Here is a 57,671-nt window from a genome sequence, read left to right on the forward strand (position 1 = left end):
CTGCCAATACGATCATCTCTATCTTTTCAAAACAATAAGTTAGCCAGAAAAAAGAGGATTTAGCGCACCTTAGACACACTAAAATATCTTAGTTTTCAGTTTGTTGGCTTTTCTTTTCAGCGACCTGCGTATCCAATCGGAATCGAATGTCAGCTTAACCGTTTCAGCTTGCGCGATTCTTGTCACCGATCAAACAAGCAGCCGGAATGCTGGCTCGCTCATCAGACAACAAAAAACGCCTTTAGTTTTCCTGACGTTTAACCTGCTGCCACGCCGCTTCCATTTGCTCCAGCGTCGCCTCTGCCGTGGTTAGCCCTTGCTGGGTGATAATATTTTCTACCTGGCGAAAACGTCGCTCAAACTTCCGGTTGGCCGCTTGTAGAGCATTTTCAGCCTTGTGCCCCAGATGGCGAGACAGATTCACCGTTGCGAACAGCAAGTCGCCGATTTCCTCTTCAAGTTTATGCTCATCCACCACCGCCTGCTGCGCTTCGTGCATCACCTCATCGATTTCCTCGTAAACTTTATCGAGTACCGGGCCCAGCGTGTGCCAGTCAAAACCAACCGATGCGCAACGTTTCTGTATCTTGTGCGCCTTCATCAAGGCGGGTAATGCATTGGGAATATCGTCCAGCACCGAATGCAGCGCTTTTTCGGCACGCTCACCGGCCTTTAACTGTTCCCAACGGGCGGCCACCGCATTGGCATCGGCTGCATCCGTTTCACCAAAAATATGTGGATGGCGACGCTCCAGCTTATCGCCGATCGCGTTGCAAATATCGTTGAAGTCAAACATCCCTTGTTCCTGCCCCATTTGGGCATAAAACACCACCTGGAACAGCAGATCACCCAACTCATCGCGCAGGTCTGCGTAGTCCTGACGCTCAATCGCATCGAGCACTTCATAGGTTTCTTCCAGCGTGTACGGCGCAATGGTGGCAAAGGTTTGCTGGCGATCCCACGGGCAACCGTGGTTAGGGTCGCGCAGCGTTTTCATAATAGTCAGCAAACGCTGCAACTCTATAGAATCTGTCATGTAAAAATCTCTGACGAAAGAAAAGAAGGGAACACGTTTATCCCCCATCGCGTTTGATGTTGGGGCATGCCCAAGCCATGCTGACAGAGCCGGCTTACATCCCCATCGCTTAGCCGATGAAGCGACGAGAGACGAACGGTGCGTCTTGAAGACGCAGAACTCCCAATGGATTTCATGTTGCACCGAGGCGATAACAATGCCCGCCAGTCACTGAGTTAACTCAATGACTGGCGAGCGTATTCACGGTACAGCTTGAAAAACGCAGGAGATTCAACTGCCATGCAAACGTTTAGCATCAATCACATCCGGCAACTGATTCAATTTGGCGATCACTCGCCCTAGCACCTGCTGGTTGTAGATTTCGATATCCATATCGATGGTTGCCATCTGCTTTTTGGTATCGCTCCTGCTGGCGACGCCCAACACGTTGACTTTTTCGTTGGCGAGTATGGTGGTGATATCACGTAACAGGCCGCTGCGATCGTTCGCCATCACGCGTACCACCAGCGAATAGCCGCTGGAATAGCTTTCCCCCCACACGGCGTCAACAATGCGTTCCGGCGCGTGTGATTGCAGCTCGGTCAATTGATCGCAATCCGCTCGGTGAATCGAGATGCCGCGCCCCTGCGTGATGAAACCAATAATGTCATCGCCTGGGATCGGCTGGCAGCAGCGGGCAATATGGTGCATCAGATTACCGACGCCTTCCACGACCACCCGCCCGTCATCTTTACGTCGCGTTGTTTGTGGTGTTTTTTGCTGTTTTAACTGGCGCAGCGCTTCACGGTCTTGCTCCTCCGCGCTTGGCTTGTTGAACTTGCTTTGCAGGAAGTTAACCATCTGATTGAGGCGAATATCACCGCCGCCAATCGCTGCCAGCACTTCATCCAGCGAGTTCATGTTGTAGCGCGGAACCAGCAGTTTTTCCGCTTCTTTTAGGCTGATGCCCAAGTGCTCGAGTTCATTGTCGAGCATCTGGCGGCCAGCCAGAATGTTTTTGTCACGATCCTGTTTACGGAACCAGTTGTGGATCTTCGAACGGCCACGACTGGTAGTAATGTAGCCCAGGTTGGGGTTAAGCCAGTCGCGGCTTGGGTTTGGCTGTTTTTGGGTGATGATTTCTATCTGATCGCCCATTTGTAACTGGTAGGTGAACGGGACGATGCGCCCGCCAATCTTGGCACCGATGCAGCGATGGCCCACGTCGCTGTGAATGTGATAAGCGAAATCCAGCGGCGTTGAACCGGCAGGCAGATCTATTACGTCGCCCTTCGGTGTAAACACGTACACCCGGTCGTCAAATACCTGGCTGCGAACTTCATCGAGCATTTCACCAGAATCCGCCATCTCCTCCTGCCAGGCAATCAGCTTACGCAACCAGGCAATACGCTCCTCATAGCCGGAACGTACGGTTGCGATGGCACCCTCTTTATACTTCCAGTGCGCAGCAACGCCCAGCTCGGCATCTTCATGCATCTGGCGAGTACGGATCTGGATCTCGACCGTTTTGCCACGCGGCCCTAATACCACCGTGTGGATCGATTGATAACCGTTCGGCTTGGGGTTGGCGACGTAATCGTCGAACTCATCAGGCAGGTGACGAAAATGGGTATGCACAATGCCGAGTGCGGCATAGCAATCTTGCAAACGTTCAGCGACGATACGCACCGCGCGCACGTCAAACAATTCATCGAACGCCAAGGTCTTTTTCTGCATTTTGCGCCAGATGCTGTAGATATGTTTTGGTCGGCCGTAAATGTCGACCTTAATGCCCTCATCAGCCATTGCCTTGCGCAATGACGAGACAAAATCATCAATAAACTGTTCACGGTCAATACGCCGCTCGTGCAGCAGCTTGGCAATGCGCTTGTATTCATCCGGGTGCAGGTAACGGAAGCAAAAATCTTCCAGCTCCCACTTCAACTGACCAATCCCCAGCCGGTTGGCCAACGGTGCGTAAATATTGGAGCACTCTTTAGCCGCCAGCACTCGTTCATCTTCCGGCGCGTCTTTGACTTCACGCAGGTGAGCAATACGCTCTGCGAGTTTGATCACCACGCAGCGGAAATCTTCGACCATCGCCAGCAACATCCGGCGAACGTTGTCCACCTGCTCGGAACCCATCGAGTCATTTTGCGTGGCTTTCAGTTGGCGAATGGCATCCATGTCGCGCACACCGTGTACCAACGCGACAATACCTTGACCGAAAGCGTCGGTCAGTGTGTCTTCCGGCACGATACCGGCATCAACCAGCGGGAACAGCAGCGCAGCACGCATGCTGTCGTTGTCCATACTGAGAGTAGAGAGGATTTCCACCATCTCCAAGCCGCGCCACAATAAGATTGGCGCGTCGGGATGGTTCTGCGTTTGTTGTTCACAGTAGCGCCAGGTTGCGGCTAAACGCTCACATGACTGCGGGTTAGGTAGCCCAAGGCTTTCAATCCACTCATCGAGTGCAAATTCACCCGCCGTGTTCAAATGTGCACTTCTTACCGCAACCATACCTTCTCCCTACTTTGCAGCGACCCTTGACGCGTTGTGATTGTTCCACCACGTCATTGATTCAAGATGCCCCGTATGCGGGAAACGCTCCAACATTCGCACACGCGCAAGACGATAACCGGCAGCCAACAGCACGATGCTCTTACCTGCCTGAAGAGGATGGCGAAACACGCCCCCCGCTTCGATGCCAACGTTACCTCGGTGGCATCACTCCAATCGCATCGGCATGAACAGACTCCCGCACCACGAACACCCGATGCTGCACGCGCCTGTCACGCAATGTCTACCTCAAGCGACTCATGGATAAAAGACGCATTTCTCAGCAAAATCTTATGTGCATTATATTGCCCATTCGCTAGCAGTGTGGCAACACCTTCAATCCACCACTCGCGTGTTAACGCGGCCGGCCAGCAGTAAAAAGGAAGTTTACTCTGCAGTAGAATAGATCCCCTATCCATGATTGGGTTGTATAACCTGCCATTCAAGGGTGCAGATGCTCTTTAGCGGATTTACCGTGCTATTACTCGCATGAGGTCACACTAACAGATAGCGACATCTAGCCGCCGATCTTTCATCCCCTCCCACCTATCGTTTGAGGTTGGTTTTCCGCCCATTCGACACACGCCTTACCATTGTCACGCCCGTTTTTTCATGGAAGAACGGAACAACTCACATCACAGACTTATTTTTGTCAACGTTAGCGGGTCGTCACGCGGCGTTTGAGAGAGTAGAATCGCGGCATAAAATTGTCGATTGCCGGTTCATTACGCTAGGATTAGCGCAATTCTCCCATATTGGAATCCCATGACCAAATACAGCCTGCGCGCGCGCATGATGATACTGATTCTGGCTCCGACCTTATTGATCGGTTTGCTGCTGAGTACCTTCTTCGTGGTGCACCGTTATAATGAATTACAAGAGCAGCTGGTGGATGCCGGAACCAGCATTATAGAGCCCTTGGCCGTTGCCAGCGAATACGGTATGACTTTCCGCAGCCGCGAGTCGGTTCGTCAATTGGTCAGCCTGTTACATCGCCGCCATTCAGACATTGTACGCTCCATCACGGTGTTTGATGCGCAGAATAATCTGTTTGTCACATCCAATTATCATCACAATTTCGGCCAGTTGCAGTTGCCGAAAGGTGTGCCAATGCCCACCGAACTGATGCTGACTCGCCGAGGTGACTCGCTGATTTTGCGCACGCCAATCCTCTCGGAGAGCCAATATCCCGACGAAAGCGCTGAACCGGCCACTCAACCCGACCATAACCTCGGTTATGTCGCCATCGAGTTGGATCTACAGTCGGTACGCTTACAGCAATATAAAGAAGTGTTCGTTTCTACGCTGTTACTATTGATGTGCATGTGTATCGCTATTTTGTTTGCCTATCGTCTGATGCGCGACGTCACCGGCCCAATACGAAACATGGTCAACACCGTCGATCGCATCCGTCGAGGCCAACTTGATAGCCGCGTCGAAGGCTTTATGCTCGGCGAGCTGCATATGCTAAAAAACGGCATCAATTCGATGGCGATGTCGCTGACTGCCTATCATGAAGAAATGCAGCAAAATATCGATCAGGCCACCTCCGATCTGCGTGAAACGCTGGAGCAGATGGAAATTCAGAACGTCGAACTGGATCTGGCCAAGAAGCGCGCGCAGGAAGCCGCACGTATCAAATCTGAATTCCTCGCCAACATGTCGCACGAACTGCGTACCCCACTTAACGGCGTCATTGGCTTCACACGCCAGATGTTAAAAACCGATTTGAGTGCGACACAAACCGACTACCTGCAAACCATTGAACGATCGGCAAATAATCTGCTAACCATCATTAACGATGTCTTGGACTTCTCCAAACTGGAAGCAGGTAAACTGGTGCTGGAACACATTCCTTTCGCACTGCGCGAAACGCTGGATGAAGTGATTGTGTTACTGGCGCCCAGTGCCCATGAAAAAGGGCTGGAGCTGACGCTCGATGTGCACAATGAGGTGCCAGAGCAGGTCATCGGCGATTCGCTACGCTTGCAACAGGTGATCACTAACCTGCTGGGTAACGCCGTGAAATTTACTGAAACCGGCAACATCGATATCCGTGTGGAATTGCGTAATCAATTGGAGCGACAGGTTGAACTGGAGGTGCAAATCCACGATACCGGCATTGGCATTTCCGAACGCCAGCAATCACAGCTGTTCCAAGCGTTCCGCCAAGCCGATGCAAGTATTTCACGCCGTCATGGCGGCACGGGATTAGGGCTGGTGATTACGCAAAAGCTGGTGAAGGAAATGGGCGGTGACATCTGCTTCCACAGCCAGTTGAACCGTGGTTCAACCTTCTGGTTCCACATTACGCTCGATCTGAATGAGGGCATGTTGTCGCTACCACCAAGCCTGCCGGATCTGCGTGGCAAAAAACTGGCCTACATCGAAGCTAACCCAACCGCGGCACAGGCGACGCTGAATATGCTCAGCGCGACGCAATTAGTGGTCACCCATTCGCCAACGATCGGCCAACTGCAAAAGAATGAGTATGATTTTCTGCTGGTCGGGGTGCCGATTCCGTTCCGCGATAATATTGGTCAAGGACAGCACAAAGAGAAACTGCTGGAATCGCTGAAACTGGCCAAGCGGGTCATTCTAGCGTTACCGTGCCAATCGCAGATTGATGCCGAACAGCTTAAACAGCTCGGTGCTATCGGCTGCCTGACCAAACCCATCACCAGTAACCGCCTGTATCCGCTGTTGCGAATGGAAACCCCACATCAACAGAGCACGTTGCCGGAACGCAAGCGCCTGCCACTGACCGTGATGGCGGTGGATGATAACCCGGCCAATTTAAAACTGATCGGCACATTGTTAAAAGAGCAAGTGGAGCAAGCGTTACTTTGTGAAAGCGGTGAAGAAGCCATTTCACTGGCGCGCGATAATGTACTCGACCTGATCTTGATGGATATTCAGATGCCAAATATTGACGGCATCCGCACCAGCGAGCTCATCCGGCAAATGCCACACCACAATTCAACCCCGATCGTGGCGGTAACGGCGCATGCCGTCAGTGGCGAGCGTGAACATCTGTTGCAAGCCGGCATGGACGATTATCTGGCAAAACCGATCGACGAAGCGATGCTAACCCGCGTACTGTCGCGCTATCATGGCGGTCTCAGTGAACCAGAGCCGGTCTTGCCACGGCCGGCGGGCGATCCACAACTGTCGCTGGATTGGTCGCTCGCACTGCGGCAAGCGGCCAATAAAGAAGATCTGGCTCGCGATTTATTGCAAATGCTGCTCGATTTCCTGCCGCAGGTCACTGAACGGGTACAAGCCTTGCTGGATGGCGCTCAGGACGACACCATCATTGATATTATTCATAAATTGCATGGGAGTTGTAGCTACAGCGGCGTACCGCGCCTGAAGCAACTGTGTTTTTATCTGGAACAGCAGTTACGCTTGGGCATCAATAGCCACGATCTCGAACCTGAATGGTTGGAATTGCTGGACGAGATCGCGCTAACCAGCCAGGCAGCACAGGCGCATTTAGCCTCGGCGGCGGATTGATCGCTATCGAATCGTTGTGCTGGATGGATCGGCAACCAACAACTTGCCACTCACCAAGCGCATCAAAATGAACAGGGGCATAGCAGGATGCTACGCCCCAACGAAGAACGGGCTCAACCGAGGCGGACTAAAATTACCCTCGATGAGATTACCCCTAGGTTACTGCATCAAAAGATACAGCGATGCATCACCACGTTGAATATTCAATGCCAGCACCGAAGGTTTGCTATCAAGGATCTTACGCAGTTCACCCAGATTCTGAATAGGCTGCTGGTTGACGCCGAGGATCACATCACCTTTCTTCAATCCGATACGCGCTGCGGCACTGCCCGCTTTCACGCTATCCACTTTAACACCTTTCTGCTTACCAACCTGGGTATTACTCAGTTCAGCGCCTTCAATACCGGTGTAAATGTTACCGGACTCAACCTGCATCTGTTTACTTTGCTCCAGCGTCACATCCACCGTAACCGGTTTACCGTCGCGGATCAGGCCTAGCACCATTTTACTGCCGACCGGCAGCGTACCAATCTCCGCGCGGAATGATGCGAAGCTTGAAATCGCTTTACCGTTTAACGTGACGATCACATCACCGGCCTTGATGCCCGCTTTCGCTGCGGCTGACTTAGGCATAACCTGGCTGACAAATGCGCCGCGCTGAGCGTCCACCTTCATCGCTTTAGCCAATTCAGAGTTCAGTTCGGTGCCCATAATACCCAGTTCACCGCGTTTCACCTGGCCGAACTCAACCATTTGCGCGGTCAAGTTTTTCACCATATTGCTTGGAATAGCAAAACCAATACCGATATTGCCACCGTCTGGCGCCAGGATGGCGGTATTAATACCGATCAGCTCACCGTTCAAATTGACCAGTGCGCCACCGGAGTTGCCCCGGTTAATCGCGGCATCCGTCTGAATAAAGTTTTCGTAGTTTTCGATGTTTAAGCCACTGCGCCCCAACGCCGACACAATGCCTGAAGTCGCGGTTTCACCCAGACCATACGGGTTACCGATCGCCACCGTGTAATCGCCGACGCGCAGCGCATTAGAATCCGCCATTTTAATTGCGGTGAGATTTTTGAAATCTTTCAATTGGATCAACGCAATATCAGAACGCGGATCCTTACCGATCATTTTAGCCTCAAAACGTCGGCCATCACTCAGCTTCACTTGGATCTTGCTGGCGTTATCCACTACGTGATTATTGGTGACCACATAACCTTTTGCTGCGTCAATGATGACACCGGCACCCAACGCTTGGAATTTCTGTTTGGCACCGGGAGCACCCGCCCCACCTTGGCACATTGGCGAGCCCAGGAACGGTGAACCATCCTGACAGAATGGCGAATCCTCACCAAAGAACTGTTGGAATTGCTGCGGCATACGCGGCGTATTAACGCTCGTGCTTCCTTCAACGTTAATGCTCACCACTGACGGCATCACTTTCTCCAGCATCGGTGCCAGACTCGGCAACTGCTGGGAAGGTGCGCTTGCTGACGCGGTTTCTGCGGCGCTGGCCGTCATCGGCCCCATCGCCAAGCCAACACTGAATGCCAAGGCGCTTAAAACTAATGTGGTTTTTTTCATTGCTGTGTCTCTTCAACGTCGTTCAGAAAGTTTTGCTGTGCTTAATGAGAACCTATTATTATCGTGAAGTTCCAAGCCAAGTTTGGGGCAATGGTAAACAAATATTGTTCATCTTTACAAAACTAAAAAATAGCGACCTTCCCATGCGGAAATATGAAAATAACGATATATTGATTAATCTATTCCGCGGCCATTAAGCGCCGATATTCGTCATAGGCATAAAGATCGGTCATGCCGCTAATATAATCTTGTAATAAACGTGCGCGGAAATAATACTCGCGGATCGCTTGCTGCTCTGGTGATAAATGCTGTAAGCCATCGACCGCCTCTTGGTAGGCTAAGCGGTGTTTGATCGACAATTTATGGAATAGACGCGTTTCAATCGGGTAACTGCGGTGGTTATCCTCCTGCACCAATTGGCTAAAATCCGCTAACGGCATCGCCAACAATGGGCTGTAGATATCCAGTAGCCCGCTGATTACGCGATAGCCTTGCAGTTCAAGCTGTTCCACTTCGGGATGATTAAAGACATGTTTGAACGCAACGTTCTTGAAGATCTTGAGCAACTGGAATGCGGGGCTGGAATCCTCCAGCAGTGCCTGATTAAAGCTCCCCTGAAACACCGCATCAAGATTATCAATAAAACGTTGTGCCGCATGCGGCACCAGCCGCCCCACGGTATAGACCCGTAAATACATAAAGAATTGATCTTCAGCGCTGCGCCATGCACCAACGCTATCGATTTTACGAAACGCACTGGCAACGGTTTTATCAAACAAATCGCCAGGCTTAACATCGCCCCACTCTTGGGTTAAATGTTGATACAGTTGTTCAACGGTAAAAATATTTTTTTCTACCGCATCTTCAAGGTCGGCGACACAATAAGAGATATCGTCGGCCGCTTCCATAATATACGTCAGTGGGAAACGATCAAACTCCCCCATATTCAATTCACGCCGCAAACGATCGACAAAGGCTTCCTCCGCCATATAAAAACCGGGCTTCTTCATCAGATAACTATGACTGGCGGGAATATCGCTGGCCCAATAGGCCGGACGGGTATATTTCAAAATACAGCCAACCTGCGCATAGGTCAGATTCAGTTTCAACAGCGTATAAACCAATCGGATAGCCTGCGCATTACCTTCAAAATGACTGAGGTCATGACGAATACGACTGCGCAAGCGATTAAGATCGCTTTCACCTTCATGCAAACGCAATACGCTGACCTGGCAGCGATCGTGGCTGCTCGGTTCAATGCCGCAACTGGCGGGATCCAAACGCTGACCAAACCAGTCATTGATCGCTGATTCACCAAAATGGCCGAAAGGCGGGTTACCGATGTCATGCATCAAGCAGGCCATTTCGACAATACTTTCAAACGGATCGAGTAAGCGAGTCAGACCAAGCTGATCGATGCGTTTCCCCTGCTTAAAACGGTTAAGGATCTCTTTGGCAATATGGCGCCCGACCTGCTGCACTTCCATCGAATGCGTTAATCGACTGCGCACGGCAGCATTGCGTTCCAACGGAAAAACTTGCGTTTTTTGTTGCAACCGGCGGATCGCCGCTGAATTAACGATTCGCCCGCGATCGCTCTCAAACTGCCGAATAATGTCGTATTCTTCCTCTGCTTTGATCGGCTGGCCAAACGGCCGCTGAAAGCTGATTTTTTGTTTAAAGTCGATCCCGGACATGGTTCTCTCCACGCTTGGCGCATCAGCCCCCGTGATAACAATTCTCAGCGCTGGATGCAATGGATTATCTCTCTTTCAGAGCCATGATAGACTATGCCGCAACTCCCCCCTATCAGCGAGATTATTTATGAAAGTAGGCATCATTGGCGCGATGGAGCAAGAAGTCACCCTGCTGCGCGATCAAATTGAAAACCGCCAAACGATTCAACGCGCAGGCTGCGAGATTTACACCGGCCAAATCAACGGCGTTGACGTAGCTCTGCTGAAATCTGGCATTGGCAAAGTTGCCGCGGCGCTGGGCACCACTCTGCTGCTGGAGCATTGCCAGCCTGACGTCGTGATCAATACCGGTTCCGCTGGCGGCCTGGCAGCAACGTTGAAGGTCGGCGATATTGTGGTGTCTGAAGAGGTTCGCTATCACGATGCCGACGTTACCGCCTTTGGTTACGCGCCGGGCCAAATGGCCGGTTGCCCTGCGGCATTTGTGGCTGACGATGCGCTGATCGCCCTGGCGGAAAACTGTATCACGCAGTTGGATCTCAATGCGGTGCGCGGCCTGATTTGCAGCGGTGACGCATTTATCAATGGCGCAGAGCCACTGGCGCGTATCCGCGCGACCTTCCCGAATGTGGCGGCGGTAGAAATGGAAGCGGCGGCCATCGGCCATGTTTGCCATCAATTCGCTACGCCATTCGTGGTGGTGCGCGCCATCTCTGACGTCGCCGACAGCGAATCACACATGAGCTTCGACGAATTCCTAGTGGTCGCAGCCAAACAGTCTTCGCTGATGGTCAATGCCATGCTGCAAACGTTGGCTAAGCGCGGTTAATGTGAAGCAGTGCTTTTCCTCTCTGTTGTGGTTACTGGCATTAACACTGACGTTGCCCGCCGCGGCAGCGCAGCGCGTGATCAGTTTAGCGCCCAATACCACGGAACTGGCCTACGCCGCCGGTATGGGCGACGTGCTGCTTGCAGCCAGCGCCTTTTCAGATTATCCCCCAGAGGCCAAAAAGCTTGAACAGGTGGCCTCCTGGCAAGGGATCAATTTGGAGCGGATTCTGGCGTTAAAACCGGATCTGATTCTGGCATGGCGCGGCGGCAATCCACAGCGAGTGTTGGATCAACTCGCCTCATTTGGCATTCCAATTTTCTATGCCGATGCGAAAAATATCGATGAGATCGCTCAATCACTGGACGATCTGGCCCGATATAGCCCGCATCCCCAACAGGCACATCAGGCGGCACAGCAAATTCGTCAGCACGCCGCCCGGTTGAAAAGCCACTATGCCAGCAATCAATCGCGCCGCGTGCTGATACAATTTGGCACACAGCCGCTGTTCACCACTTCCGGTGCAACACTGCAAAGCCAAGTGCTTACCCTATGTGGTGCAGAAAATATCTTTGCCGACAGCCGGGTGCCATGGCCGCAAATCAGCCGTGAACACGTATTAATACGCCACCCGCAAGCCATTGTCATCAGCGGCGGAGAGGCAGAAATCGCCAGTGTGAAAGCGTTTTGGTCGCCGCAATTGCAGGTGCCAGTGATCGCGTTGAATGAAGATTGGTTCAATCGTGCCGGGCCGCGCATTATATTGGCAGCACAACAGCTATGCAGCCAATTGGCGGAGATACCCTGATGCTGGTTTTCTGGTTGGACATTTTGGGCACTGCGGTGTTCGCTATTTCCGGCGTACTGCTGGCTGGCAAACTGCGCATGGATCCGTTTGGCGTACTGGTATTAGGCGTCGTCACCGCCATCGGTGGCGGTACCATCCGTGACATGGCGCTGGCTAACGGGCCAGTGTTCTGGGTGAAAGATCCTACCGATCTGGTGGTGGCGATGATTACCTGTGTGCTGACGTTACTGTTAGTACGTCAGCCACGGCGGTTGCCGAAATGGATCTTACCGGTATTAGATGCCGTGGGGCTCGCGGTGTTTGTCGGTATCGGCGTTAACAAAGCTTTTGATGCGGGTAGCGGGCCATTAGTGGCAATTTGCATGGGGGTGATCACTGGCGTTGGCGGCGGTATTATTCGTGACGTGTTAGCGCGCGAGATCCCGATGATTCTGCGCACGGAGATTTATGCGACAGCCTGCATTATCGGCGGTATCGTCCACGCCACCGCCTATTACAGCTTTGGTATGCCGCTCCAGCAGGCAATGATGTTGGGGATGACGATTACGTTGGCGATCCGGTTAGCAGCGATTCGCTGGCATCTCAAGCTACCGGCGTTTATCCTCGAACAGTAATCAGCGTGCTTGCAGCCATTAAAAAACCCGCCAACCGATAACAGTAGGCGGGTTTTTACACAATACGCAATTAAATGCTGAATGAGGAACCACAGCCGCAGGTGGTTTTGGCATTTGGGTTGGTCACCACAAAGCGTGAACCCTCTAACCCTTCGGTATAATCTACCGAACCGCCGACCAGGTATTGCAAACTCATCGGATCAACCACCAGCGCAACGCCCTGTTTCTCGATGGTCATATCGCCTTCGTTGATTTTATCGTCGAAAGTGAAGCCGTATTGAAACCCGCTGCAGCCGCCACCGGTAATGTAAACCCGCAACTTCAGGTTCGGGTTTTCTTCGTCAGCAATCAGGAATTTTACCTTTTTTGCTGCTGCCTCGGTAAATTGCAGGGGCAGTGCTGTTTCATCACTCATACTCTTTACTCCCAACATTGTTCAGTATCACATTACTACAATGGCAATCTGATTAATGCTCATGATTATCTAATACCTGAGTGTTGCGTTCAAGTATTCACCGCATTTGTTGCATCTTCTTTACCAGTTTTGTCTGCCGCCGCTTTCGTTTGCTGTGCGTCTTGCTTGGCTAACGTACGGGCCAACAATGAAGAATACAAGGGCTTACCGCCGAGGAACTGCGCCACGAGTGTGGCACCCAGACAGGTGATAATCATTGGCAAAATGAGCTGATAATTATCGGTCATTTCCAATACCAATACGATACCGGTTAGCGGCGCACGCACCGTGGCGGCAAACAATGCCCCCATGCCAGCGATTGCGAAAGTTCCCGGTTCAATACCGTATTGTGGAAACAGATAGCCACTGGCCAGCCCAAAGGCGGTGCCAAATAGCGTCCCCAGTGCAAGCATCGGCGCAAAAATCCCCCCTGGGGCGCCAGAGCCAAAACACAGTAGGGTGGTCACAATACGTGCAATAAAAATGAACATCAGCATGCCAACGGAGTAATTACCGGCGGCCGCGATGGGGATCAAACCAAAGCCGCCCCCTGCGGCTTCAGGCTGAATCAAGCCAAGAATACCGCACAGCCCACCCAATAACGCGCCGATAATCAAAATGTTTCGCATCTGGCCGCCGTGAATACGCGCAAACATATCTTGAGTACGGAAAATTAACCGGTTGAACATGACGCCGACGCCACCAAATACGGCACCGAGCACCAGATACAACCACAGCGTATTGGTCGGTGCGGAAGACAATTTACCGACCTCGATCACTGAATGTTCACCATTAAAAATCTGAAATACCACCGTCGACATAATGACGCCGATAAACACCGCTTTTATCGAGATCAGGTTATAGCGGAACTGCGGGCGCATCTCTTCGATAATGAACAGAATGCCCGCCAGCGGCGCATTAAACGCCGCCGACAACCCGGCCGCGGCCCCGGTCGCCAAGAGCGAATGACGCGCCTCCGCGCCGCGCAAGCGAAAAATGTCTAATACCATTCGCCCGACGTTACCGCCCATTTGTACGGTCGGCCCTTCGCGCCCCAAGACCATGCCGGCACCCAACGTTCCCATGCCACCGATAAATTTGACCGGAATAACCCGCCACCAGCGCACTGGCCGCAGTTCCTCTAGCGCGCCCTCAATTTCAGGAATGCCCGATCCCCCCGCTTCCGGCGCGAATCGGCGTACCAAATAATAGCCCAGTACCGCCAGCGCAGCAGAAAACACAAAGGCTAACGGCCACACCAAGAGGCTATCATCGGCAACATAAGCCAGAGCAGAAAAACGTTGTTGCTGTACCCAATCCACCGCTTTTTCAAACGCCACGCCCAACAAACCAGCCAGCGTGCCGACCAAGGCCGCCATCAACAATATAGCAACCGGCGTTTTATCACGACGCATAAACTGACGTACCGCATCATTGCGCTTGAGGCGCGGCGTATGCACTAACGGGGACTGTTGTTTTAAATCAGTCATAATGGGTTATTCATTATTAGTCAGATAAGTAATACAAATAGCGAAGTGGGCTATTCTAACGCAGTCCCCGCCTCACCGCCCCCAAAAAGAGGTATCTGGCGGCGATCGTTTCATAACGGCGCGCACTTCTCTAGAATAGCCGGTCAAAACCTTTCAATGAATTTCCAGGAGCCGATTTATGAGCTTACACAGCAAGTCCGAAAGTTTGTATGCCCAGGCGCAACAGTTGATCCCAGGCGGGGTTAACTCTCCGGTACGTGCCTTCACCGGCGTAGGCGGTGTACCGCTATTTATCGAACGTGCTGACGGCGCTTACCTGTATGATGCAGATGGCAAAGCCTATATCGATTACGTCGGTTCTTGGGGGCCAATGGTTCTGGGCCACAATCACCCGGCCATCCGCAACGCGGTTATCGAAGCCGCCGAACGTGGCCTGAGCTTCGGTGCCCCCACAGAAATGGAAGTGAAAATGGCGGCGCTGGTGACAGAACTGGTGCCAACCATGGATATGGTGCGTATGGTGAATTCTGGCACCGAAGCCACGATGAGCGCGATCCGGCTGGCTCGTGGCTATACCCAGCGCGATAAAATCATTAAGTTCGAAGGGTGCTATCACGGGCATGCCGACTGCTTGTTAGTAAAAGCCGGCTCCGGCGCGTTGACGCTCGGCCAACCGAATTCACCGGGTGTACCGGCAGACTTCGCTAAGCATACCCTCACCTGCACCTATAACGATCTGGCTTCCGTACGCAGTGCGTTCGAGCAATATCCATCAGAAATCGCCTGTATTATCGTTGAGCCGGTCGCGGGCAACATGAATTGTATTCCGCCACTGCCTGAGTTCCTGCCTGGCCTGCGCGCACTGTGTGATGAGTTCGGCGCATTGCTGATTATCGACGAAGTCATGACCGGTTTTCGCGTCGCACTGGCGGGGGCACAAGCGTATTACCACGTAGAGCCCGATCTGACCTGTTTGGGCAAGATTATCGGCGGCGGCATGCCGGTAGGCGCATTTGGTGGTCGTCGCGAAGTGATGGCAGCGTTAGCACCAACCGGTCCGGTTTATCAGGCTGGAACCTTGTCCGGTAACCCTATCGCTATGGCGGCGGGCTTTGCTTGCTTAAGTGAAGTGGCCCAACCCGGCGTCCATCAAACGCTGACCGAACTGACCGCCATGCTGGCGGAAGGCTTGCAGCACGCTGCCAAGGAAGAAAATATTGCGCTAGTGGTCAACAACGTTGGCGGCATGTTTGGTCTGTTCTTCACCGAGGCAGAATCCGTCACCTGTTACCAGGACGTCATGCAGTGTGATGTTGAACGCTTCAAGCGTTTCTTCCACCTGATGTTGGAAGAAGGCGTTTATCTGGCACCGTCGGCTTTCGAGGCGGGCTTTATGTCGGTCGCGCACAGCAAGGAAGATATCCAACGCACTATCGATGCAGCACGCCGTTGTTTCGCTAAGCTGTAACCGTTAAACGGATAAAATAAACCGAGCGGTGCGGGTGATTTCAGCCGTGAGCAACGCGTCATAATATGAATGCGTTGCCAACCCTGAGCCGATCTCACCCACTCACCTCGTAGGGTACCGCGCCCGCGGTTAGCGTGAGTCGAACGGGCACCTATTTGCTTACATCAACGTGCCATAAATGGTGAGCAATGCCACCACCACCACCACGATCATGGTGACCTTACGCGCCAGTGAAACCGCCGCTCGCGGCGTTTGGATCGGATCATTATGCGGCTCGCGAGCCAAAGAAAATTGAGCCAGACGCGTGAGTACCTGATATTGCGACGTATGGCTATCCCCCAACGAAGCAAACCATGCCGGGAGCGCTTTTTCTCCGTGGCCAATCAATGCATAAGCCACTCCCACCAGCCGTACCGGGATCCAATCAAGCCAGTGCAATAAATTATCAATACCAGACTGAGAACGTTCTAGCGGTGTATTGTGGCGAGCCAACCACGTTTGATAAGCACGGAGGAAGGCATACCCTACCAGTGCAATCGGCCCATAAGGCCCGCACACCACCAACCAAAACAGCGGCGCCAGATAATAGCGATAGTTAATCCATAACAACGCATTCTGTAATTCACGTAAGCGCTCAACTTGACTGCAATCAACCGGCAAACCATGAATCAATGCCAATTCATCGGCCATCAGATCGCTCGCATGCGCATCGCCCTGCCGTGCTGCTTTTAAATAAGCCCGATAGTGTTTACGCTTAATGCCAGCGCCGATACATAACAAACCGACAGCAATCCACAGCACCAATACTACGACGCCAAACAAAACCCCTTGCGCCAGCCATAAAATACCCCAGACGATCGCCATCCAGCCCAGCGCCAAAACCAGTGTTTGCAGCAACGAGAAACGGTGAAGCCGTTCGAACACGACCTCAAGACGATGATCCAACTGCCAATGCTCGCCTAATTTGAACAAGCGTTCCCATGCCAGAACCAATAACAGCGTAAACAACGTCATTAACTTTGCCCCTCTCTTGGTATCACGACGCCCGGCTAAAAGCCTAGGCGATAGGGTGCTGCGCCACACGCACCAGATAATTTTTAGCAAAAAATGGATAATACCTGATTCAAATTTCAGTAACCGTGGCCTACGCTGTAGGTGGTACTTATCTTTGCAACAGAGTAGCATGTTTCAACTACTTCCTTAGTTCCCTTTTCGGAGTCATCTATGCCGACACGTCGCTATAATGCAGACAGCCGCCGCGCCGAGCTTCTTGAACGAATTGAACACGATATCCCTTACACCGTCGCTCAGGCGCTACAGGAAGACTTGGGCGGTGAAATTAATGCTGAACGTGATATTACGGCACAGTTACTTCCGGCGGATACTCAAGCCTATGCCACCGTCATCACCCGTGAAGCCGGTGTATTTTGTGGACAGCGTTGGTTAAATGAAGTCTTCATTCAGTTAGGCAACCAGATCCAGGTGGAATGGCAAGTAGCCGATGGTGATCTTGTGGTGCCCAATCAACCATTGTGTCATCTGAGCGGTTCGGCGCGTATCCTGCTGACCGGTGAGCGCACGGCACTCAATTTCGTGCAAACGTTGTCCGGTGTTGCCAGCGAAGTTCATCGCTATGTCGCGCTGTTGGAAGGCACGCAAACCCGCCTGCTCGACACGCGAAAAACGTTACCCGGTTTACGCACCGCACTAAAATATGCGGTCTTGTGCGGTGGCGGTTGCAACCATCGCCTGGGTCTGTCCGACGCATTTCTGATTAAGGAAAACCACATTATCGCTTCCGGCTCAATCAAAAATGCGGTGGAAAAGGCCTTCTGGCTGCATGCTGACGTGCCGGTGGAAGTTGAAGTCGAATCGCTGGACGAATTGCAGCAGGCGCTGGATGCCGGTGCCGATATTGTGATGCTGGATAACTTCAGCGTGGACATGATGCGTCAGGCGGTAGCGCTCACCCAAGGACGCGCTCAACTGGAGGTGTCAGGCAACGTCACCCACGAAACACTGCGCGAATATGCAGAAACTGGCGTGGACTACATTTCGGTTGGCGCATTGACCAAACACGTCACAGCGCTCGACTTGTCCATGCGCTTTAAATAATCGCCGTATTTATCGCCTTCCTTGCCTTTCAGGAAGGCGTTAGCCAAATCCTACTATTGCGAAGCATGCCGCATCTCTCCGCAACGCGACTGCAATAACGCGCGTTGTTATGAAAACGCTACGCAATTCAGCCAACTCCCGCTCGCCAATTTTTCTCGCCCGCTTTACCGTTGCCACCTCACTCACAGGGAGGAAGCAACATATGGACACACAACGTGGTTTTACCTTGATCGAGCTGATGGTGGTGATCGCTATCATCGCCATACTCAGCGCCATTGGCATTCCCGCCTATCAACGCTATATCCAAAAAGCAGCCATGACTGACATGCTGCAAGCGATGACGCCTTATAAAATGGCCGTCGAACTCTGCGTGTTAGATAACGGCGGCCCAAGCGGGTGTAACGCTGGCAGTAAAGGTATTCCTGAGGGCACAACCTCACGCTATGTCAGTAGCATCAGCGTTGCCCTAGGTGTGATTAGCCTTACCGGGAGCCAAACGCTGCAAGGACTCACCGTCGCACTCACACCAACGCAGGATAGCTCCGGTTTATCACGTTGGACACGCTCATGCACCAGTGACAACAAGGCGCTACAGGAAACCTGCCAAGAAGTCTTCCGCTTTGACGATGTGGCGGAGTAATCGCTATGACCATGGAAATCAGTGATGAGATCCATGCTTTGTGCCAGCGCTATCAGGCGCTGGCGCTCAGCCAGGATGATGAACGGTTAACCATTGCCTTAAATGGCGAAGCCTCCACGTTATTGTTGCAAGCGCTACGTTTTGCCACCGGCAAAAATATCGTCATTGAGCAATGGCCTCTGGCGCGGCTAGAACAAGCGCATAACCAGCGGCAAACCTCAGCGCTACCGACAGAACAGGCCTTATCCGAGGACACTGCGCCGTCATTGAATGATGACAGCGAGGCGCCCGTTGTCCGTTTTATCAATCACGCGTTGCGCACCGCGATTCAACGCCGCGCCTCTGATGTTCATGTCGAACCCTATCAACATCAGTTGCGCATTCGTCTGCGGATCGACGGCGTTTTACAGGCTGTCGCTTCACCGCCGTTTGCTCTGGCCCGTCGGGTGATCGCGCGTCTCAAAATTATGGGGCAGTTAGACATCGCCGAACGCCGTCTGCCGCAAGATGGTCAGCTTAGCGTCCAACTCGATGACGCCCATTATTCAATGCGCATCGCCACGCTCCCGACGCTACATGGTGAAAAAGTGGTGTTACGGATCCTGCAAACCGATCGCCAAGAACTGCCGCTGGAACAGTTGGGCATGAGCCCAACCGATCGCGGTCTGTTTGCTGGTGCGCTGGCTAATCCGCAGGGCATGATTTTGGTCACAGGCCCTACCGGCAGCGGTAAAACTGTCACATTATACAGTGGCCTACGCCAGTTAAATGATGAACAAAGCAACTTATGCAGCGTCGAAGATCCGATCGAGATACCGGTATTTGGCGTGAATCAAACCCAGATCAACGCGAAAACCGATCTCGATTTCGCACGTGTACTCCGCGCACTACTACGACAAGATCCCGACGTGATCATGATCGGGGAGATCCGCGATAAAGAAACGGCCGAGATCGCCGTCAAGGCGGCGCAAACCGGCCATCTGGTGCTCTCTACTTTGCATACCAACTCCACCAGCGAAACGTTAACACGGTTGACCAACATGGGCATTCCCGGCTACTTGCTGGCTTCAAGCCTGAAGCTAGTCATTGCCCAGCGATTGGTTCGCCGCCTGTGTATACACTGCCGCTATCCGCAAACAGAACGGTTGCATTTTCCACCATCACTTTGGCCTGAGCCACTCACGCCCTGGCGTGCCGAAGGATGCGAACATTGTTTTGGCGGCTACTACGGCCGTATCGGTATTTATGAATTACTGCGCATCACCCCTGAGGTTCAGCAGGGTTTACTGCAAAATATGGCCGCCAGTCAACTGGCCGACATTGCCCAACGTCAGGGTCAGGTGTCATTGTTGCAAGCTGGGCTCACGTTGGTCACACAAGGGATTACGTCACTGGAAGAGGTATACCGCGTGATCGGCAATGATGCTGAGACTCAGGCATGAAAACCCGGCGTCTGTATTTATGGCAGGCAATTGATTCCGGAGGCCAGATACGCACCGGCGAAGCCTTGGCCGCAGGCAAAGATCGGGTTTATCAGCTATTGATTGAACAAGATTTGCAGCCTTATCGCATTGGTAACGGCAAATCAATCGCTGCAAATCAGTGGCGTGGAGAACCGTTGATCTTGTTCACTCGGCAACTAGCAACGCTACTGCAAGCAGGCCTTCCGCTGGTGAACACCTTACAGTTACTGGCACAGGAGCATCAATCTGCCGCATGGCGCTGCCTGCTGTTGGAAATCGGGACTAAAGTGGCACAAGGTCAGCCACTTTCCGAAGTAACGGAAGACTATCCTTACATTTTCCCATTAATATATCGGCAGTTAATCGCCATCGGTGAATTAACTGGCAACCTCGATAACTGCTGTCTCCAATTAGCGCAACAGCAAGAGCAGCAGCAACAGTTGCAGAAGAAAGTTGTTAAAGCCTTACGTTATCCTCTGTTTATCTGCGCAGTCGCGCTGCTGGTCAGTATCTTAATGTTAGTCATGGTGCTGCCAGAATTCGCCAAAGTTTATCAGTCATTTGACGCGCCGTTGCCTGGATTCACCCAAGGATTACTAACGCTATCGTCTTGGCTCATCTCCGCTGGTCCTTATCTCCTTTTCGCTATTACTGCCTCCGCGATTAGCTACTACCGCTATCTTCATCCCTTGGCCTTATGGCAACGCAGGGAGCAGCGTATTCTGCTGAAACTGCCGCTGATCGCACAACTGGTAAAAGGCGGCTGTCTAAGCCAAATATTCCGTATATTGACCATGACGCAGCAGGCTGGCCTGACGCTGGTGGAAGGACTGAATGCAGCAGTGCTATCAGTAGACAACCTGTTTTTTCGGCAGGCACTAGAAAGCATCCAGCAGCAGTTGACGCAGGGGCAACCTTTTCATCGTGCGTTAGGTGAACAACCGCTGTTTCCCTCATTGTGTCAGCAATTGATACGCGTCGGGGAGGAGTCAGGTACCCTAGATACGCTATTGGGGAAACTGGCGCAGTGGCATGAGCAACAAACGCATGAGTTAGCCGATACGTTGGCACAAACGCTTGAGCCTATTTTAATGCTGGTGATCGGTGGCATTGTTGGTGGACTGGTGATCGCCATGTATCTGCCGATCTTCCAATTAGGGAGCGTGCTGGGATGAACAATAACTCCCCCGCCGCAGCGGGGAAGATTAACGGCGATTATTTAGCGCCGAAAACGCGGTTTTCCTGTTCCGCCACGCGGATAAAGGTCGTGCGTTTGGTCAACTCTTTCAATCGTTCTGCACCCACATAGGTACAGGCGGAGCGCAGCCCGCCAAGAATATCACGAAGGGTGAATTCAACTTCACCACGCAATGGCAATTTCACCGTTTTACCTTCCGCCGCGCGGTATTCGGCTACACCGCCAACGTGGCGTTTCATCGCCGATTCAGAGCTCATGCCGTAAAACAGCATAAACTTCTCGCCATTCTCTTCCACAACGGTCCCTTCGCATTCATCATGACCGGCGAGCATTCCACCGAGCATAACGAAATCAGCACCGCCGCCGAAGGCCTTAGCCACATCACCCGGCACTGAACAGCCACCATCGCTCACGATCTGCCCGCCAAGGCCATGTGCCGCATCGGCACACTCAATGACGGCAGAAAGCTGCGGGTAGCCCACGCCGGTTTTAACACGAGTGGTACAAACGGAACCTGGACCAATGCCAACTTTGACAATATCCGCACCGGATAGCACCAGTTCTTCAACCATTTCACCCGTCACCACGTTACCCGCACAAATCACATGCTGCGGGCACGCTTCACGCGCTTTTTGTAGGAAGGCAACAAAGTGTTCGGAATAGCCGTTGGCGACATCAATACAGATGAATTTTAATGCCGGGGAAAGCGCAAGGATTTGCTTCATTTTCACGAAGTCAGCCTCAGACGTACCGGTAGACACCATGACATGACGCAAGGTAGTTTCAGAGGCACGTTGGACGAACGCAGCCCATTGCTCAACGGAATAATGTTTATGAACGGCGGTAAGGACATCAAAGGAGGCCAACGCCTCTGCCATGCGGAAAGTGCCTACCGTATCCATATTGGCAGCAATGATCGGCACGCCAGACCAGTCACAACCTGAATGTTTAAATGTAAAACGACGGGCCAGCTCCACCTCTGAGCGGCTTTTCAGCGTAGAGCGCTTAGGGCGGATCAATACATCTTTAAAACCTAACTTCAAATCTTCTTCAATACGCATGACAACTGATTTCCTGGTTTATGGCGACGGATCGCAGGGTTGTGATCGAATCTTTTAATGCCAGTTCCAGTGAAGCTATCATACGCCGGAATAAACGTGCGGCAAGACTGCGTTTTCATCTTTATTTACGCTACAATCCCAGAAATTTACCTACGCAATCGCAGTGTGACGTTGTCCTCACTTTTCCCAACGCACCGGCATAAATGCCCGGTTTAGTCTGTCTTGGCATGCCGGGCGACATGCGTTGACTTGCACTTCTGCGCGATCGCTTTATGATTTGTCTATTATTTTTTTATGAACTCTAGGGTGCATCCACAGACCATGGCCTACATTGTTGCGTTGACAGGCGGTATCGGCAGTGGAAAATCGACGGTGGCGGATGCCTTTGCTCGTCATGGCGTAACCCTTGTCGACGCTGATGTGATCGCCCGTGATGTCGTCCAGCTTGGTACGCCATCGTTGGCCGCCATCGCCACACATTTTGGTCAAGAGATGTTGCTGCCAGACGGTACACTAAACCGAGCAGCATTGCGCCAACGGATCTTCAGTAATCCGGATGAAAAAACCTGGCTAAACAACTTGTTGCATCCAGTTATTCAGCAAGAAACGCAGCACCAACTAGCGCAAGCCGCCAGCCCTTACGTGCTGTGGATCGTCCCGCTTTTGGTCGAAAACAACCTGCAATCACGTGCCAATCGCGTGTTGGTTGTCGATGTTGACAGCGAAACCCAGTTAGTCAGAACCATGATGCGTGACGGCATCAGTCGTCAGCAAGCGCAGAATATTTTATCTGCCCAGGCAACGCGTGCTCAGCGCCTTGCCGTGGCAGACGATGTCATTGATAACAGCGGCACCGCTACAGGGATAGAGCCACACGTAGCCGCCTTGCATCGCCGCTATCTTGAACTTGCGGCATAGGCACCCTAACAGGATTAAACTGAATGAGTGACGCTTCCCCAACAGTTCTCTTTGAACACCCGTTAAATGAAAAAATGCGTACTTGGCTGCGCATTGAGTTTTTATTGCAGCAATTACATGGGCAACGTGCGCTGAACGAAACGGCCATCGCCCTGACCTTTTTCCGTACCGTGTCTGATCTACTGGACGTGCTGGAACGCGGTGAAGTCCGCACTGAGTTATTAAAAGAATTGGAACGCCAACAGCAAAAACTACTGCTGTGGGCGGATGTGCCCGGCGTTGACATGTCGGTAGTCAATCAAATACGCAACCAATTGAAACAATACTCGAGCCAATTAATGGCAGCCCCACGGCTGGGCCAGGCGCTACGCGAAGATCGCTTGATCAGCCTGGTGCGTCAACGTTTGAGCATACCCGGTGGTTGTTGCAGCTTTGATCTTCCTACATTGCATATGTGGATGCATGTTGCGCAACATGAGCGCGATGCTGATGTGGCTGAATGGTTGCAAACGTTAGAGCCGTTAAATCAGGCACTGACTATGATACTGGATCTGATTCGTCAGGCTGGACCGTTGCGCAACCAAATCAGCCTAAACGGTTTCTATCAAGATAATGCGGAAGGAGCTGACCTGTTACGTCTGCGTATCGATTTGGCACACCAGTTGTATCCACAAATTTCCGGTCACAAAACGCGTTATGCTATTCGCTTTTTGCCATTGGACAGTGAACATGGTCTGGTTCCTGAACGCCTGACGTTTGATCTGGCATGCTGTTAGTTTTTGAATATAAAGTCTTTATCAGTATTGAAGGCTAAGGAAGAGTGATGACTACCGTAGTAAAATGCCCGACCTGCGGCAAAGGCGTGGTTTGGGGTGAAGTGAGCCCTTATCGTCCGTTTTGCAGCAAACGCTGTCAGTTAATCGACCTCGGCGAATGGGCCGCTGAAGAGAAACGTATCCCCAGTAACAACGAGTTAAACGAAAGTGAAGAATGGAGTGAAGATGGCGACCGTTGATCGCCATTAAACCGATCGGCATTACCTGGCACGCGTGGCGCGGTTACACGTACGCGACTTGGAGGTGCCGGGTGCCTTAATTCGTTGCCTGAGCCTGCGCCACCAACTTTTTTATGATGGTGGCATTGGCCGGTGGGAATTCATCTTCGCGCAACGCCCCTTGCTTTATCCAACGCATCGGTTGGCCTTCACGGCCGAACGGTTCACCCTTCCAGGCTTCCACCAGATAAAAATGCAGCGTTACGATGCGATCGTTAAAGTGATGTTCCAACACCTCTAACAGTTCAGCGCGCTCGGTTTTAATGCCGGTTTCCTCCAGCAATTCACGGTACACCGCCTGTTCTGCGGTTTCACCTGGCTCAATCTTGCCGCCGGGGAACTCCCAAAATCCGGCCATATGCGCATCTGCCGCACGGCGGGTGATGAAAATTTCCTGCTGTTCATTACGTATAATACCCACGGCGATATTCAGATGTTTCATCGCGTACTCCTGAACGGTTACTAAGACGAATTACGCCAAAAAATAAGGGTTCAGCATGCTGAACCCTCGATGTAGTGATGACCAATCAACCTGTCAGCTTATTTTTGCAGACGGCCGTGGCACTGTTTATATTTTTTGCCTGAACCGCATGGGCAAGGATCGTTACGACCGATTTTGCGTTCGGCGCTCGCCGGTGCATTAGGATCTTCGGTTACCAGCGCATTCTCATCCTGGTGGCTCAACTGTTGTTGCTGTGCCAAACGCTCTGCTTCTTCACGACGCTGTTGCTCAAGCGCTTCAACTTCCTCTGGCATCCGCACCTGAACCTTGCTCAGCACGCTGATCACTTCATATTTCAGCGACTCAAGCATCGCCGCAAACATAGCGAACGACTCACGCTTGTACTCTTGTTTCGGATCTTTCTGTGCGTAGCCACGCAGGTGAATACCTTGACGAAGGTAATCCATTGCCGCCAAGTGCTCTTTCCACAGGGAATCCAGCGTTTGTAGCATCACGCCTTTTTCGAAGTTGCGCATCATTTCGGTGCCAACCACTTCTTCTTTGCGCAAATACTCTTCTTTGGCGGTTTCCAGAATACGCTCGCGCAGTGTTTCTTCGTGCAACTGCGGCTCTTTATCCAGCCACTCCGTGATTGGCATATCCAGATCGAAATCATTTTTCAAACGATCTTCCAAGCCCTGCACGTCCCACATTTCTTCCAGCGACTGCGGTGGAATATAGTTGTCGATGGTCGTTTTGAACACGTCTTCACGGATGCTGGTGATGGTTTCGCTTACGTCAGAAACATCGAGCAACTCGTTACGCTGGCTGTAAATCGCGCGGCGTTGATCATTGGCAACGTCATCATATTCCAGCAACTGCTTACGAATATCGAAGTTACGGCTTTCTACTTTACGCTGGGCATTGGCAATGGCTTTGGTCACCCACGGGTGTTCAATAGCCTCGCCTTCTTTCATCCCCAGTTTACGCATCATGTTAGAAACGCGATCGGAAGCGAAAATACGCATCAGCGCATCTTCCATAGACAGGTAGAAGCGTGAGGAACCCGCATCCCCTTGGCGACCAGAACGACCACGAAGCTGATTATCAATACGGCGCGATTCGTGGCGCTCAGTACCGATGATGTGCAAGCCACCTGCCGCCAAGACGGCATCATGACGCACTTTCCAAGCATCTTTCAGCGCGGTGATTTGCTCTTCGGTTGGGTCTTCCAGATTGGCGATTTCTGTCTGCCAGCTTCCGCCCAGCACAATATCCGTACCACGGCCAGCCATGTTGGTGGCGATAGTGACCGCACCGGCCTGGCCTGCTTGCGCTACGATATCGGCTTCCATGGCGTGGAATTTAGCGTTCAACACTTTGTGTTCAATGCCAGCCTTGGTCAGTTCACGGGAAACGACTTCCGATTTCTCAATCGAAATGGTCCCCACCAACACTGGCTGCCCATTCGCGGTACGCTCGCGAATGTCTTCAATGATCGCGCCGATCTTTTCCAGTTCGGTCATGTAAACCAGATCCGGCATATCTTTACGGATCATTGGGCGGTTGGTTGGCACAACGATGGTGTCCAGCTTGTAAATCGAGCTGAATTCAAACGCTTCGGTGTCGGCAGTACCGGTCATCCCGGCCAGTTTCTCATACAGGCGGAAATAGTTCTGGAAGGTAATGGAAGCCAGCGTCTGGTTCTCGTTCTGGATTTCCACGCCCTCTTTCGCCTCCACTGCCTGATGCAGGCCATCAGACCAACGACGCCCCTGCATGGTACGGCCGGTGTGCTCATCAACAATAATGACTTCGCCATCTTTCACGATGTAGTCAACGTCACGCGTAAACAGCACGTGAGCGCGCAGCGCTGCTGTCACATGGTGCATTAGCATAATGTTGGTCGGTGAATACAGCGATTCACCTTCTTCCATGATGCCCGCTTCCACCAACATTTCTTCGATAAGAATCAGGCCGCGTTCGGTCAAGTGTACCTGGCGAGATTTCTCATCAACCGAGAAATGCCCTTCACCTTGGAAGGTATCCGAGTCTTCTTTCTCCTGACGAATCAGTTTAGGTATCAGCTTATTAACTTTGATATACATTTCTGAACTATCTTCGGCAGGACCGGAGATGATCAGCGGCGTACGCGCTTCATCAATCAGAATGGAGTCAACCTCATCCACCAGCGCATAGTGCAGTTTGCGCTGTACACGCTCTTCAGGGCTGAATGCCATGTTGTCACGCAGGTAGTCAAAGCCGTATTCATTGTTAGTGCCGTAAGTAATATCAGCGGCGTAAGCTTCGCGCTTGGCTGGGGCTGGCATGCCTGGCAAGTTAATGCCGATACTCAAACCGAGGAACTCAAACAGTGGGCGGTTATTTTCGGCGTCGCGCTGCGCCAGATAGTCGTTGACGGTTACCACGTGCACACCACGGCCGCTTAACGCATTCAGATAGGCAGGCAGTGTTGCGGTCAGGGTTTTACCTTCACCCGTACGCATTTCGGCAATACAACGATCGTTCAACACCATGCCGCCCAACAGCTGAACATCAAAGTGGCGCATACCGAACACGCGTTTACTGGCTTCACGCACCACGGCAAACGCTTCTGGGATCAGGCTGTCTACCGTTTCGCCCTTTTTCAAACGCTCACGGAATTCGTTAGTCTTGGCTTTCAGCTCGTCATCGGACAGCTTTTCCATGTCCGGTTCCATGCGGTTGATTTGCTCAACCACTTTGCGCATGCGGCGCAGCGTACGATCGTTACGGCTACCAAAAACTTTGGTCAATAATTTAACTAACATAATCTTTAATATCTCTGTCATGACGGCTGAAGTCAGCCATCAACTTGCTGTTATTTTGTTGGTTTTTTCGCCCAAGGGCATAAATCCGTAATATCCGCCATACTTCAACTACATCGTTGGTCGCTACCTACCCACATCCAAATCACTTAGGTTTCTAGGCTGTTCTGGATGATGGGGTTTTAGCTCATCCAGCGTGTCAACGTGGGTGGTACGCCAATCTATCGGCATTTATCACGCCAGTGCCGACACGATGCAACTCGAAGCGTTTAGGCTATAAAAATGGCTGGTCCGGCGCGAATGCCCTGTATCTGCGCGAGCCATAGCCCAGGCTGATACTCCGCCAAAGAAGGGTGGACAGAATGATGTGTATCACGAATGATAGTCGGCGGCTTAGGCTCATGCGTCAATAACGCATTGAGCGTAGAAAGTAACGCCAACTGCGCCACCTGCAATGGCGGCTCGGCGGTATCGGCATCATGTTCTTGCACACGAGCAAAAACTGCCTGCGGTGCCAACGCAAAAGAAAGGTGACGAATGACAGTACGGAGCGCATGCTGCTGCCAATAGTCCACGCTGAACGTTGGACGGCGATGCACGTCCTGCAACAACGCTAGGCTGTTAAACGCTACGCTAACCGAATTCTGGCGATTTAAGCTAGAAGACGTGCTCGGCAATGCCGCCTGATCGGCGTTACCTGTCAGGTTTTGCGGTACGCCAAGCGTGGCCGCTACCATCCCTAATAAAAGATGAGGCCAGAAATAACGTCTGCCAAATTGTCGCCAACGATTTAGAATACCGATCACGAGTTTATAATCCGCCGGAGTCCATTATGCGCGATAGCCGTCCACAATTATTAGATGTCCTGTTCTTTGAGCCGTCTGGAGCAGATAAAGGGCCGTTGCATAACGTTCAGCAACGTGCTGTCGCTTTACTCAAGCTGAACCGCGCAGTGAAAGGCTTGTTGCCCGCTCAACTGCACCCTTGGTGCCGCGTCGCTAACTTCAGACAGGGTATTTTAGTGCTAGAAACGGCAAATGCCAGCTGGATGATGCGTTTACGCTACGAACAGCCTAATTTATTATCAGCACTACGAGCGCAAATTCTACCATCATTGTCATCGATCGACATCAGGATTAATCCTGCGTTGATGGCAAAAGGCAGTAACCAACCACAGAATTCAGATAAAACCACAGCCAGCGGCCAATCTGATGCGCCAATGCGTCAACTGAGTGAGGAGAGTGCAGAGCAATTACGAGGGTTAGCCAACCGCAGCCCAGAAAAACTGCGTAAAACGTTGGAACGACTGGCATCGCTGGCCGGAGAGAGTGCCAACGCCACCAGTCGTGATAAATAATCAGCGATTTCGGCCCTTAATCATCCAGCCACACGACGCAGGCGTTTCTTAACCACCTCCAACTATCTGTGTTGGAGCGGGCTAGGTTACCGCGCCGATGCAGCGTAAACTATTGCGGGCATCAGGCTTTATGCCAATACGGCAGACGGCGCTTTGAATGCCAACGGCATTTCTGCTTCGTCTTGGAAGGTGACGAACTCCCACGCTTCCTGTTTTGCCAATACCGCTTGCAGCAATTTGTTATTCAATGCATGGCCTGATTTGTACGCGGTGAACGCGCCAATAATGTTATGGCCACACATAAACAGATCGCCGATAGCGTCCAGCATTTTGTGACGGACGAACTCGTCTTCAAAACGCAAACCGTCTTCGTTCAGAACACGATAATCGTCGACGACGATCGCGCAATCGAAACTGCCACCCAAGGCTAAACCACGGGATTGCAGATATTCAATGTCACGCATGAACCCGAAGGTACGCGCACGACTAATTTGGCGCACGAACGAATCGGCGGAAAAATCTAAGCGGTAACGCTGCGTGCTGGCGTCAATCGCCGGGTGGTTGAAGTCAATGGTAAAGTCCAGACGGAACCCGTTATGCGGGGACAGCTCGGCCCATTTGTCACCATCTTCAACACGCACGGTGTCTTTCAGACGCAAGAATTTCTTCGCTGAGTTCAGTTCTTCGATGCCGGCATCCAGCAACAAGAAGATGAATGGACTGGCACTACCGTCCATGATTGGGATTTCAGCTGCGTCAACTTCAATAATGATGTTGTCGATGCCAAGCCCAGCCAGTGCGGCGTTAAGATGCTCAACGGTAGAAATACGCACGTCATGCTCATTCACCAGGCAAGTACAGAGCATGGTATCACGCACGGATTTTGCATCAGCCGGAAAATCAACCGGTGGATTCAAGTCAGTGCGACGATAGATGACCCCGGTATTAGCCGGCGCGGGGCGCATGGTCAGCGTGACTTTTTTGCCGGTATGCAAACCGACGCCAGTCGCCTGAACAATACGTTTTAATGTCCTTTGTTTGATCATCATTTTATCTCGCAATGTTATCCATCCTACCAGCCAAGCATATAGCATGGCCGGCGGGACAGTTTAGCACAAAGAGCGGAGATTCCAAATTATAAGGATAATCTTAGTCTGCCTGTTTACGCAGGAAGGCTGGGATATCCAAGTAGTCAGGCTCTTTGTTCGGTTGCGCGTTCTGATCGTTCACTACCTTGGCTGCAGGTTTGGCTTCCTGCGGCAGTGGCGACATCCCGTGCTGTTGGTAACGGTGATCCATCACCGGCTGGCTGGCCTGTTTATTGGTCACCAAGGTGATTTCAGGACGCTTGTCCATACCGATACCAGTAGCGACAACGGTCACGCGCAGTTCATCGTTCATTTCTGGATCCAATGACGTACCGATAACCACGGTTGCATTGTCGGAAGCAAACGCGCGGATGGTGTTACCCACGGTTTCAAACTCGTCCAGACGCAGGTCAAAGCCAGCGGTAATGTTAACCAAGACGCCACGCGCACCAGAAAGATCGATGTCTTCCAGCAGTGGGCTGGAGATCGCCATTTCCGCCGCTTCTTCTGCGCGATCTTCGCCACAGGCAACGCCGGATCCCATCATTGCGTAGCCCATTTCGGACATCACGGTGCGCACGTCGGCGAAGTCGACGTTCATCAAGCCCGGACGGGTGATCAGCTCAGCGATACCCTGTACAGCACCTTTCAGCACGTCATTAGCAGCACCGAACGCATCCAGCAGAGAAATACCACGACCCAGAACTTTCAACAGTTTGTCGTTCGGGATGGTAATCAGTGAATCCACGTGTTTAGACAGCTCAGCGATACCCTGCTCAGCAAATGCCATGCGTTTCTTGCCTTCGAAATTGAAAGGCTTAGTAACCACGGCGACTGTCAGAATACCCAGATCTTTTGCGACCTCAGCGACGACAGGTGCGGCGCCCGTACCAGTACCGCCACCCATACCTGCCGCGATGAAGACCATGTCTGCACCATCCAAGGCTGCGCGCAGGGCTTCACGGTCTTCTTCCGCCGAATTGCGACCCACTTCAGGGTTAGCGCCTGCACCCAGACCTTTAGTAATACCACTACCAATCTGGATGGTTTGGCCAACTGCCGTTTTACGTAGCGCCTGAGCGTCTGTATTAACGGCAAAGAATTCAACACCTTCGATGCGCTCGCGCACCATGTGTTCAACGGCGTTACCGCCGCCACCGCCGACGCCGATGACTTTAATCACCGCGTCATTGGTTAGTTCCATTGGTTCAAACATAGTTTCTCTCCGTTTTGTGCCTGTCGCTGCGAGATCATAAAAAGATTACTCAGCATGATCTCTTTGTTGAAACATTAAAATTCTTTTCTCAGCCAGCTATTGATACGTTTAAACCAATTGCCCACCGAGGCGCGTTTTTCTACTTCTGACTCACCGCTGAGATGAGACTCTTTTCCATAGTGCAGCAGACCTACCGCCGTTGAGTAGTAGGGCTCCTGTGCATAATCCGTCAGCCCCGTGATGTTCAAGGGTTGGCCGATGCGTACCTGAGTATGGAATACCCGTTGCGCACAAGCTGCCAGACCATCAATCTGGGCGGCACCGCCGGTCAGCACAATACCCGCTGCCAAATGATGCTTCACCCCTTGCTGACGCAGTTGCTCCTGCAATTGCAAAATTTCATCGTTAACCAGATTCAACAGTTCGGTGTAGCGTGGCTCAATCACTTCAGCCAGTGTCTGTCTTTGCAGACTACGAGGAGGACGTCCCCCAACGCTAGGCACCTCTACACTCTCATCCTTGCTAACAATCGACCCAAGCGCACAGCCGTGTCGAACTTTAATCGCTTCTGCATCCGTCGGCGGCGTGCCGAAGGCGTAAGCAATATCGCTGGTAACCACGTTCCCGGCATAAGGGATAACTTTCGTGTGGCGCAGCGCACCGCCGGTATACACCGCCATGTCCATGGTGCCGCCGCCAATATCCACCACACAAACGCCAAGCTCGCGTTCATCTTCGGTCAGTACCGCATAGCTGGCGGCCAGACCGGCGAAAATTAATTGGTCAACTTTCAGACCACAACGTTCAACTGCTTTAACAATGTTTTTTGCCATATCGTTATGGCAGGTAATCAGATGCACCTTGGCTTGCATACGCACGCCGGACAACCCTACCGGGTTTTTGATACCTTCCTGATAGTCGATGGCGTATTCTTGAGGAATCACATGCAGAACGCGATGCTCGTCACGTACACGTACCGACTTGGCGGTATGGACGACGTTCTCCACATCCTCCTGGGTCACTTCCTCTTCCGAAATAGGAACCATCCCTATTTCGTTCTGGCAACTGATATGTTTACCCGATAATGCGAGGTAGACCGACGAAATCTGACAATCGGCCATCAGTTCGGCCTGATCGATAGCGCGCTGCACGCATTTCACTACCGACTCAAGGTCGTTAACGCCACCCTTGTCCATGCCTCGGGATGGGCAACTGCCGACCCCGATAATGTTGACCATGCCATCGGGCAGAACTTCCCCTACCAATGCGGCGACTTTCGCCGTACCGATCTCCAGTCCAACTACCAGTTTTCTGTCCGTCGACTTGATCATTGTTGTTTTGCCTGTGCCTGATTCTGTTGCTGATTACTGTTTTGCTGTTCGCGTGCCGCCGAATCGCCCCCCTGCGGGTCGATCAACAGGGGGCTCCATCCCACCGATGCCCCTGCGTCGTAACGCAGATCGACATAGTTAACACGCTTGCTTTCCGCCTGGCCCTGTTGCTCCAGCACCGGATACAGCTCGATAAAGCGTCGCAGGCGCCCCATGCGATCGTCACGCCCCAGTTCCAACCGGACATCATTATCCAAAGCCAGTTGCCAGGAGTGGCGTGCCGTCATAGACGCCATCTTCAGGGTATACTTGCTGGCAGCCAACATGCTGCTCATGGTCCGGTAGCCTTCAAGAACGTCGTGCTCACTTCCTTCTGGACCATAGAGCAACGGCAATTTCTGTTTGCCGACACGTTCTGCTGGCACGCTAAACGATTTGCCCTCGGTATCGACCATATGCAAATCATTCCAACGCGCCACAGGGACATATTCCACCAGATGGATTTTCAGCTCATCCGGCCACTGTTTGCGTACGCTGGCCTGCTTAATCCATGGCAAACGTTCAATTTGTTGTTGGATAACATCAACATCCTGCGTCATGAACGTGCCCGGCGCACCCAATGCCAGAATAGCCTGACGGATATCATCGTTAGTGGTGTAATGGCGCTCACCGGTCACCACTAGCCGGGAGAGTGGCAGCCGACTGGCGTCTTTCATCCAGCCAACCACCGCCCATCCGCACCAGAGGATGGTTCCCAACACCATCAGCAGAAAAATCATTCCTGCTAACTGGCTTCCATTGCTGCGTCGCGGATGCGTTTCTGCTTCGCGTTCGCGCGCATTCAGGGCAGCTTGCGACATATCAGTCAGCCAACGCCAAAATTCTCGCGACCAGTTGCGAGAAACTTAAGCCATATTGACGCGCCGCCATCGGCACCAGACTATGACTGGTCATGCCCGGCGAGGTGTTCACCTCAAGCAGATAGAAACGGCCATCGCTATCCTGCATCACGTCCACACGCCCCCAACCGCTGCAATCCAACACGCGATAAGCGCGTGCTGCCAACGCGGCTAATTCAGCCTCCTGCTCGGCGTCCAAACCACTCGGGCAGAAATACTGGGTGTCATCGGAAATATACTTAGCTTGATAATCGTAAAACACGCCGGCTGGCTGAATGCGAATCGATGGCAACAATTGGTCACCCAAAAACGCCACGGTATATTCCGGGCCACTCAACCATTTCTCCACCAGTACATCATCGTCATGGCGGAATGCTTCGGCCAAGGCCGTCTCAAGCTCTGCGCTTTCGCTCACTTTACTCATGCCAACGCTGGAACCTTCGCGGCTTGGTTTGACGATTAACGGCAAACCTAATGCTTCAATGCTGGCCAACGCGTCACGCTTTGCTTCGCCCTCGAACTGTGCGCGATGCAGCGCAACGTACGGGGCGACAGGTAAGCCCATGGTCTGCCACAGCATCTTGGTGCGCCACTTATCCATCGTCAGCGCGGATGCCATCACGCCACTGCCGGTGTACGGCAGTTCGAGGAATTCCAACATGCCCTGTAAGGTGCCGTCTTCTCCCCCGCGACCATGCAGTGCGATAAAGACTTTGGTAAACCCGTGCTCTTTCAATTGAGTAACCGGGAAATCACGAATATCGATGCCATGTGCGTCGATACCGGCCTCACGCAACCCCGCCAGCACTGCCGCGCCAGATTGCAGAGAAACGTCACGTTCAGCGGAAGTGCCGCCTAACAGGACAGCAACTTTATCAGCCATGATGTTCCTCCTCTTTTTTCTGTGGTTGTAACTTCAATTCAGATAATTTGCGCGCAATCTTGCCAACGTTGCCAGCCCCCTGTACCAACACCAAATCCTCAGGCTGCAGAAGTTGCGCCAGGGTGTCTGATATGGTTTCTGCATCAGACACCAAAATGGGATCCAACTTGCCGCGATTGCGAATCGTACGGCACAGCGAGCGGCTATCTGCCCCCGGGATCGGCGCTTCACCGGCCGAATACACATCCAGCATCAGTAAGAGATCGACCTGCGATAGCACATTGGCGAAATCGTCATACAGATCGCGCGTACGCGTGTAACGGTGCGGCTGAAAAATCATCACCAGACGTTTGTCTGGCCAACCAGCACGCGCGGCTTTAATCGTCGCATCGACTTCAGTTGGATGATGACCGTAGTCGTCAACCAACATCGCGCTACCCGCTTGGCCGTTAACCGGCGCCAACGGGTATTCACCCAAGAAATCGAAACGGCGTCCGGTGCCTTGGAAACCGGCCAGCGCACGCAAAATATCCGCGTCCTCAATCCCTTCTTCCGTCGCCACTGCCACCGCCGCCGCCGCATTCAATGCATTGTGACGGCCGGGGGCATTTAAGGTCACCGTCATTAACGGCTTATCCTGACGGTTCAGGGTAAAGTGCCCCTGCGGCCCAACCTGGCTATAACTTTCGATGCGCACGTCAGCGTCTTCACTGAACCCATAAGTGGTGACGTGACGACCAACGCGTGGCAGTAATTCGCGTACCACCGGGTCATCAATGCACATCACCGCACGCCCGTAGAACGGCAAGTTATGCAAGAAATTGATAAACGTCTGCTTCAGGTTTTCGAAATCGCCATGGTAAGTATCCATGTGATCGGCTTCGATATTGGTGACAATCGCCACCATCGGTTGCAGATGAAGGAATGATGCGTCGCTCTCATCAGCTTCCGCGATCAGATAGCGGCTCGATCCTAAGCGCGCATGAGTGCCTGCTGCCTTGACCAATCCACCGTTGACAAACGTGGGATCCAAACCGGCTTCCGCATAAATGCTGGACACCATCGCAGTGGTCGTGGTTTTTCCGTGGGTTCCCGCTACGGCGATACCGTGGCGGAAGCGCATCAGTTCAGCCAGCATTTCTGCGCGGCGGATCACTGGAATACGCGCCTCTCGCGCGGCAATCAGCTCAGGGTTGTCGGATGAAATGGCAGTCGAGACCACCACCACACTCGCATCCAATACATTCTCAGGACGATGATGGAAATAAATCGTCGCGCCAAGCTCACTCAACTGCTGAGTCACCGGGTTCGGCGCAAGGTCTGAACCACTGATGTGATACCCTTCATTAGCCAACACTTCGGCGATACCACCCATGCCAGCACCGCCGATGCCGACAAAGTGAATGTGCCGGACACGTCGCATCTCGGGCACGATAGTACGTAGTTTCGCCAGTTGTTGTGTATTCATCACTCTCTCTAATCCGGGTTCAGCCTATCGAACCCCTACATGACATGTCTTCATTTACAGGCTCGGTAAACCGAACCCCTACAGTATTCACTTAGCAACGCGAATCAGCTCTGCCGCTACGCGTTCAGTCGCATCCGGGATCGCTACCGCACGCGCCTTTTCGGCCATGGACAATAGCGTCGAGCGATCCCAGCTTGCCAACAGTTCAGCCACCGTCTCGGCGTTAAACTGAGGTTGTTCAATAATTTTGGCCGCCCCCGCCTCTTCCAACGGACGCGCGTTCCAATATTGCTGACGATCTTTATGTTGGAACGGGACAAAAATTGCCGGTAACCCCGCTGCGGCGATCTCACTGACGGTCAGTGCACCCGATCGGCAAACCACCACATCGGCCCAAGCATAAGCAGCCGCCATGTCATCGATAAACTCGGTAACCTTGTGCTGCGTTTGCCCTACGCGAGCGTAATCTCGCTGAACTACGTCCAATGCGCCTTTGCCCACTTGATGCCAGAGCGTAATTCTATCGTTCAAACGCGCAGCGACTTCAGGAACAGTCTGATTCAGCACGCGCGCGCCCTGACTACCACCAATCACCAACACGCGAATCGGGCCTTTACGCCCTGCCAGACGGTCTGCAGGCAGCGGTAACGCCAATACATCCGTGCGAACCGGGTTACCTACCACCGCAGCATTCGCAAACGCACCGGGAAAGGCCTGTAATACCGTTTTAGCAATACGCGCCAGCCAGCGGTTGGTTAAACCCGCAATACCATTTTGCTCATGCAAAACCACAGGAATGCCACATTGCCAAGCAGCCAGACCACCAGGGCCAGAAACATAACCCCCCATGCCAAGCACCACATCCGGCTGATAGCTGCGCATGATCGCTTTTGCCTGACGTACCGCACGCCAAATACGTATCGGTGCGGTTAATTGCGCCATCAGCCCTTTGCCACGCAGGCCGGAAATTCGAATGAAGTCAATGTCGATCCCGTGCTTTGGCACCAGTTCGGCTTCCATTCGATCTGCGGTTCCAAGCCAGCGAACTTGCCAGCCCTGCGCCATCAGATGATGAGCGACCGCCAGCCCCGGGAACACATGCCCACCGGTGCCGCCTGCCATCACCATTAAACGCTTAGGTTTCCCGCTCATTCCTTACCTCTTCACAAACGCCTGCGCTTTCGCCAGACGAGTTTCAAAATCAATACGTAACAACAGCACGATCGCCGTCGACATAATCAACAGGCTCGAACCACCGTAGCTTATCAGTGGCAAGGTTAAACCTTTGGTAGGAAGCATCCCGGCGGCAGCCCCAACGTTAACCAGCGCCTGAAAGCTGAACCACACACCGATCGAGCAGGCCAAAAAACCGGAAAAACGCTGATCAAGCTCAAGCGCACGTCGGCCAATCGACATCGCGCGAAAAGCGACGAAGAATACCATTAACAGCGCGAAAACCACACCGATATAGCCCAACTCCTCACCTAAGATCGAGAAGATAAAATCAGTATGCGCTTCGGGTAAATATTCCAATTTTTGTACGGAGTTACCCAAGCCTTGCCCCCAGAACTCTCCGCGCCCGAAGGCCATCAGCGACTGCGTTAACTGGTAACCACTGCCGAACGGATCTTCCCACGGATTCCAAAACGAGGTGACGCGGCGCATACGATAGGGTTCAGCGATGATCAATAACACCACCGCGAACACGCCAGAACCGATAATCGCCAAGAACTGCCACATTTTGGCACCCGCTAAGAACAGCATTGCCAAGGTAGTAATAAACAACACCACTACGGTGCCCAAGTCCGGTTGCGCCAGCAGCAACACCGCCAACACCACCATGACACCCATCGGTTTACAGAACCCCCAGAAATTACTGCGTACCTCTTCTACCTTGCGCACCAAATAGCTGGCCAAATAGCAAAATAGCGACAATTTCGACAGTTCTGCAGGCTGAATACGCAACGGCCCGAGGGAAATCCAGCGCGAGGCACCGTTTACCGAACTGCCAACCACCAAAACAATCAGCAGTAGCACGATGGCTAGCAGCAACATGACATTGCTGTAGCGTTGCCAAATATCCATCGGGATACGTAATGTCACCAAAGACAGACCAAATGCCAGCCCTAGGTATAAAGCATGGCGCTTAGCAAACAGGAACGGATCGTCCGCCAGACGTTGGCCAATCGGCATCGAGGCCGATGTCACCATCACAAAGCCAATAATCGCCAAACCAAAAATGAGCCACAGCAAGGTGCGGTCATACAACACCATGGTCGCGGAGTCGCTTTCTCGCGACCCCATTACCCACTCTTTCAGCTTGTTGCTCAGACCCAAGGCCGGCATTGATAGCTTCATCCGCCAAGCTCCTGTGCCAGACGGGCAAACTCATTGCCACGTACTTCAAAATTGCGGAACTGGTCAAGGCTGGCACAGGCCGGCGACAGTAAAACCATATCGCCAGGTTGCACAATAGCGGCAATTACCCGCATCGCCTGTTCCAGGGTATCGGTTTGCATCGCCACGTCAGGGCGCAATTGCGCCAGTTGTTCGCCGTCACGACCGAAGCAGTACAAACGTACCCGCTCGCCCTGCAGATAACGCGCCAGCGGTGAGAAATCGGCAGACTTACCGTCGCCCCCTAGCAGCAGATGCAATGTGCCATCGACCTGAAGGCCGTTCAGCGCCGCTTCGGTGCTGCCAACGTTAGTGGCCTTAGAGTCGTTAATCCAACGAACGCCTTTATTGTCCAATACCTGTTGGAAGCGATGTGCCAACCCGGCATAGGTGGTCAGCGCTTTCAGGCTGGAAGCACGCGGAATATTCACCGCATCGGCTAACGCCAGCGCCGCCAAGGCATTGGTGTAGTTATGACGGCCAGTCAGCTTCATCTCGCGGGTATTTAACACTTTTTCGCCGTTCACGCGCAGCCAGATTTCACCCAATTGGTGATTCAAATGATAATTACCAACGTCCGCACCAAAACTGATACAACGCTCATCGGCACCGCGCACCGGCATGGTCAGCGCGTCATCAGCGTTCACCACGCACACGTCAGCGTTTTCATAGATACGCAGCTTGGCCGCGCGATACTGCTGCAAACCCAATGGATAGCGATCCATATGGTCTTCGGTCACATTAAGGATGGTAGCGGCTGCCGCATGCAGGCTGGACGTCGTTTCCAGTTGGAAGCTCGACAGTTCGAGCACATACAATTCACACTCCTGCCGCAGCAAATCCAGTACCGGCAAGCCAATATTACCGCCAACCCCCACCGCCCACCCCGCGGCCTTCGCCATCTCGCCAACCAGTGCGGTAACGGTGCTTTTGCCATTGGAGCCGGTGATCGCAACAATCGGTGCCTGCGCTTCGCGGCAGAACAGCTCAACATCCCCGACAATTTCCACACCGGCGTCGGCGGCTGCGCGCAGTGCTGGCGTTGCCAGTGCCACGCCGGGGCTGGCAACGATCACATCGGCAACCAGCAGCCAGTCTTCCCGCAAATCACCCAAATGCCGCTCCACGCTGGCAGGCAATTTGTCCAGCCCTGGCGGAGACACGCGGGTATCCATAACGCGTGGTGTAACACCGCGCGTCATAAAGAAATCAACACAAGATAGGCCGGTCAAGCCTAATCCGATGATGACGACTTTTTTACCCTGATAATCCGCCATGATTAACGTACCTTCAGCGTTGCCAGGCCAATCAGCACCAGCATCAGCGAAATAATCCAGAACCGCACAATCACCCGAGGTTCTGGCCAGCCTTTCAGCTCGTAGTGGTGATGAATCGGTGCCATGCGGAAAATACGTTGTCCGCGCAGCTTGAACGATCCCACCTGTAAGATTACCGACAGCGTTTCAACAACAAACACACCGCCCATAATCACCAGTAAAAACTCTTGGCGCAGCAGCACAGCGATGGTGCCCAGTGCGCCGCCTAATGCCAACGAACCCACGTCACCCATAAATACCTGAGCCGGATAGGTGTTGAACCACAAGAAGCCCAAACCTGCCCCCACAATCGCGGTGCAGACAATCACCAACTCACCGGCATGCCGCAGATACGGAATATGCAGGTAGTTGGCGAAGTTCATGTTACCGGTCGCCCACGCTACCAATGCAAAACCCGCCGCCACCAGCACCGTCGGCATAATCGCCAGGCCGTCCAAGCCGTCGGTCAGGTTGACCGCGTTGCCGGTGCCGACAATCACAAAGTAGGCCAACAGCACATACAGCAGCCCCAATTGCGGCATGACGTCTTTAAAGAACGGCACCACCAGTTCGGTAGCGGGGGTATCTTTACCGACCATGTACATGCTGAACGCCACGACCAGCGCAATTACCGACATCCAGAAATACTTCCAGCGGGCAATCAGCCCATTGGTGTCCTTGCGCACCACCTTGCGGTAATCGTCGACAAACCCGACAATGCCGTAACCCACCAGCACAAACAGCACGCACCAAACGTACGGGTTGGACGGATAGGCCCACATCAGCACCGAAATGGTAATCGAGGTCAAGATCATGATGCCGCCCATGGTCGGCGTGCCGCGCTTGCTGAAGTGCGACTCTGGGCCGTCGTTACGCACCACCTGCCCGAAGGACATCTGCTGCAAACGGCTGATCAGTCGCGGCCCCATCCACAAAGAAATAAACAGCGCGGTCAGCAGGCTGACAATGGCTCGGAACGTCAGGTAAGAAAAGACGTTAAAGCCGGAATAATATTTGACCAAATGTTCGGCCAGCCAAACTAACATGCTGCTTTCTCCTGTAACGCGCGTACTACCTGCTCCATTGCGGCACTACGTGACCCTTTGATTAACACGGTAATCACCGCATGCTCTGCCAGTAATTCCGCCACGCGTGCAATCACGGCTGCTTTGTCATGAAAATGTTCGCCATTCGCCGAAGCGGCGCTGAGCAGTTGGCTCAGCTTACCGACGGTCAACACTTTATCGACACCGGCCAGACAAGCTGCCTCCCCGACTTGGCGGTGACACTCTTCGGCTTCGTCGCCTAGCTCAGCCATATCGCCCGCGACCATCACGCGGTAGCCAGGCATGTCAGCCAACACCTGGGCCGCAGCCGTCATCGAGCCCACATTGGCGTTGTAGCTGTCGTCCAACAGCAACTTGCCCGGTTTAAGCTGAATCGGGAATAAACGCCCCGGCACCGCCTGCAATTGCTGCAACCCACAACGTACAGCCTCTAAAGAAGCCCCCACCGACATAGCCAGCGCACTGGCAGCCAGCGCATTAGCCACGTTGTGACGGCCGGGCAACGGCAAGGCCACAGCCATTGAGCCAAACGGACTATGCAGCGTAAACTGGGTGCCCTTGGCATTCACCGTGATATCACTGGCAAAGAAATCCACGCCTTCTGCAGCCTGCGGCGAGAAACGCCACACTTGCTTGTCATGCAACTGACTCTGCCAATGCGGCCAGTCATTGTTATCGGCGTTAATAATGGCCACACCATCACTCGGTAAACCGGCAAAAATTTCGCCTTTCGCCTGAGCAACGCCAGCCAGTGAGCCAAAACCTTCTAAATGTGCCGCTGCCAGATTATTCACTAATGCCGTTTGCGGCCGCGTCAGCGCTGTGGTGTAAGCAATTTCACCAATATGGTTTGCGCCCAACTCAATAACCGCAAAATCATGCTGTGGCTGCATGCGCAACAACGTCAGCGGTACGCCGATGTCGTTATTAAAATTACCGGCGGTATACAGTACTTGGCCACACTGGCTCAGAATGGCGGCGGTCATTTCCTTCACCGAGGTCTTGCCCGATGAGCCAGTCAACGCGACGACGCGCGCGGGCACCTGTTGACGTACCCAACCGGCTAATTGCCCCAGCGCCAGACGGGTATCGCTCACCACCAGTTGCGGCACCGCCACAGATAAGCGCTTACTCACCAGTAAGGCACCAGCCCCGGCGGCTATCGCTTCTTCGGCAAAATCGTGCGCATCGAAACGCTCGCCTTGCAACGCGATAAACAGGCAACCGGCGGTCACGTTACGGGTGTCTGTCGTCACCTCACTGATTTGGCAATCGACGCCAATCAATTCAGCGCTTAATACCGCGGTCAAAGCCTGAAGAGAGACGGGAATCATGCCAATACCCCCAGCAAACGTGCGACGGTGGTGCGGTCGGAATAATCCAAGCGGCGATTCCCCACCAGTTGATAGTCCTCATGGCCTTTGCCCGCGATCAACACAACATCTTGCTCTTTCGCCTGCATCACCGCGCTGGTTACCGCCTCAGCGCGCCCATGAATCACCTGCACCCGCCCGGCGTCCAGCAAACCGGTGAGGATGTCGGCAATTATCGTCTGCGGATCTTCGGTACGCGGGTTGTCATCTGTCACCACTACGCGATCGGCGAATTGCTCAGCAATGCCGCCCATCAGAGGGCGCTTGCCCTTATCGCGATCGCCGCCACAGCCGAAGACGCACCACAATTGCCCCTGGCAATGCAGCCGCGCAGCGTCCAGCGCTTTCTCTAACGCATCCGGGGTGTGAGCATAATCCACCACAACCGTAGGCTTGCCGGGTGCATTGAACACCTCCATGCGGCCACATACGGGCTGTAGCTGACCGCCGGTTTTCACCAACGCCACTAGCGGATACCCCAATGACAACAGCGTTGCCAGCGCTAACAGCACATTATTGACGTTGAAAGCGCCCATCAGACGGCTGTCGATCTCGCCGTCACCCCAACTTGAACGGAAGCGGATGGTGGCGCCGTTATCGTGATAATCCACCTCGTTAGCTTGCAGCCAGCGCTCACGACCGGCGAGTTGCGCATTACCCTGCAAACTGACAGCGACCGCATCAGGCAGTTTCATCAGCCAACGGTGCCCTACCTCATCATCCGCATTGATAATCGCTTGCCCGACTGCGTGATCGGCGAACAATGCCCACTTGGCCGCTTCGTAGTTCGCCATATCCCCGTGATAATCCAGGTGGTCGCGGCTCAAATTAGTGAACACCGCGGCAGCAAACGGCAAGGCTGCCACGCGGTGTTGCACCAGGCCGTGAGAAGAGACTTCCATGGCGGCAAAGGTCGCGCCGCGTTCTGCCAAATCGTTTAATACATGTTGAACATCAACGGCCGATCCGGTGGTATTCTCAGTTGGGCAAACTTGGCCCAGCAGACCATTCCCGACGGTGCCCATCACCGCGGCGGTTTCCCCCAACAGTTGGCTCCATTGCGCTAATAGCTGCGCGGTGGTGGTTTTACCATTGGTGCCTGTCACGCCAACCAAACGCAAACGCTCGGCTGGCTGGTGGTAAAAGCGCCCGGCCAATGCAGAAAGACGTTGGTTAAGCTGGCTCAAGTAAATCACCGGCACACCGTGTATCTCACGAATTTCGCCGTCTGCGGCTTCGCCCTCTGCTTCAGCAATCACTGCGGCCACCCCTTGAGCGATGGCCTGAGGAATATAGCGGCGTCCATCCGTTTGATGGCCAATAATGGCGACAAACAGATCCCCGGCAGCCGCGATTCGGCTGTCTAATATCATTTCCCGCAGCGCGCGCTCGGGTGCCGTCGGCACCCACGAAGCGAGTAAGTCGCGCAAATTACGATCTGCCACCTGAACCCTCTTTTTTATTAATCACTATTTCGCTTTTATCACTGACGGGCAATGCGTCAGGTTCAACATTCATGGTGCGCAATACGCCGCCCATGATGGCGCCAAACACCGGCGCAGAAATTGCACCACCGTAATACTTCCCGCCTTGAGGGTCATTGATCACCACTACCAAGGCAAAGCGCGGATGGCTTGCTGGCGCAACGCCAGCGGTATAAGCGATATAGCGGTTGACGTATTTCCCATCCGGGCCAACCTTTTTGGCCGTCCCCGTTTTAATGGCGATACGATAGCCCTTAATGGCCGCTTTCACGCCGCCACCGCCCGGTAATGCCACGCTTTCCATCATGTGCAACACGCTGCGTACCAACGGTTCAGGGAAAACGCGCTCACCCGCGACTGGCGGATCAACCTTGGTAATCGACAGTGGGCGGTAAACGCCTAGGCTGCCGATGGTTGCGTAGACTCGCGCTAACTGTAACGGTGTTACCATTAGCCCGTAGCCGAAAGAGAAGGTGGCCCTCTCTATGTCAGACCACCGTTGTTTTTTTGGGTATATGCCACTGCTTTCTCCGACCAACCCCAAATTGGTCGCTTTTCCCAATCCAAAACGTGAGTAAGTGTCTACTAACGCTGAGGACGGCATCGCTAACGCCAGCTTAGAAACACCGACATTACTCGACTTCTGCAAAATCCCGGTTACCGAGAGTTCTGGATAACGCGCCACATCTTTGATCTCATGACCATTAACGCGGTAAGGGATCGTATTTAGTACGCTGTTTTCTTTCACCACGCCGTGCTGCAAGGCGGTCATCACCACCATTGGCTTCACGGTGGAGCCCGGTTCAAAAATATCGGTGATCGCCCGGTTACGCATGGTGTCTTTCGGCGTACCGGCCATATTATTCGGGTTATAAGAGGGGCTGTTAGCCATGGCTAACACTTCACCGGTGTTGACGTCGATCAGCACCGCCGTACCTGATTCGGCCTTATTGAAGGCAACCGCATTGCTCAGTTCGCGATACACCAATGCTTGCAAACGCTCATCTACACTCAGCACCAGGTTGTGCGCCTCTTGGCTATCAACCGAGGAGATATCTTCAATCACCCGTCCGTAGCGATCTTTACGCACGGTACGCTCACCGGGTTGCCCAGTCAGCCAGCGGTCAAAACTTTTCTCTATGCCTTCAATCCCTTGCCCATCAATATTGGTGACGCCGATGATATGCGATGTCACTTGACCAGCCGGGTAATAACGACGCGCCTCTTGCCGCAGATAAATCCCCGGCAACTTCAATTTTTGTACGTAATCACCGATTGCCGGATTCACCTGACGCGCCAGATAAACGAAACGCCCCTTCGGGTTAGCATTCACCCGTTTAGAAAGCTGATCTAGAGGAATATCCAGCGCTTCTGACAGCGCTTTCCAGCGATTATCCAAGGTAATGCCGCCACGCTCATTCAATACCTTTGGATCGGCCCAAATGGCATTGACCGGCACACTGACCGCCAACGGACGCCCAGCGCGATCGCTGATCATTCCGCGTGACGTGGGCACTTGCTGAACACGCAGAGAACGCATGTCGCCTTCTTTCACCAACCGGTCGGGATTGATCACCTGTAGGTAAGCAACGCGCAACATCAGCCCAACCAGCGCCAGCAAAATACAGCCGCACAGTAACGCAAAACGCCAGCTAACAAAGCTGGCTTGATCTTCCTGGCGTTTAAACTTACCGGGGCGTGCTGCTTTCATGCGTTACCTTTTTGCTCCAAATCATGACACCGGTTAAACTTTTCACTGCTTAACGATGATATTTTCTTGCGCCGGATCGACGTGCCGCATTTGCAGTTTCTCTGTCGCGATACGCTCTACGCGGCTGTGATCGCCTAAGGCATTTTCTTCAAGAATCAGGTTGCGCCACTCGATATCTAACGCATCTTTTTCTAAAACAAGTTGCTCGCGCTCGGCCGTCAACAAACGTGTACGGTGTGCCGTTGTCACCACCAACATGGCCGAGACCAGCACGGCAATCAGCAAAATCAGCGGGATCTTAGCATTACGCAGCAAATCGCCGCCGATCACACCAACTAATCCGTGACGTTCGTTGCCGATCACGCTGGCATCCGCTCTGCAATACGCAGCACAGAGCTGCGCGCGCGTGGGTTATCCGCCACTTCTGCTTCTGACGGCATCATTTTGCCCAGTGCTTTCAGACTGCGCCCCCCCAACTCACGCAATTGCGCTTCGGTCAATGGCAAACCGGCGGGAACCTGCGCACCGCGGCTATGATGGCGCATAAAGCGCTTAACGATTCGATCTTCCAACGAGTGGAAACTGATAATCGACAAACGTCCCTGCGGCGCCAGCACTTCCAACGCACCGTCCAGCGCCCGCTCAATTTCTTCCAGCTCACTGTTGATGTAAATTCGAATCGCCTGGAAGCTACGCGTGGCGGGGTGCTTATGCTTTTCGCGGAACGGGCTGGCATTAGCGATCAAATCAGCCAACTCTTTGGTGCGCGTCATCGGCTCGGTTTTATTACGCTCAACAATGGCGCGGGCAATTCGCTTGGCAAAACGCTCTTCGCCAAAGGTCTTTAACACCCAAGCGATGTCATCCGCTTCTGCTTTCAGCAACCATTCTGAAGCCGACTGGCCGCGCGTTGGATCCATACGCATATCCAGCGGACCGTCACGCATAAACGAAAAGCCGCGTTCGGCATCATCCAACTGTGGAGAGGAAACGCCCAAATCGAGCAATACGCCATCGATCTTGCCGACCAGTTCGCGCTCCCGCACATAGTGCGACAATTCGGAGAACGGGCCGTGTACGATAGTAAAACGGGGATCTTCAATAGATTTGGCAGCTGCAATCGCCTGCGGATCGCGATCAATTGCCAGCAAACGCCCTTCTGGCCCCAACTGGGACAGAATCAGACGGGAGTGACCACCGCGACCAAAAGTACCGTCGATATATATGCCGTTGCTGCGGATGTTGAGGCCATTAACTGCCTCATCCAACAGCACGGTGGTGTGTTTATAATTTTCCAACATGCTTATAGCGACAAGTCCTGTAGCCGTTCAGACAACGGTTCCTGAGACGACTGTTCTGCGTCAATATCATCCTTGACTTGTTGATACCAGGTCTGTTCATCCCACAGTTCAAACTTGTTGAACTGCCCGACCAGCATCACTTCTTTAGTGAGCGCGGCGTGTTGACGTAGCGTACTGGCTATCAACAACCGACCGGCGCTATCCATCTGACACTCACTTGCATGCCCCAACAGCAGTCGCTGAACACGACGTTCTGCTGGATTCATACTCGACAGACGAGATAGTTTTTGTTCAATAATTTCCCATTCGGGTAATGGATAAAGCAGTAGGCAAGGTTGATGGAGGTCAATGGTGCAAACCATTTGGCCTTGCGATTCCTCGATCAGCGTTTCCCGGTAACGAGTCGGTACGGCAAGCCGCCCTTTGCTGTCGAGATTGACCATCGTCGCGCCACGAAACATCGCCGCGCTACCCCTTCCTGACCTTTTTCACCACTTTACTCCACAAATTCCCACATAAAGGAGTTTACGGAGGGTATGAAAACCTTGTCAAGCCAGAGCGGCAGAGCTTTGACAATATTTCTCTGGTCATTTTGAGAGCTAACTCGCGAAAGGAACGCATTTTATTCAAAGAATAAAAATTAACACCATGATAAACGAGGAGAATTTCTAAACTGGAAAGTGTGCGGTTAAAAACCTGACAATTTGGCGATAAATTAACTCAATACTTTCTTCTGCAATCGACGTCTCACTTTTCAATTCGGTAATCACAACCCCGAAGTTTGCTAACCAGCGCCGTCTCGCCAGGCGAGGGACAACCTCGACCACGGCTCAGTAAACAATAAATGCCTGTGTTAATAACGCTCAACTCCCCGCGAACAGCAGCGAGCGCATTATTTTATCGTAATTAAGTGGACAGTGCAGAGAATGAAGAAAAAATAAATTGATCGGATATTACGAAGTAAACCCATTTCGATTTAAAGCATCTCGCTAAGATTACTCCCAAAATATTTTTTTACAGTATTCATTTCATTTTCTGACATGTTTATTCCTATCGTTTTCCGTATTTCAATCCGTGAAAACAAAAGAAAAAATCAACCCACTGTTTTAAATATATTTATTGGCAATAGCCCGTATTCACGCGTTTCAGGGTCTTTTTTGTGGGATTCGTTCGGCCGAACCCCACGGAGAAAACGCTATTTGCGGCTCAGGCTGCCACGTCGAAACAGGTTTCGGCGAATGCGGGTTAACCCGGGCTTCGGTTTATGCGGCTCATCCAGGCTGGCAAGAACCAACTCCAGTACGCGCTCGGCCACATCACGATGCCGCTGCGCCACCGCCAATACCGGACACTCGAGGAAATCCATCAGTTCATTATCGCCAAACGTAGCGATAGCCAGATCGCTCGGCAACCGGCCGTGTTGTTTAAGCGTAACATCCATCACGCCCTGCAACAGTGAGAACGAGGTAGTGAACAACGCCTGTGGCATCGGATTATTTTTCAACCAGTTCGCAAACAATGTTCCGGCGGCTTCTCGCTCGTAACTGTTGGCATAGAGATAGTCAACATGACGTTCATCATCTTGCCAAGCCTGGCGAAAACCTTGCTCACGCAGAAAACTGACCGACAGTTCCGGCAATGCACCCAGATACAGCACGGATTCCGCTGGGAAGGTTCGCAGTTCCTGAGCTAACACAAAGGCATCATCTTGATCGGCACCCACAACGCTGATGAAATGTTCGCGATCCAGAGCACGATCCAGCGCAATAATCGGCAGAGGATCGTTGATCCAGCGCTGGTAGAAAGGATGTTCAGGAGGTAATGCCGTGGAAACAATGATCGCATCAACCTGACGTTGCAGTAGATGTTCAATGCAACGCATTTCATTGTCTGGCTGATCTTCTGAACAGGCGATCAATAACTGATAACCGCGTTGACGCGCCTGACGCTCAAGATAGTTGGCAATACGGGTGTAGCTGGTATTTTCCAGATCCGGAATCACCAAACCGATAGAACGGGTCCGACCGGCACGCAGTCCTGCCGCGACGGCGTTCGGATGATAATTATGCTCCCTGACCACGGCCATCACTTTCTCGACGGTTTTATCACTAACGCGATACTGCTTCGCCTTTCCATTGATGACATAACTGGCCGTGGTGCGCGAAACGCCTGCGAGACGCGCGATTTCATCCAGTTTCACGTTAACCCCTTACTAAAGCTGATAGGTAGAGTATGACAACTGTCGGACCAGGCATCCCATAATCCGGCACAGCGATCTAACAGCAGAAAACACAGCCGGGCAACCGCTTTTGCCGAAACGGCCTGCATTCAGGCAAATTTTATCGATACTATGATCAAAAATGAACGGGCACGCCCTTTCCTTTCGTGCCCAAGGTTGACTGACTCGATGTCGAGCCTTAACGCATGATTTTATCGCCGCGTGATACACCAACCACTCCAGAACGCGCCACTTCAACAATTTCAGCAACATCACGCACTGTACTGAGGAAGGCATCAAGCTTATCACTGGTACCGGCCAATTGAACCGTGTACAGCGTGGCGGTGACATCAACAATCTGCCCACGGAAGATATCGGCGCAACGTTTGACCTCTTCACGCCCATACCCGCTGGCCTGCAACTTCACTAACATGATTTCACGCTCTACGTGTGCACCTTGCGCCAATTCATTCACACGCAACACATCCACCAGCTTGTGCAATTGTTTTTCGATTTGCTCCAATACCTTCTCATCACCGACGGTTTGAATGGTCATTCGCGATAACGTTGGGTCATCGGTCGGTGCGACGGTCAGACTTTCAATGTTGTAACCGCGCTGAGAGAACAAACCAACCACGCGCGACAGCGCACCGGATTCATTTTCCAGCAGTACAGATAAAATACGCCGCATGATCAGCTCCTCTCCGTTTTGCTTAACCACATTTCTTCCATGCTTCCGCCACGGATTTGCATTGGATAAACATGCTCGGTTTCATCGACGGTCACATCGACAAAGACCAGTCGATCTTTCTCGGCTAACGCCTGCGCCAGTTTACTTTCCAACTCGTCAGGGCTACGAATGGCAATGCCGACATGCCCATAAGCCTCCGCCAATTTAACGAAGTCCGGTAGTGATTCCATATAAGACTGCGAATGCCGGCCGGAATAAATCATGTCTTGCCACTGTTTGACCATCCCCAGATAGCGATTGTTAAGATTAACCACCACCACTGGCAAGTTATACTGTAGCGCTGTAGACAACTCTTGGATATTCATCTGAATACTACCGTCGCCGGTAACACACACCACGGTTTCATCCGGCAGCGCCAGCTTCACGCCAAGGGCAGCGGGCAAACCAAAGCCCATGGTGCCAAGCCCACCGGAGTTGATCCAACGGCGTGGTTTATCGAACGGATAATACAATGCGGCAAACATTTGGTGCTGCCCGACATCGGAGGTCACATAAGCCCCACCTTTGGTCAAACGGTGCAGCGCTTCAATGACCGACTGCGGTTTAATGGTCGTGCTAGATTTATCGTAACCCAGGCAATCACGCGCCCGCCATTGTTCAATAGATTGCCACCAATCACGCAGAGCATCATGATCCTGCTGCTTTTCACCCTGCCCCAACAGTTCCAACATTTGTGTCAATACTTGCTTAGCATCACCGACAATCGGAATATCGGCATTTACCGTTTTGGAAATGGAAGTCGGATCGATATCAATATGCAGTACCGTCGCATTCGGGCAGTACTTAGCGAGATTGTTGGTGGTTCGATCGTCAAAGCGCACGCCGACGGCAAAGATCACGTCAGAATGATGCATGGTTTTATTAGCTTCGTACGTGCCGTGCATACCAAGCATGCCGACGCTCTGACGATGCGTTCCCGGAAACGCGCCCAGCCCCATCAACGTGCAGGTAACCGGCAGATTCAATTTCTCCGCTAACGCTAACAACTCCCCATCACAAGCAGCGTTGATGGCACCGCCACCGACGTACATAACCGGTTTTTTAGCTGCCAGAATGGTGTGCAATGCGCGTTTGATTTGCCCACGATGCCCCTGCACCGTTGGGTTGTATGAGCGCATACTGACCGCTTGAGGGTAGACATACGGCATTCTGACCGCCGGCCCAACAATGTCTTTCGGCAAATCAATGACCACCGGGCCAGGCCGGCCACTCGCCGCCAGATAAAACGCTTTTTTGAGAACGCCGGGGATGTCTTCAGTACGCTTCACGAGGAAGCTGTGTTTTACTACCGGGCGAGAAATCCCCACCATGTCACATTCCTGAAAAGCATCGTAACCAATCAGCGAACTCGGTACTTGACCAGACAACACCACCATCGGGATAGAATCCATGTAAGCCGTAGCGATGCCGGTAATGGCGTTGGTAGCACCTGGACCAGACGTCACCAACACGACCCCGACCTCACCCGTGGCGCGCGCATAGCCGTCGGCCATATGCACCGCTCCCTGCTCATGGCGAACCAACACATGGTCGATGCCGCCTACCGTGTGCAGGGCATCGTAAATATCGAGAACTGCCCCCCCAGGGTAGCCAAATACATGTTTAACGCCCTGATCGATCAACGAACGGACGACCATCTCGGCTCCTGATAACATCTCCATGGGTTTGCCTCCAGGCTTACTGATACTTGTTTGGCGCCGGAACGTGGCACCTACCGTGGGAATGCCCCCACAATATTATGGTTTGTTCATAACTCACTAACATAACGCCAGAGTATGAGGCAGGCAAACGACAAAATAAGGAGGTAAAGCGCAAGGAATGGCTAATAACCTAATGTTTAACGGTGGGTTAAAACAATGCGCTAGTCAGCAAATCATCCAGCTAGGCATTGTTTCAAGATAATGCGTAATTACAGAACTATCTCGGGCGGGCTGTATGCTGATTTTTTCGTCATACGGCCTGCCCCGGGCTCACTTTACTGATACATAGACTCAATTTCAGTTTGGTAGCGCTGGAGGATTATCTTCCGTCGCAGCTTTAGCGTCGGAGTTAGCTCACCCAACTCCATTGAAAACGCCGCCGGTAACAGCGTGAACTTTTTCACCTGCTCAAAACGCGCCAACTCTTTTTGCATATCACGCAGACGGTTTTCAAACATCTCGATAATGTGGCTGTTACGCAACAGTTCTAAGCGATCGTGATATTTCAGATTGATCGATTTGGCATACTCTTCCAGTGATTCAAAACAGGGTACGATCAGTGCAGAAACAAATTTGCGAGCATCGGCGACAACCGCAACCTGTTCAATAAAACGGTCCTGTGCCAATGTACCTTCCAACATCTGCGGTGCGATATACTTGCCGCCAGAAGTTTTCATCAAGTCTTTCAGACGTTCGGTAATAAATAAGTTGCCATGCTCATCCATGGTGCCAGCATCGCCTGTTTTCAGCCAACCATCCGCGGTGAAGGTATTCGTTGTTTCCAGTGGTTTGTTGAAATAACCGCGCATCACGATCGGCCCGCGCACCTGGATTTCGTTCTCCTCAGCGATACGGACTTGCACCGCAGGCAATGGCTTACCAATCGAGCCAAAGCGGAAGTCTTGCTCTTCCCAACATGAAACCGTGGCGCAGGTTTCTGTCATGCCATAACCATATTTGATGTTCACCCCCATCGCCTGGAAAAACAAAATCACATTGTCATCCAGCTTGGCACCCGCCGCCGGTAGAAAACGCACCCGCCCGCCCAGAATGCCACGCAGCTTACTCAACACCAGCTTATCGGCCAAACGATGCGTGAATCCAAACAGCTTACCTAACGGTTTGCCTGCTCGCTCCCGCAGGAATTTACGTTCACCACAAACAATCGCCCAGTGGAATAACGAACGGCGTAGCAACGGCGCCCGTGCAACCTTTTCATTTACCGCACTAAAGATTTTTTCGTAGAAACGTGGCACCGCGCACATTACGGTCGGTTGCACCACCACCATCGCCTCACGCACCCAATCAGTGTTAGGCAGAAATACGTTCTGCGCGCCGGTATGCATAATAAAGAAGCTCCAGGCTCGCTCAAAAACGTGTGACAACGGCAGGAAACTGAGTGAAACGTCGTTCTCATTCACACTAAGACGCTCATCATGCAGGTAAAGCTGCGCGGCCATATTGCAATAATCCAGCATCACACCTTTGGGTTCGCCCGTGGTACCTGAGGTATAAATTAAGGTAAACAAATCTTTTAAATCACGACTGGCAATGCGTTCTGTCAATTGCGGCTTAAAATGCGCCACATCGGCAGCATACTCTACCTGGCTTAGATAGCGAGCAATGTCACAGCCCCGTATATCAACCTCGTCATTGAACACGATGATGTGTTGTAACTGTGGACAAACACCACGAAGCGCCATCGCCACATCCATCTGCGCCTGATCACCCACGAACAGAATTCGGACATCCGCATCGTTGAGGATGAAAGCCGCTTGAGCAGGGGTATGTGTGGCGTACAGCGGCACGCTGATCGCACGCAAATGCAAGATTGCCAAATCGGCTAACGACCACGCCATGCTGTTGTTGGCAAATATCGCCACCCTTTCCTGAACATCGACATTCATTGCTAATAATGCACTGGCAATGTGAGTGATGCGCATACCGACCTGTTGCCAGGTCAGTTGGCTTTCTCCCGCAGGCGTCCATTGACGAAAAGCGATGCAATCGGCGCGGCAAGAAATATGATGTTGTATACGTTCAACCTGGTGATAGTGCTGCAAATCATTGATCATAAAGTTTTAAGCCTGAAATGAATCAAACAGCGAGCCTTCAACAGAGCCATCGCTCAGCATCTCAGCTTACACGTGTTTACTTTTTTACCCGCAGTCTACCTACTCTAAAGCAGAGGGAAAAGTAGTTTCAGCGTAGAAGTGTGAGTCAAAACACATCAATGCGTTATAGTTTCCCATCACTCGGCAAAGGGGATAAAAAATTTATTGCAGCAGGAATGAATCAACTAAATACTTAGAAAGTGATAAAAGATGAAAACACTGGTTATGAATAAATTATCAGATTTTAATGTTGATTTAAAATCATGCACTCTTCTTAGTAAAATATTCCATCATCATAATGATATAGAGTCAAAATAGTGAGACACGTCTCAATGAATATTCAGTAATATCTTAAGATTGGAAACTTGCCATGTAATTAACCTGATGTGCATTAGCACATCGGGTTAATTAACCGAGGAAATTAGCGCTGAAGTTCAGCCTGATTGAGAAGTGACTTCATCCATTGATGGCCTTTATCCCGTTCTGCAGACTCATGCCACGTTAGATAACAGGTAACGTGATTTTTCTCCCAAGGCAAAGGAGAAATTTTCAAGCCCAGCGCTTCGGCCTGCTGTTGAGCGAGCCAACGTGGTGCGATTGCTACCATTTCTGTATGTGACACAATATTTAATACGCTGTACAAATCGGTACATTGCTGAGCAACAATGCGCTGCATGGCATCTTCAATATAGTATGGTCGACTAAAAGAACAGAGTCTTTCTAATGAAACGACGGCATGCTGTTCAGCCAAAACTTGTGCCTGTGTAACATTCCCCTCAATCCTGGCGTGTGCCTTTGATGCAACCAGAACCAATTCATCTTCAAATAATGCATTGCTTTGAAACTCATTATGCTCAAAGTGGATATAGCCGATCACAAACTCCACTTCCTGATAACGCAACTGATGCTCAATGTTATTATTTAGATAAGATTTAATTTGCAGATGGGCCTGCGGCGCCAGTTTTTTTACATTGTTAACGACCTTAGCGGTCAAGAGTAAATCGAGCGGGTGACAAATTGAAATAGGGAAAACGCGTTCGCTGGTTAACTCATCAAACCCCGATCCTGGCAACTCATTTTGCACCAGTTGCAGGGCTTGTCTCACCGGGCCGAACAGTTGCCGCGCCCGCATGGTTGGCTGAATGCCGCGGCCAAACCGCACAAATAACTCATCATTGAACATCACTTTCAGGCGTCCAACAGCATTGCTCACTGCGGGTTGCGACATACCCAGTGAGTGAGCTGCTCGCGTAATGTTCTGCATTTGCATTACGGCATCAAAAACGGTGAGTAGATTAAGATCGACACTACGTAAGTGAATATCGCCTGCCCCTTTTCCCAAGAAATTTCCTGAATTATATTCAGACATATCTAACTCCACTAAGTCCCATGTAGATAATTCTGCTCACGCACAAGAAACACGCTGCCAAATTCAGCACTTTTATTATTCCCATGCAGCAAAATTAGTTATCTCAATTGCTATCCATTAAAGATAACAATTGAGCATCATCCAATATAAATTTGGTTCAACAGTGCGCACCTTTGTGCCCTGAATAATACCTAAATCACCAGATAAAGAGACACTGATGGCATACTAACAATTTAGTAGCAACGGCACCCAAGTAATAGACTCAGTCTGTTTACCCGCTTCTACAATGAATAAGACCACAAAAATAGATATTGAACAATCATGCAATATAAAAATGAATGCTTTTACCACCAACCCATTTCATCTTCCCGCAAGTTTCTTTAATGATAATTTGCATAACATATAGTTTCTATAAAAATCATTTGCAGCATAAATATCCTTAACCTCACAAAGCTCTCTATACGATCTTCAATATCAAAGAGAATTTTAACGTAGCAGCCTCGAGAAGCAATGCGGTATCGCAATATTCGGGCTATTTATGCTAAAAACCTCGCAAAGCTGTCGATTTTTTTAACCTGAATACGACTTTTTTTTCCGAACTTTACTCTGTTGAGCATTTTGACTTATTAGCTATCGAATCCTATGCCTTGTTTTCACTCAAGTGTTGACATCACTCAGTGAATAAAGTATCAAATTAAGCAACGCACACGACAAGAGAAGTTGAATCACATGATCCGTATGACTCTCCTACTAGGCCTACTACTTAACGCATCTTCATTGCGCGGTATGCCAGTGGGCAGAGTTCGGGGCTGATTCAGCCACTCACCCATAAGAAACCCGCGCTACTGCGCGGGTTTTTTTTTGCCCGCTTAGCGTGAATCTCACACGATAAGGAACAAAACGATGAGCCAGCAAGTCATTATTTTCGATACCACACTGCGTGATGGCGAACAGGCATTGCAAGCCAGTCTGAGCGTAAAAGAGAAGATTCAGATCGCTATGGCGCTGGAAAGAATGGGTGTTGACGTCATGGAAGTCGGTTTCCCGGTTTCTTCTCCCGGCGATTTTGAATCTGTGCAGACCATTGCACGCCAGATCAAAAACAGCCGGGTGTGTGGTTTAGCACGTTGTGTCGATAAGGACATTGACGTCGCGGCCGAAGCGCTGCGCGTCGCCGACGCCTTCCGTATTCACGTGTTTCTGGCCACTTCAACCTTGCACATCGAATCAAAATTAAAACGTTCCTTCGACGAAGTGCTGGCAATGGCGGTACGTTCGGTAAAACGTGCACGTAACTACACCGATGATGTCGAATTCTCCTGTGAAGATGCAGGTCGTACCCCCATCGACAATTTATGTCGCGTTGTCGAAGCGGCAATCAATGCGGGGGCTACCACCATTAATATTCCAGATACCGTTGGCTACACTACCCCTAATCAGTTTGGCGGTATTATCACCACTTTGTATGATCGTGTTCCTAACATTGATAAAGCCATTATTTCCGTCCACTGCCATGATGATCTGGGCATGGCTGTTGGTAACTCTATCGCGGCGGTACAAGCCGGAGCCCGGCAGGTAGAAGGTACGCTGAACGGGATTGGTGAACGCGCCGGTAACACGTCGTTAGAAGAAGTGATCATGGCGATCAAAGTGCGCCAGGACATCATGAATGTGCACACCAACATCAATCATCAGGAAATTTATCGCACCAGCCAATTGGTCAGCCAACTGTGTAATATGCCGATTCCTGCTAACAAGGCCATCGTCGGCACCAATGCGTTTGCACACTCTTCCGGCATTCACCAAGACGGTGTGCTGAAGAACCGCGAAAACTACGAAATCATGTCGCCACAGACCATCGGTCTGAAAGACGTACAGCTGAATCTGACCTCCCGTTCTGGCCGCGCAGCGGTGAAACACCGTATGGAAGAGATGGGCTATCAAGAACAAGATTACAATCTGGATAGCCTGTACGCCGCGTTCCTGAAACTGGCCGATAAAAAAGGCCAGGTATTTGACTACGACCTGGAAGCGTTGGCGTTCATTAATAAACAACAGGAAGAACCTGAGCATTTCAGTCTGGATTACTTTAGCGTGCAGTCCGGCAGCAGCATTATGGCAACCGCCTCCGTTAAATTAATCTGCGGCGGCGAAGAGAAGGCTGAGGCGGCCACCGGCAATGGCCCGGTTGACGCGGTATATCAGGCCATCAATCGTATTACCGACTATCCAATCGAACTGGTGAAATACCAGTTGACGGCCAAAGGCCAAGGTCGTGATGCGCTGGGTCAGGTCGATATTGTGGTTTCCTATAACGGCCGTCGCTTCCACGGCGTCGGGTTGGCAACCGACATCGTAGAATCCTCCGCCAAAGCGATGATTCACGTATTGAATAATATTTGGCGCTCTCAGCAGGTAGAAAAAGAAAAGCAGCGTCTGCAACAAAACAAACATCAAAATAATCAGGAAACGGTGTGAACATGACGAAGACTTACCACATTGCCGTCTTACCCGGAGACGGAATCGGCCCGGAAGTAATGGCTCAGGCACGCAAAGTATTGGCTGCAGTCCGCCAACGCTTTGATATTCGAATCACTGAGGCCGAATACGACGTGGGTGGCATTGCCATCGATCGCCATGGCAGCCCACTGCCCACGGCGACCGTCGAGGGGTGTGAGCAGGCTGATGCGATTTTATTCGGTTCGGTAGGTGGCCCCAAATGGGAACATCTGCCGCCGGCAGAACAACCTGAGCGCGGTGCTTTGCTACCGCTGCGTAAACATTTCAAATTGTTCAGCAACCTGCGCCCGGCACGCCTGTATCAAGGGCTGGAAGCCTTTTGCCCCTTGCGTGCCGACATCGCGGCTAACGGCTTCGACATTTTATGCGT

The 57,671-nt window shown here is 52.1% G+C and carries 47 protein-coding genes (1 of these 47 only partly in view); 15 read left to right on the forward strand and 32 right to left on the reverse strand.

Annotated elements, in window-relative coordinates; genetic code table 11:
* Positions 1 to 241 precede the first annotated feature (241 nt).
* A complete protein-coding gene (mazG, locus tag ACQKDS_RS00290; protein ID WP_399664995.1) occupies positions 242 to 1,036 on the reverse strand; it encodes a nucleoside triphosphate pyrophosphohydrolase in 795 nt (264 codons plus the stop codon).
* 270 nt (positions 1,037 to 1,306) lie between these two features.
* A complete protein-coding gene (gene relA / locus ACQKDS_RS00295) occupies positions 1,307 to 3,538 on the reverse strand; it encodes a GTP diphosphokinase (protein ID WP_399664992.1) in 2,232 nt (743 codons plus the stop codon).
* A gap of 804 nt (positions 3,539 to 4,342) precedes the next feature.
* Here relA and barA point away from each other — a divergent pair.
* Positions 4,343 to 7,093: a two-component sensor histidine kinase BarA gene (gene barA, locus ACQKDS_RS00300; protein WP_399664989.1), complete on the forward strand. Its 2,751-nt coding sequence runs from the start codon at positions 4,343 to 4,345 to the stop codon at positions 7,091 to 7,093.
* Between the two features lie 159 nt (positions 7,094 to 7,252).
* Here barA and degP read toward each other — a convergent pair whose 3' ends face one another.
* Together degP and dgt are read right to left on the reverse strand one after the other, a co-directional pair.
* Complete coding sequence (gene degP, locus ACQKDS_RS00305; protein ID WP_399664986.1) at positions 7,253 to 8,680, reverse strand: serine endoprotease DegP; 1,428 nt, start codon at positions 8,678 to 8,680, stop codon at positions 7,253 to 7,255.
* A 179-nt stretch (positions 8,681 to 8,859) separates the two neighbouring features.
* Positions 8,860 to 10,377, reverse strand: a complete 1,518-nt coding sequence (gene dgt / locus ACQKDS_RS00310) for a dGTPase (protein ID WP_399664983.1) — start codon at positions 10,375 to 10,377, stop codon at positions 8,860 to 8,862.
* Between the two features lie 127 nt (positions 10,378 to 10,504).
* Between dgt and mtnN the strand changes: the two genes are divergently transcribed.
* The 3 genes from mtnN to ACQKDS_RS00325 are packed head-to-tail and all read left to right on the forward strand — an operon-like array spanning position 10,505 to position 12,628.
* A complete protein-coding gene (gene mtnN, locus ACQKDS_RS00315) occupies positions 10,505 to 11,206 on the forward strand; it encodes a 5'-methylthioadenosine/S-adenosylhomocysteine nucleosidase (RefSeq protein ID WP_399664979.1) in 702 nt (233 codons plus the stop codon).
* The gene (btuF, locus tag ACQKDS_RS00320) at positions 11,172 to 12,014 is read left to right on the forward strand and encodes a vitamin B12 ABC transporter substrate-binding protein BtuF (RefSeq protein WP_399664976.1); all 843 of its coding nucleotides are present in this window, start codon (positions 11,172 to 11,174) and stop codon (positions 12,012 to 12,014) included. Before mtnN ends, btuF begins: the two co-directional genes overlap by 35 nt.
* On the forward strand, positions 12,014 to 12,628 hold the full coding sequence (locus ACQKDS_RS00325) for a TRIC cation channel family protein (RefSeq protein ID WP_399664973.1): 615 nt from the start codon (positions 12,014 to 12,016) through the stop codon (positions 12,626 to 12,628). The genes btuF and ACQKDS_RS00325 overlap by 1 nt, the downstream gene beginning before the upstream one ends.
* 70 nt (positions 12,629 to 12,698) lie before the next feature.
* On the opposite strand, the gene erpA is transcribed toward ACQKDS_RS00325, so the two are convergent.
* Together erpA and clcA are read right to left on the reverse strand one after the other, a co-directional pair.
* The gene (erpA, locus tag ACQKDS_RS00330; protein ID WP_399664970.1) at positions 12,699 to 13,043 is read right to left on the reverse strand and encodes an iron-sulfur cluster insertion protein ErpA; all 345 of its coding nucleotides are present in this window, start codon (positions 13,041 to 13,043) and stop codon (positions 12,699 to 12,701) included.
* Positions 13,044 to 13,132: 89 nt separating this feature from the next.
* A complete protein-coding gene (gene clcA / locus ACQKDS_RS00335; protein ID WP_399664967.1) occupies positions 13,133 to 14,572 on the reverse strand; it encodes a H(+)/Cl(-) exchange transporter ClcA in 1,440 nt (479 codons plus the stop codon).
* 178 nt (positions 14,573 to 14,750) lie between these two features.
* On the opposite strand from clcA, the gene hemL reads away from it, so the two are divergent.
* Positions 14,751 to 16,040, forward strand: coding sequence for a glutamate-1-semialdehyde 2,1-aminomutase (hemL, locus tag ACQKDS_RS00340; protein WP_399664964.1), 1,290 nt, complete (start codon positions 14,751 to 14,753; stop codon positions 16,038 to 16,040).
* A 159-nt stretch (positions 16,041 to 16,199) separates the two neighbouring features.
* On the opposite strand, the gene ampE is transcribed toward hemL, so the two are convergent.
* Positions 16,200 to 17,054, reverse strand: a complete 855-nt coding sequence (gene ampE / locus ACQKDS_RS00345; protein WP_399664961.1) for a beta-lactamase regulator AmpE — start codon at positions 17,052 to 17,054, stop codon at positions 16,200 to 16,202.
* A 210-nt stretch (positions 17,055 to 17,264) separates the two neighbouring features.
* Here ampE and nadC point away from each other — a divergent pair, with 210 nt between their 5' ends.
* From nadC to hofC, 4 genes are all read left to right on the forward strand, one after another.
* Positions 17,265 to 18,155 (forward strand): carboxylating nicotinate-nucleotide diphosphorylase, encoded by an 891-nt coding sequence (gene nadC, locus ACQKDS_RS00350; RefSeq protein WP_399664958.1) that lies wholly within the window; start codon positions 17,265 to 17,267, stop codon positions 18,153 to 18,155.
* A 202-nt stretch (positions 18,156 to 18,357) separates the two neighbouring features.
* Positions 18,358 to 18,795: a prepilin peptidase-dependent pilin gene (ppdD, locus tag ACQKDS_RS00355; RefSeq protein ID WP_399664955.1), complete on the forward strand. Its 438-nt coding sequence runs from the start codon at positions 18,358 to 18,360 to the stop codon at positions 18,793 to 18,795.
* Positions 18,796 to 18,800: 5 nt separating this feature from the next.
* Positions 18,801 to 20,237, forward strand: a complete 1,437-nt coding sequence (gene gspE / locus ACQKDS_RS00360; RefSeq protein ID WP_399664952.1) for a type II secretion system protein GspE — start codon at positions 18,801 to 18,803, stop codon at positions 20,235 to 20,237.
* On the forward strand, positions 20,234 to 21,433 hold the full coding sequence (gene hofC / locus ACQKDS_RS00365; RefSeq protein ID WP_399664949.1) for a protein transport protein HofC: 1,200 nt from the start codon (positions 20,234 to 20,236) through the stop codon (positions 21,431 to 21,433). The genes gspE and hofC overlap by 4 nt, the downstream gene beginning before the upstream one ends.
* Before the next feature lie 40 nt (positions 21,434 to 21,473).
* Here hofC and ACQKDS_RS00370 read toward each other — a convergent pair whose 3' ends face one another.
* Positions 21,474 to 22,517 carry a GMP reductase gene (locus tag ACQKDS_RS00370; protein ID WP_399664946.1) on the reverse strand — a complete coding sequence of 348 codons (1,044 nt, stop codon included), beginning with the start codon at positions 22,515 to 22,517 and terminating at the stop codon, positions 21,474 to 21,476.
* Between the two features lie 321 nt (positions 22,518 to 22,838).
* Between ACQKDS_RS00370 and coaE the strand changes: the two genes are divergently transcribed.
* The 3 genes from coaE to yacG are packed head-to-tail and all read left to right on the forward strand — an operon-like array spanning position 22,839 to position 24,450.
* Complete coding sequence (gene coaE / locus ACQKDS_RS00375) at positions 22,839 to 23,435, forward strand: dephospho-CoA kinase (RefSeq protein ID WP_399664943.1); 597 nt, start codon at positions 22,839 to 22,841, stop codon at positions 23,433 to 23,435.
* Between the two features lie 23 nt (positions 23,436 to 23,458).
* A complete protein-coding gene (gene zapD / locus ACQKDS_RS00380; protein WP_399664940.1) occupies positions 23,459 to 24,211 on the forward strand; it encodes a cell division protein ZapD in 753 nt (250 codons plus the stop codon).
* Positions 24,212 to 24,258: 47 nt separating this feature from the next.
* Entirely contained in the window at positions 24,259 to 24,450 is a 192-nt protein-coding gene (yacG, locus tag ACQKDS_RS00385; RefSeq protein ID WP_399664937.1) for a DNA gyrase inhibitor YacG, read from the forward strand.
* A 76-nt stretch (positions 24,451 to 24,526) separates the two neighbouring features.
* Here the strand turns inward: yacG and mutT are convergent, their stop codons facing one another.
* From mutT to secM, 3 genes are all read right to left on the reverse strand, one after another.
* The gene (gene mutT / locus ACQKDS_RS00390; RefSeq protein ID WP_399664934.1) at positions 24,527 to 24,931 is read right to left on the reverse strand and encodes an 8-oxo-dGTP diphosphatase MutT; all 405 of its coding nucleotides are present in this window, start codon (positions 24,929 to 24,931) and stop codon (positions 24,527 to 24,529) included.
* A 98-nt stretch (positions 24,932 to 25,029) separates the two neighbouring features.
* Positions 25,030 to 27,741: a preprotein translocase subunit SecA gene (secA, locus tag ACQKDS_RS00395; RefSeq protein ID WP_399664931.1), complete on the reverse strand. Its 2,712-nt coding sequence runs from the start codon at positions 27,739 to 27,741 to the stop codon at positions 25,030 to 25,032.
* Between the two features lie 266 nt (positions 27,742 to 28,007).
* Positions 28,008 to 28,544: a secA translation cis-regulator SecM gene (secM, locus tag ACQKDS_RS00400; protein ID WP_399664929.1), complete on the reverse strand. Its 537-nt coding sequence runs from the start codon at positions 28,542 to 28,544 to the stop codon at positions 28,008 to 28,010.
* A 26-nt stretch (positions 28,545 to 28,570) separates the two neighbouring features.
* Here secM and ACQKDS_RS00405 point away from each other — a divergent pair, with 26 nt between their 5' ends.
* Positions 28,571 to 29,095, forward strand: coding sequence for a DUF721 domain-containing protein (locus ACQKDS_RS00405; protein WP_399664926.1), 525 nt, complete (start codon positions 28,571 to 28,573; stop codon positions 29,093 to 29,095).
* A 128-nt stretch (positions 29,096 to 29,223) separates the two neighbouring features.
* Here the strand turns inward: ACQKDS_RS00405 and lpxC are convergent, their stop codons facing one another.
* From lpxC to leuO, 21 genes are all read right to left on the reverse strand, one after another.
* Complete coding sequence (gene lpxC, locus ACQKDS_RS00410) at positions 29,224 to 30,141, reverse strand: UDP-3-O-acyl-N-acetylglucosamine deacetylase (RefSeq protein ID WP_399665173.1); 918 nt, start codon at positions 30,139 to 30,141, stop codon at positions 29,224 to 29,226.
* Between the two features lie 103 nt (positions 30,142 to 30,244).
* A complete protein-coding gene (ftsZ, locus tag ACQKDS_RS00415; protein ID WP_399664924.1) occupies positions 30,245 to 31,399 on the reverse strand; it encodes a cell division protein FtsZ in 1,155 nt (384 codons plus the stop codon).
* A 74-nt stretch (positions 31,400 to 31,473) separates the two neighbouring features.
* Positions 31,474 to 32,730, reverse strand: a complete 1,257-nt coding sequence (ftsA, locus tag ACQKDS_RS00420; RefSeq protein ID WP_399664921.1) for a cell division protein FtsA — start codon at positions 32,728 to 32,730, stop codon at positions 31,474 to 31,476.
* A complete protein-coding gene (gene ftsQ, locus ACQKDS_RS00425) occupies positions 32,727 to 33,590 on the reverse strand; it encodes a cell division protein FtsQ (protein ID WP_399664918.1) in 864 nt (287 codons plus the stop codon). Before ftsQ ends, ftsA begins: the two co-directional genes overlap by 4 nt.
* Position 33,591: 1 nt before the next feature.
* The gene (locus ACQKDS_RS00430) at positions 33,592 to 34,512 is read right to left on the reverse strand and encodes a D-alanine--D-alanine ligase (RefSeq protein ID WP_399664915.1); all 921 of its coding nucleotides are present in this window, start codon (positions 34,510 to 34,512) and stop codon (positions 33,592 to 33,594) included.
* Positions 34,505 to 35,980, reverse strand: coding sequence for a UDP-N-acetylmuramate--L-alanine ligase (gene murC / locus ACQKDS_RS00435; protein ID WP_399664912.1), 1,476 nt, complete (start codon positions 35,978 to 35,980; stop codon positions 34,505 to 34,507). Before murC ends, ACQKDS_RS00430 begins: the two co-directional genes overlap by 8 nt.
* An 87-nt stretch (positions 35,981 to 36,067) precedes the next feature.
* Entirely contained in the window at positions 36,068 to 37,132 is a 1,065-nt protein-coding gene (gene murG, locus ACQKDS_RS00440; protein WP_399664910.1) for an undecaprenyldiphospho-muramoylpentapeptide beta-N-acetylglucosaminyltransferase, read from the reverse strand.
* Positions 37,133 to 37,135: 3 nt separating this feature from the next.
* Positions 37,136 to 38,338: a cell division protein FtsW gene (gene ftsW / locus ACQKDS_RS00445; protein ID WP_399664907.1), complete on the reverse strand. Its 1,203-nt coding sequence runs from the start codon at positions 38,336 to 38,338 to the stop codon at positions 37,136 to 37,138.
* Positions 38,335 to 39,654, reverse strand: a complete 1,320-nt coding sequence (gene murD / locus ACQKDS_RS00450; protein WP_399664904.1) for a UDP-N-acetylmuramoyl-L-alanine--D-glutamate ligase — start codon at positions 39,652 to 39,654, stop codon at positions 38,335 to 38,337. Before murD ends, ftsW begins: the two co-directional genes overlap by 4 nt.
* A 2-nt stretch (positions 39,655 to 39,656) precedes the next feature.
* Entirely contained in the window at positions 39,657 to 40,739 is a 1,083-nt protein-coding gene (gene mraY, locus ACQKDS_RS00455; protein WP_399664901.1) for a phospho-N-acetylmuramoyl-pentapeptide-transferase, read from the reverse strand.
* Positions 40,733 to 42,094, reverse strand: coding sequence for a UDP-N-acetylmuramoyl-tripeptide--D-alanyl-D-alanine ligase (gene murF, locus ACQKDS_RS00460; RefSeq protein ID WP_399664899.1), 1,362 nt, complete (start codon positions 42,092 to 42,094; stop codon positions 40,733 to 40,735). Before murF ends, mraY begins: the two co-directional genes overlap by 7 nt.
* Positions 42,091 to 43,578, reverse strand: coding sequence for a UDP-N-acetylmuramoyl-L-alanyl-D-glutamate--2,6-diaminopimelate ligase (gene murE / locus ACQKDS_RS00465; RefSeq protein WP_399664896.1), 1,488 nt, complete (start codon positions 43,576 to 43,578; stop codon positions 42,091 to 42,093). The genes murF and murE overlap by 4 nt, the downstream gene beginning before the upstream one ends.
* Positions 43,565 to 45,328, reverse strand: coding sequence for a peptidoglycan glycosyltransferase FtsI (locus tag ACQKDS_RS00470; RefSeq protein WP_399664893.1), 1,764 nt, complete (start codon positions 45,326 to 45,328; stop codon positions 43,565 to 43,567). Before ACQKDS_RS00470 ends, murE begins: the two co-directional genes overlap by 14 nt.
* A 42-nt stretch (positions 45,329 to 45,370) precedes the next feature.
* On the reverse strand, positions 45,371 to 45,691 hold the full coding sequence (ftsL, locus tag ACQKDS_RS00475) for a cell division protein FtsL (RefSeq protein WP_399664890.1): 321 nt from the start codon (positions 45,689 to 45,691) through the stop codon (positions 45,371 to 45,373).
* Complete coding sequence (gene rsmH, locus ACQKDS_RS00480; protein WP_399664887.1) at positions 45,688 to 46,629, reverse strand: 16S rRNA (cytosine(1402)-N(4))-methyltransferase RsmH; 942 nt, start codon at positions 46,627 to 46,629, stop codon at positions 45,688 to 45,690. Before rsmH ends, ftsL begins: the two co-directional genes overlap by 4 nt.
* Before the next feature lie 2 nt (positions 46,630 to 46,631).
* On the reverse strand, positions 46,632 to 47,090 hold the full coding sequence (mraZ, locus tag ACQKDS_RS00485; RefSeq protein ID WP_399664884.1) for a division/cell wall cluster transcriptional repressor MraZ: 459 nt from the start codon (positions 47,088 to 47,090) through the stop codon (positions 46,632 to 46,634).
* Between the two features lie 734 nt (positions 47,091 to 47,824).
* A complete protein-coding gene (gene cra / locus ACQKDS_RS00490) occupies positions 47,825 to 48,829 on the reverse strand; it encodes a catabolite repressor/activator (RefSeq protein WP_399664881.1) in 1,005 nt (334 codons plus the stop codon).
* A gap of 217 nt (positions 48,830 to 49,046) precedes the next feature.
* A complete protein-coding gene (ilvN, locus tag ACQKDS_RS00495; protein WP_399664878.1) occupies positions 49,047 to 49,538 on the reverse strand; it encodes an acetolactate synthase small subunit in 492 nt (163 codons plus the stop codon).
* A 2-nt stretch (positions 49,539 to 49,540) separates the two neighbouring features.
* Positions 49,541 to 51,259, reverse strand: a complete 1,719-nt coding sequence (gene ilvI, locus ACQKDS_RS00500; RefSeq protein ID WP_399664875.1) for an acetolactate synthase 3 large subunit — start codon at positions 51,257 to 51,259, stop codon at positions 49,541 to 49,543.
* A 314-nt stretch (positions 51,260 to 51,573) separates the two neighbouring features.
* Complete coding sequence (locus ACQKDS_RS00505) at positions 51,574 to 53,373, reverse strand: AMP-dependent synthetase/ligase (RefSeq protein ID WP_399664872.1); 1,800 nt, start codon at positions 53,371 to 53,373, stop codon at positions 51,574 to 51,576.
* A 460-nt stretch (positions 53,374 to 53,833) separates the two neighbouring features.
* A complete protein-coding gene (gene leuO / locus ACQKDS_RS00510; RefSeq protein WP_399664869.1) occupies positions 53,834 to 54,781 on the reverse strand; it encodes a transcriptional regulator LeuO in 948 nt (315 codons plus the stop codon).
* Positions 54,782 to 55,684: 903 nt separating this feature from the next.
* Here leuO and leuA point away from each other — a divergent pair.
* Positions 55,685 to 57,259, forward strand: a complete 1,575-nt coding sequence (gene leuA / locus ACQKDS_RS00515) for a 2-isopropylmalate synthase (RefSeq protein WP_399664866.1) — start codon at positions 55,685 to 55,687, stop codon at positions 57,257 to 57,259.
* Between the two features lie 2 nt (positions 57,260 to 57,261).
* On the forward strand, positions 57,262 to 57,671 hold the start of the coding sequence (gene leuB / locus ACQKDS_RS00520; RefSeq protein ID WP_399664864.1) for a 3-isopropylmalate dehydrogenase. The gene runs 682 nt beyond the window's last position; only the first 410 of its 1,092 coding nucleotides appear in the window; it begins with the start codon at positions 57,262 to 57,264; the stop codon falls past the right edge of the window.

The sequence above is a fragment of the Serratia sp. NPDC078593 genome (assembly GCF_050268245.1).
In the GTDB taxonomy this organism is placed as follows: Bacteria; Pseudomonadota; Gammaproteobacteria; order Enterobacterales; family Enterobacteriaceae; genus JBNNGK01.

Coding starts and splice junctions, on each gene's coding strand:
- mazG (WP_399664995.1), bottom strand. CDS start 1,036: ATGACAGATTCTATAGAGTTGCAGCGTTTGCTGACTATTATGAAAACG.
- relA (WP_399664992.1), bottom strand. CDS start 3,538: ATGGTTGCGGTAAGAAGTGCACATTTGAACACGGCGGGTGAATTTGCA.
- barA (WP_399664989.1), top strand. CDS start 4,343: ATGACCAAATACAGCCTGCGCGCGCGCATGATGATACTGATTCTGGCT.
- degP (WP_399664986.1), bottom strand. CDS start 8,680: ATGAAAAAAACCACATTAGTTTTAAGCGCCTTGGCATTCAGTGTTGGC.
- dgt (WP_399664983.1), bottom strand. CDS start 10,377: ATGTCCGGGATCGACTTTAAACAAAAAATCAGCTTTCAGCGGCCGTTT.
- mtnN (WP_399664979.1), top strand. CDS start 10,505: ATGAAAGTAGGCATCATTGGCGCGATGGAGCAAGAAGTCACCCTGCTG.
- btuF (WP_399664976.1), top strand. CDS start 11,172: ATGCCATGCTGCAAACGTTGGCTAAGCGCGGTTAATGTGAAGCAGTGC.
- ACQKDS_RS00325 (WP_399664973.1), top strand. CDS start 12,014: ATGCTGGTTTTCTGGTTGGACATTTTGGGCACTGCGGTGTTCGCTATT.
- erpA (WP_399664970.1), bottom strand. CDS start 13,043: ATGAGTGATGAAACAGCACTGCCCCTGCAATTTACCGAGGCAGCAGCA.
- clcA (WP_399664967.1), bottom strand. CDS start 14,572: ATGACTGATTTAAAACAACAGTCCCCGTTAGTGCATACGCCGCGCCTC.
- hemL (WP_399664964.1), top strand. CDS start 14,751: ATGAGCTTACACAGCAAGTCCGAAAGTTTGTATGCCCAGGCGCAACAG.
- ampE (WP_399664961.1), bottom strand. CDS start 17,054: ATGACGTTGTTTACGCTGTTATTGGTTCTGGCATGGGAACGCTTGTTC.
- nadC (WP_399664958.1), top strand. CDS start 17,265: ATGCCGACACGTCGCTATAATGCAGACAGCCGCCGCGCCGAGCTTCTT.
- ppdD (WP_399664955.1), top strand. CDS start 18,358: ATGGACACACAACGTGGTTTTACCTTGATCGAGCTGATGGTGGTGATC.
- gspE (WP_399664952.1), top strand. CDS start 18,801: ATGACCATGGAAATCAGTGATGAGATCCATGCTTTGTGCCAGCGCTAT.
- hofC (WP_399664949.1), top strand. CDS start 20,234: ATGAAAACCCGGCGTCTGTATTTATGGCAGGCAATTGATTCCGGAGGC.
- ACQKDS_RS00370 (WP_399664946.1), bottom strand. CDS start 22,517: ATGCGTATTGAAGAAGATTTGAAGTTAGGTTTTAAAGATGTATTGATC.
- coaE (WP_399664943.1), top strand. CDS start 22,839: ATGGCCTACATTGTTGCGTTGACAGGCGGTATCGGCAGTGGAAAATCG.
- zapD (WP_399664940.1), top strand. CDS start 23,459: ATGAGTGACGCTTCCCCAACAGTTCTCTTTGAACACCCGTTAAATGAA.
- yacG (WP_399664937.1), top strand. CDS start 24,259: ATGACTACCGTAGTAAAATGCCCGACCTGCGGCAAAGGCGTGGTTTGG.
- mutT (WP_399664934.1), bottom strand. CDS start 24,931: ATGAAACATCTGAATATCGCCGTGGGTATTATACGTAATGAACAGCAG.
- secA (WP_399664931.1), bottom strand. CDS start 27,741: ATGTTAGTTAAATTATTGACCAAAGTTTTTGGTAGCCGTAACGATCGT.
- ACQKDS_RS00405 (WP_399664926.1), top strand. CDS start 28,571: ATGCGCGATAGCCGTCCACAATTATTAGATGTCCTGTTCTTTGAGCCG.
- lpxC (WP_399665173.1), bottom strand. CDS start 30,141: ATGATCAAACAAAGGACATTAAAACGTATTGTTCAGGCGACTGGCGTC.
- ftsZ (WP_399664924.1), bottom strand. CDS start 31,399: ATGTTTGAACCAATGGAACTAACCAATGACGCGGTGATTAAAGTCATC.
- ftsA (WP_399664921.1), bottom strand. CDS start 32,730: ATGATCAAGTCGACGGACAGAAAACTGGTAGTTGGACTGGAGATCGGT.
- ftsQ (WP_399664918.1), bottom strand. CDS start 33,590: ATGTCGCAAGCTGCCCTGAATGCGCGCGAACGCGAAGCAGAAACGCAT.
- ACQKDS_RS00430 (WP_399664915.1), bottom strand. CDS start 34,512: ATGGCTGATAAAGTTGCTGTCCTGTTAGGCGGCACTTCCGCTGAACGT.
- murC (WP_399664912.1), bottom strand. CDS start 35,980: ATGAATACACAACAACTGGCGAAACTACGTACTATCGTGCCCGAGATG.
- murG (WP_399664910.1), bottom strand. CDS start 37,132: ATGAGCGGGAAACCTAAGCGTTTAATGGTGATGGCAGGCGGCACCGGT.
- ftsW (WP_399664907.1), bottom strand. CDS start 38,338: ATGAAGCTATCAATGCCGGCCTTGGGTCTGAGCAACAAGCTGAAAGAG.
- murD (WP_399664904.1), bottom strand. CDS start 39,654: ATGGCGGATTATCAGGGTAAAAAAGTCGTCATCATCGGATTAGGCTTG.
- mraY (WP_399664901.1), bottom strand. CDS start 40,739: ATGTTAGTTTGGCTGGCCGAACATTTGGTCAAATATTATTCCGGCTTT.
- murF (WP_399664899.1), bottom strand. CDS start 42,094: ATGATTCCCGTCTCTCTTCAGGCTTTGACCGCGGTATTAAGCGCTGAA.
- ACQKDS_RS00470 (WP_399664893.1), bottom strand. CDS start 45,328: ATGAAAGCAGCACGCCCCGGTAAGTTTAAACGCCAGGAAGATCAAGCC.
- rsmH (WP_399664887.1), bottom strand. CDS start 46,629: ATGTTGGAAAATTATAAACACACCACCGTGCTGTTGGATGAGGCAGTT.
- mraZ (WP_399664884.1), bottom strand. CDS start 47,090: ATGTTTCGTGGCGCGACGATGGTCAATCTCGACAGCAAAGGGCGGCTT.
- ilvN (WP_399664878.1), bottom strand. CDS start 49,538: ATGCGGCGTATTTTATCTGTACTGCTGGAAAATGAATCCGGTGCGCTG.
- ilvI (WP_399664875.1), bottom strand. CDS start 51,259: ATGGAGATGTTATCAGGAGCCGAGATGGTCGTCCGTTCGTTGATCGAT.
- ACQKDS_RS00505 (WP_399664872.1), bottom strand. CDS start 53,373: ATGATCAATGATTTGCAGCACTATCACCAGGTTGAACGTATACAACAT.
- leuO (WP_399664869.1), bottom strand. CDS start 54,781: ATGTCTGAATATAATTCAGGAAATTTCTTGGGAAAAGGGGCAGGCGAT.
- leuA (WP_399664866.1), top strand. CDS start 55,685: ATGAGCCAGCAAGTCATTATTTTCGATACCACACTGCGTGATGGCGAA.